The following is a 57,671-nucleotide window of genomic DNA, read 5'->3' as shown; positions in this document are numbered from 1 at the left end:
CGGGCTTGTTATCACGATAGTGTAAACGGGCAAAAATCCCCGCGGCCTTGATATGGCGCTGCAGCCCCATTAAATCAAACCAAGTTTGGTACTGGGTAAAGGATGTCTGCGCTGGGATTTGCCCTAACTCAAGCACTTGCTGATAATGCTGCTGCATTAATTCCAGCACCATGGTTTGCGGCCAACGGATATAGCAATCCCGCAGTAAAGACACAGCGTCATAGGTCACAGGGCCTAACACCGCATCTTGGAAATCAATCACGCACAGCTCGCCCTCTTTTAGCATCAAGTTACGGCTGTGGAAATCCCGGTGCATCCCCACCTTTGGCTGAGCGAGGGCATTTTCCACTAATAGGTCAAAGCTTTCTTCTATAAGCGAGCGTTCCACATGGCTAAGTTCGAGCTGTAAATGCCTCTCTAACAGCCACTCAGTAAAGATCCCCAGCTCGCGACGCACAAACGCCTCATCATATAAAGGCAAGGGCTGCGTGTTGCCTGTGACAGGATCAAAGCTCTCAACCACTGAGGCGACTTGAGGCAATAATGCCAATGCGCGGCGGTAATAATCGGCGACATTATCGTCCGTAAGTACAGACAATAACTGGGTATCCCCCAGATCGCTCAGAAGCATAAAACCTTGCTCGGCATCGGAAGTAATCACTTTTGGAACTGTCAGTCCCGCCGCCGCATAGCCACTGGCGAGGGCGATAAAAGGCGCGATAGGCACTAAGGCGGGCGGAGAATCGGCGACAATATAGCTAGCATCACGCGCAACGACGCGGAAATAGCGTCTAAAACTAGCATCACCCGAAATCAATATCGGGGTCACATCATAGGAAAAATAACGGTTCAGCCACTGATTAAGGGAAATAAATCTCGGATCGGATAAAGTCATTTCATGGCTCTTATAGAAAAATTGCTTTATTATAGCTGGCATATAATTTGGAAACAGCTAAGAAATTGAGAGATTTATTTGCTGCGTTGCACTTGTAGTTTGCAACTTTCCCCGTCGATACTTGTCCAGACTAAGAAATCATTATTATTGACCTAAGATGCAGATCCGTTACCTTCTGGCCTTGAGCCTGTTACCTAAATTAGTCCTGGCAGACGAATCTCCCGCAACCTCAGCATCACAATGCCTAATCGAACCGCCAGTACCTCGTATCGTATCTCAACCGGGGTTGAGTGCGGCTGAACAAGCAAAAATTCGAATAGCTTCAGACCGCTCAAAAGCTGAAATGGGTAAGCAAGCGATTTTTACCGGTGATGTGGTCTTCAGCCAAGGCGATAGACACATCGCTGCCGATGAAGCCATCCTCGATCAAGCCACAGAACAATTTGATGCTAATGGCAACTTAGTCTTCCAAGACAGCAATTTTACCGTTACCGCAGATTCGCTACAGGCGCAAATGCGCAGCAATCGTGCCACCCTCAAAGGCGCACAGTATTGGCTGCACGGGCAACAGGTGCATGGTGATGCAGAAAAACTGCAAATCACCATAAACAACAACCTGATTTTAACCAATACGAACTTTACCACCTGTCCGCCTGACAACGTCTCTTGGTTGCTTGAAGCCGAAAAAATTAAGATCAACAGCGAAGAAGAATGGGGCGAGATCTGGAATGCCAAGCTGCGAGTGGCCGATATTCCGGTGTTCTACATCCCTTATATGACGGTTCCGGTTTCGGACAAACGTAAAACAGGCTTCCTCTATCCAAGCTTTAGCACCAGCACCACCAACGGTTTTGAGGTGTCAGCGCCCTACTATTGGAATATTGCACCGGAATACGACCTGACATTTACGCCAAACTATATGACTAACCGCGGGTTATTCACTAAAACTGAGTTTCGTTATCTCGCGGGTGAAGCTCAAAATGGCCGTTTGAATTTTGAATATCTAGGCAGTGATCGAATGATCGGCAGCAGCCCAAATCGTTACCTGTATAACTGGCAACACCAGGGAGCTATCGATAAAAACTGGCGAGTATTGACTAACTTTACTGAAGTTTCGGATAACAACTATTTCAACGACTTAAAGTCAGATGTTAACCGTGCGACCGATAACCAATTATCACGGATTGGCGAAGTGAGTTACTTCGAACGTGATTGGGATATCAGCACTCGGGTGCAGGATATTAAAGTACTGGGCGAAGATGAAAAGCCATACCAAGTCATGCCACAGGTTAACTTTAACTACCGTGCCGCCGACTTTTGGAACAACTTGGACTTTGGTTTTAACTCAGAGCTGACCAATTTTGCCCACCAAGATGACGATGTAAACACGGCAACCCGTTTGCATATGGCACCCAGCCTAACACTGCCAATCCATGGTCCTTCAGGCTCACTGACTAGCCAATTAAAGTTAATGCAAACTAACTATTGGCAGGACAAAAATAACACTAAATTTGATACCTTAGATGACACTGTAAGCCGTACCATTCCTCAGGTGCGTATCAACGGACAAATCAACTTCGAACGTTTTACCGAGCTATTTGAGCAAAATTATCGCCAAACACTCGAACCTCAATTCCAGTATCTGTATGTAGGTTATGAGGATCAACGGGGCATTGGTATTTACGATACCGCCCAATTGCAGGACGACTACTTTGGTCTATTCCGAGATCGCCGCTTCTCTGGCCTTGACCGTATCGCCGATGCCAACCAAGTGACCCTTGGTATTACAACTCGTTTCTTCGATGACCATAACCAAGAAGCGACCAAATTCAGTCTCGGACAAATCTTCTATCTTCAAGACAGTAAGCTAGGCTATGAAGATAATATTTTTGAGCAAAATCAATCAACTTCAGTATTGGCGGCCGAGTTAGATACTCGTTTAAGCCAAGACTGGTATTTAGGCGCGGCCATTCAGTACGATACCAACACCAGTGACAATAAAAAGACCGAAGTCACCTTAGACTTCCGTCCTGAAGCCAACAAACTACTGCAATTAAGCTATCGTTATGTACCCGATCTACTGAACTCCAACACTAACGATTTGGTTAATATCTCCCAAGCAGGTGTTCGCGGAGCTTGGCCTATCAATGACAGCCTCTATTTTGTTGGCAACTGGTACTATGACCTCAACGAGAGTCGTAGCATAGAAACCTATACAGGTTTCCAATATGAATCATGCTGTTATGCAATTCGCCTCAGTTATCACTATCGCATTAAAACCAACTACGATGACAACATCGGCTCAGCCATTATCGATGAGCGCGAGCAATTTGAGCGTGGTGTGTACCTCAACTTAGTCATCAAAGGGCTCGGTGGTTCTGGTCCATTAGGTGTAACGGATATGCTCAATGATGGTCTGTTTAACTACAGAAAACCGCTTTATCTGAGGAATTAGCAAAGAATTGTGGTAGATTGCTGAACCTCAACAAGGACTGAGAGTCCAAACAAGTTAATGAAAGCTGTGCGTTCACCCAATAACTGAATTGAGTGACGCATCTTTTAAGAGTTACCAACAAAAGAACATTTAGGCAACTCACTGTAATTTCGATATAAATGGTAAAGTTAACTTAAATAAGCCGTCGAATCTGACCTTAGAACGTGCCAAGGATTTTGTGGATGAAACCCAGTAAACATCTGATTTTTGCTTTATTTGCACTCGCTATCAGCCAGCCAACCATGGCAGCTCCCCAGCCACTCGACCGTGTTGCCGTTCAAATCAACGACGGTATTGTGCTCGAAAGTGAAATCACCAATATGATTGACACGGTTAAAGCCAATGCTAAGGCCGCGAATCAATCGTTACCCTCCGACAGTGCACTGCGCACCCAGGTTATCGAGCGATTAATTTTGACTCGTCTGCAATTACAAATGGCGGATCGCATTGGTCTACATATTGGTGACCTACAGTTAGACCAAGCAATTGAAAACATTGCGCGCGAACAAAAAATGACCGTGGCGCAAATGCAACAAAAAATTGAGAGCGAAGGCTTAAGCTTCGGCCAATACCGTGAGCAACTGCGTGAAGAAATCACCTTAGGTGAAATCCAACGTATTCAAGTACAACGCCGTATCCAAGTTTCACCACAGGAAATCACTGGCCTAGTGAAACTGATCCAAGAGCAAGGCATGAAGGACGTCGAATACCAAATCGGCCATATCCTTATTGATGTACCCAATAATCCCACTAGTGAACAACTCGAAGCGTCAAGCAAACGCGCCAATGCCGTGCTTGAACGTTTAAAGAGTGGTGAGGATTTCCGCCGCACCGCTATCGCCTCTTCATCTGGCCCTAAAGCACTTGAAGGCGGTATTTGGGATTATATGAACATCAACGAGATGCCAACCCTGTTTGCTGAAGTCATTAATGGCGCCAAAAAAGGCGATATTATCGGCCCAATTAAAAGCGGTGCTGGCTTCCATATCATCAAGATTATGGATGCTCGTGGTTTGCAAACCAAAGAAATTGAAGAAGTGAGAGCGCGTCATATCCTGCTCAAGCCATCGCCAATTCTGTCGGAAGATCGCGCTAAGGCCATGTTAGAACAGTTCCTGAAGCAAATTCGTTCAGGCGAAGCTAAATTCGAAGATTTAGCCCGTCAATACTCTGAAGATCCGGGTTCAGCGACTAAGGGGGGCGAGTTAGGTTGGGCAGAGCCAGGTATTTATGTGCCAGAATTTGCGCAGACACTTAATAGTTTAAGCCCAGATCAGATCAGTGAGCCTTTCCGCACTACCCACGGCTGGCATATCACTCAGTTAGAAGAGCGTAGAAAAACCGATGCCACGGATCAATTTAACACTAACCGTGCGCACCAACTGATTTTCCGTCGCAAATTTAACGAAGAACTGCAAAACTGGCTAGACGAAATGCGTGCCGACGCATACATTGAAGTCTTTCAGCCTGAGTCTAATCGAGGTTAAGGTAAATTGACCACTAAACGTATTGCCGTTACCCCCGGAGAACCTGCGGGTATCGGCCCCGATTTAGTCGTGCAACTGGCTCAGCAGGCTTGGCCTGCTGAGTTAGTCGTTTGTGCGGATCCTGAATTATTAGCCAGCCGGGCTAAACGACTTGGCCTTCATGTTACCTTTCGCCCCTATTTGCCAGATCAGGCCCCAAAACCTCAAGCAGCAGGTACGCTGACAATCGCCCCCTTCAAGCTCGTCACTGAAGCCGTTTGTGGGCAACTTGATGAGCAAAATAGTACCTATGTGGTTGAGACTCTGCGTTACGCGGGTGAAAAGAACATGAGTGGCGAGTTTGATGCCGTTGTCACCGGCCCAGTGCATAAGGGGATCATCAATCAAGCAGGGATTTCCTTTAGTGGTCACACCGAGTTTTTTGCCCATCAGGCTAACTGCCCCGATGTAGTGATGATGTTAGCAACTCAAGGTTTACAAGTGGCACTGGTGACCACTCATATTCCACTGGCTTATGTTGCTAAAGCCATTACACGCCAACGCTTACATCATATTATCAAGATTTTACACGCTGACCTTATCAGCAAGTTTGCCATTGCTTCGCCTAAGATTTATGTCTGTGGCTTAAATCCCCATGCGGGTGAAGATGGACATTTAGGGCGTGAAGAGATCGATGTGATTATTCCCGCTCTCAATGAACTACGTAATGAGTTTCAAATGAACATTGTCGGCCCCCTCCCTGCCGATACCCTGTTCCAACCTAAATATTTACAGGACGCGGATGTCGTCTTGGCCATGTACCATGACCAAGGCTTACCCGTTCTAAAGTCACAAGGATTTGGCAAATCGGTAAACATTACCTTGGGTTTACCTTATATCCGTACCTCGGTTGACCATGGTACGGCGCTCGATCTTGCGGGAACTGGCAAAGCCGATATCGGCAGTTTTGTCTGCGCCTTGAATAAAGCCATTGAGTTATCCTCAAAAAACTAAACGATTAGATATTAATGAGTAGCAAAGTACATTTAGGCCACACGGCCAGAAAGCGTTTCGGACAAAACTTCTTAACTGACAACAATGTGATTAACCGCATTGTGGGTGCGATCGCCCCCGATAACGACCATGTAATGGTAGAGATCGGCCCAGGCCTTGGCGCTTTAACGGAGCCAGTCGCCTCCTCGATAGACAATCTCACCGTAGTGGAGTTAGACCGCGATTTGGTTGAGCGCTTGCAGCATCACCCAGTACTTAAGGATAAGCTCACCATTCATCAGGGCGATGCATTGCAGTTTGATTTTAGTCAGTTGGTTGTCCCAGGTAAAAAACTCAAAGTTTTTGGTAACTTACCTTACAATATTTCAACTCCGTTAATGTTCCATCTGTTCGAGTTTGCCGAACTGATTGAAACCATGCACTTTATGTTGCAGAAGGAAGTAGTACTGCGTTTATCTGCAAGTCCAGGCACGAAAGCCTATGGCAGATTAACGGTTATGGCACAATATTTTTGCCAAGTGGTCCCCGTACTCGAAGTACCACCCCATAGCTTTGCGCCGCCACCGAAAGTGGATTCTGCGGTAGTGCGCCTTTTGCCCTATGCTGAAAAACCCTTCCCCTGTAAAGATGTGAATGTGCTACGCCAGCTATGTACCACAGCATTCAATATGCGCCGCAAAACACTGCGTAATAACCTCAAACAAGTGTTAAGTGATGAAGAGTTCGAACAGTTAGGTATCGATCACAACCTGCGTCCAGAACAAATCTCCGTTGAACAATATGTTGCAATGGCGAATATGGTATGTGATAAGCAGGCTTAAGCAGTTAAGTTTGATGGGCACTTAGGTGCCCAATATCATTGTAGGAACTCACATGAGCGTATTGGATAACTCTATCCGAGTCGAAGTCAAAACCGAGTATATTGAACAACAATCCTCGCCAGAGGATCAGAAATACCTCTTTAGCTACACTATCACCATTATCAACCTCGGTGAGCAGACCGCAAAACTCGAAACCCGTCACTGGATCATTACCGACGCGAACGGCAAAATGACTGAAGTACAAGGTGCAGGAGTTGTCGGCGAAACACCAAGCATTCCACCCAATACCGCCTACCAATATACCAGTGGCACAGTACTCGATACGCCTCTTGGCATTATGTATGGTACTTATGGTATGGTCAGCGAATCTGGCGAACGTTTTAAGGCAACCATTAAGCCCTTCCGTTTAGCGACCCCTGGTTTATTACACTGATTTAATTTAAGAAAGGATACTGTGGCCCATTATTTTGTTGGTGATGTCCAAGGCTGTTTTGCCGAACTCCAAAAATTACTTGCTAAGGTCGACTTTAATCCATCCCGCGATGAACTGTGGGCGGTGGGTGATCTTGTCGCTAGAGGCCCAGATTCATTAGCGACACTGCGCTTTTTTCAATCTCTAGGTGATGCGGGTAAAACGGTTCTCGGGAACCACGATCTGCATTTACTGGCCCTGCATGGCAAACTTAAGCGGGATAAACCCAGTGATAACCTCACACCACTATTAAACGCACCGGATATTTCGAGCCTTATCGACTGGCTTAGGCAGCAACCCTTAATGCGGGAGTTGCCAGAACATAACGTCATCATGACCCATGCTGGCGTACCGCCGCAGTGGTCGTTAGAACAATTAAAGCAAGAATCCCAACTGGTTAGCCAAGCCCTACAGCAAAATGACTATCTCGATGCACTCATTCGCCAAATGTATACCGACACCGAAGAACGTTGGGACCCAAGTGCTATTGGTATAAATCGGCTGCGATTTTGTATTAATGCGTTGACCCGCATGCGTTATTTGTATATCGATGGTCATTTGGATTTTGATTGTAAACAGCCACCAGAAAATTGCAGTAATCCACAGCTTCGCCCGTGGTTTGAATTTACATCGGCATTACGCCAAAGTCACACATTAGTGTTTGGACATTGGGCTGCATTGATGGGAAAAGTGAAAGATCCTAAGTTAAAAGCACTCGATACAGGCTGTTGCTGGGGAGAACACCTCACCCTATGGCATCTTGAAAAAGACCAAAAAATTACCCAAAAAAAGTTAAAAAAGAGTTAAACTAACCTTAACTTTGGTCGATAAACGACAGTGCGTCTAAGCCCTGAATTTAATAATCTTTTCATTCGGAATAATATAATAATAACCGGAGTATCCTATGAAAGTTAATGTAGCCACCCGAGTCATTGGCGGGTTTAGCATAGTCACGCTTTTACTTGTGTTGTTAGGATTTACCTCTTACCTGACGAACATTAGCCTCAAAGATAGTTCGGCGATGATGCAAGAACTCAGCCTGCCAGCCCTAAAATCGACCAATCATTTAACCGAGTCCCTGAGTGAGCAACAGCGTCAAGTATTAATCGCTTACCATGCCCCAAAATCCCGGCTCATTCCCGATATCCGTAAAGTATTTAACGACCATAGCGCCCAGTTTAAAAATGAGATCAGCAATCTTAACCAGCTTGTTCAAAAGCAAAACAACTTGTCATCATTGATTTCTCAATTAAATACAAGCTTTTCTACCTTTGAGCGGGATAGTTTGGCCATGCTTACCGAGCGAGAAGCCGCGTTAAGCAAACAAGAACAGCTTATCAATTTAAAAAAGAAACTCGAAAATGCCGCCGATGATGCCTCATCGGTACTGCTCGATATTATCGATTTAGAAAATAGCCAAAACCCTGATGCCCAGAGTCTTGCAGCTTCAGCCAGTGCAATTGATAGCAGCATGGGGAATATCATCACCACCATTGCTGATTTGGTGACAAACGAAGAAATGAGTAAACACGAACTCATTTCCAAGGAACTTGATTACATTCTTAGCGAAAGCAAAAATAAGCTCGAATACGTTAACCGCCATGCGCGGGGTATTATTGAAGCTGATACCTTAGAATCGATTAACCAAGATATTAAAAAAGTACTGGCACTCCTCGAAGGCTCAGATTCTATGGTGCAACTCAAAGCGAGCCAGCTGAACCACGCACTGGCGGCATCGAATCAACTCAGCATTATTGAGAAAGACGCTAAAATCATCGATCGTAACATGGAAGAAGTGAGCAATAATATCGAAGCGGTTGCGGCACAAATGAGCCAAGAAACCATTGCTCAAATTGATGCAGCAAGTATCCGCACTATGATTGTGGTGCTTATCGCAATTGTTGTCGCCGTTATTATCAGCTTTGCCGTAGTCACGCCCCTAAAACGCTCGCTGAACCAAGTAAACAATGCGCTGAATGTGCTCGCTTCAGGTAATTTAACCCACAAATTAGATGATTCAGGTCACGATGAGTTTGCTGAACTTGCCAAAAACTGTAATCGCTTGGTCGATAGTTTACGCGGCTTAATTGCGGGTATTTTAGATCGTTCAAACCAGCTTGCCGCCGCAGCTGAACAGACCTCTGCAATCACCGCACAAACCACCACGGGTATCCAAGAACAAAAGAATCAAGTCGATCAAGTGGCTACCGCAACGACAGAATTAAGCTCCAGCGCGCAACAAGTGTCGATGAGTGCCGATGATGCCCTCGCACAAATTAAACAAGCTGATCAAGAAGCTAAGCATATGCGTGCTATTGCCGAGGAAAATAAACACACCATTCTGGCCTTAGCGGAAGAAGTGGCTAAAGCAGGCCAAGTGATTAACAAGGTCCAATCGGATAGCGCCTCAATTGGGTCGATTTTGGATGTGATCCGCGGTATTGCCGAACAGACGAATCTATTGGCATTGAACGCGGCCATTGAAGCCGCGCGGGCGGGTGAACAGGGCCGTGGCTTTGCGGTCGTCGCCGACGAAGTAAGAAGCCTAGCATCAAGAACCCAAGTCTCGACCCGTGAAATTCAACAAATGATTGAGGTACTACAACAAGGGGCACAGCAAGCAGTGGCTGCGATGGATATGGGCCGTGCCCAAGCCAATGCCTGCGTAGCAAAAACAGAACAAGCCAACCTTGCCCTAGAGACCATCAGCCAGTCGGTGCATAAAGCCTATGATGCAGGCACTCATATTGCCCACGCCGCGCAGGAACAAAATTTAGTAAGCCAACAAGTGTCTGAAAAACTAGAACATATTGCAGCAATTTCGGAAGAGACCGCGATTGGCGCAGATCAAACCGCCCAATCAAGCCATCAGGTGGCTAAGCTTGCCGAAGAGCTACAAGCTTCTGTCGGTGAATTTAGAGTGTAAGCAAACACTCAGGTATAAATAGGGTCGCTGTCGCGGCCCTTTTCTTTGGCTTGCACTTTCCCTTGAACTAGGTTATCAGGCTATCCCGCAGCCAAATGCTATAAATGCAATTTCGGAACTCAATTCAATATTCGGTAAAAACGGCCTAAACGACACCCATAAAAAATGCCGAACTGAGTTCGGCATTTTTTACGTATTATTCTTTGCCTATGTAAAAGCACGCGAGAAAATGATTAAACAGGCTATTACTCTTCTTCACCGCCAGCGCCTGCACCTAAACGTTCTTTAACCGCTGCAGTGATAGGACTGGCACTATGACCATTTGCCTCAGCCCAAGCTTGGATAGTCATGCCATCCGCTTCTGGTACGCTTAGCTCGTTGGCGGATAACCGCTTAGCAACAAACTCACCCGCATCATTCGCATTCACGGCATAGGCGGTACGTAGTAAGCTTTGGCCGTCACAACTAATTCCGCTGTAAACTTGGCGCAATTTAACACGACTTTCTTTTAATTTTTTACGTAAGCGGTTTTTATCGTTTGCTTTAACGTAATCACAAATACTCGCAACAAGCGGATCTGCTTCAGTCGCTTTAGCCGAGGTTGGCACAGAAACATAGCTAAATCCGATTAGTGCAGCCAAGGCTACAGGCATTAGACGCATCCGATACTCCTTAATACTTTCTTATAATTTTTTTATGGTTTGTATGGTCTGCGTCTATCTCTAACGATAATTAACCTGTCAGGTTCAGATAGCTCTCGATAACACAGTTATCTCAGCCTACTGGCGCCTAACCGGTATAATACCTTCGACATATTGACAATCCATACGCACAGGGTACACAACATAACGACATAATTTAACATTTTTTTGCCAAATTGATAAAGCGATATTCCAGCCCATCAGCATTTATAGCCGCTACGGATTCGGTTTCTTGCCACTCATCATTTTTCCAAGCAGGGAAAAAGGTATCACCTTCAACGTCTAAGTTAATTTGAGTTAGATAGAGCCTATCGGCTTGGGGTAATAGCTGTTGATACAATTGTCCACCGCCAATGACCACCAACTCTTCACAATCGCCAGCCGCCTCTTTGGCAGCTTCAAATGATGTGACACAGGTTACGCCCTCGATCAATAAATCCGCTTGGCGAGAAATCACAATATTATGACGCCCAGGTAAAGGTCGACCGATTGATTCAAAGGTTTTACGGCCCATCACAACTGGCTTACCTAAGGTCATGGCTTTAAAATGGCGTAAATCTTCGGGTAGATGCCATGGCATTTTATTGTCTTTTCCGATGACTCGATTGTTTGCCATCGCGGCTATCATAGCAATGCGCATGGTCACTCCTGTGGAATAGTTTTTATTTAATAACTGGACGGGTTCTAAAGTACAACAAACTCGGCAAGGCTAAACCAACCGATAGTGCCCCTAGAATAAAGACTGTTTTTAACCCATTACTAATCACTTGGCCTGTTAGCTCTTGGCTTACCTGCGATTGTGCCGTGAGTTGCACTAAGGCAATCACAGTATTGAATGCATAAGTACCTGGGATCATGGGGATAATAGCAGCAACTGCATACATCAACGGCGGCGCTAAATGACGCTTTGCAAACCCGATAGTAATAGTGCCCACTAACGCCGCCGCGGCAAAGGTCGCCCACTCAATGGGTAAGCCAAATTGCAGCATAAGTGTGCGAGAGCTATGACCAATTGCGCCAGCTAATGCACAGTAGACTAAAAAGCGTTTAGGTACATTAAATACCATGGCAAAGCCGATGGCAGGGATCGCTGAGAAAAAGGCATCGTGTAGCAAAATAGTCAGTAATTCCATCACAGAAAAATACCACCAAGTTGCATTGCGATTGTAATCCCAATGACCGAAGAAACCGTCAGTAATGTTGCATGTCCCCAACGGGAAATGCCCACGTTCATATGCCCCTTAACCATATCAGAAATCGCATTGATCATTGGGAATCCCGGCACCAGCATTAATACACTGGCCGCCATAGCCGCCTGCGGAGTCTCACTCAAGTTGAATACATAACCCGTCTGCGCCAACATGCTAGTGACAAATGCCGTCACCGCAAAATTCACCAGCAAATTAAAATGCCGCTTTGCAATCGCAAGGCGCACCGACATTCCCACCGCAGAGGCGAAAAAGGTAATAATAGAAGCCGCGACATCACCATTAAAGAGATGACAAAAACTCGCGCAGGATAAGCCTATCATCAATATAACAAGATAAGGAGGATAGGTCTTAGGCTCGATGCGGGCTAAACGTTTGCGCACTTCATTGGGGCCATAGAGGCCTTTTTCTGCAAGTAAACAAATACGTTGTAACTCACACACTATGGTCATGTTAATGCCATGCTCACGGATCCGACGCGTTGTCGTGATACAGCGACCATGAACTAAACTCGTTAACACGAGGGAATTGGAGGAAATAGAAAGCTCGATACTTGCTAAGCCTAAGGCCTGACCTAGGCGCTGGCTGATTTCTTCAACTAAATCAGATTCAGCACCGTAGGCCAGCAAGAGTTGTGCAACCCGCACAACTTGCCGAGTAATATCATTTTGAGTATCTGCGTACACGAAACTCTCAAAACTTAGATATGGATATTATCTTTGGTAGATGACTTCAACATCATAGTCATCATCATCAAAGTCATCGTCGAAGTCATCATCATAATCTTCATTGACGGACTCAATGTTAGCTTGATGATAATTATCCCACTTGAATTCGACTTCATCGTCTGGATTTGCATCTTTATCTTCAGGAGGAAGACTTTGGATGAAATCCCACAGCTTAGTCGATAATTCCTTAGTACCATCGCGGCCATAGGCGGAAATAGTGTAAACCTCACCTTCCCAACCAAGCTCTTTAACAACTCGGTCAACCTTCTCTTTTAGCTCGTCTTCGAGCAGTAGATCTGCCTTATTGAAGACTAACCAACGAGGTTTGCTTGCCAGTTTTGGCGAATACTTTTCAAGCTCACCGACGATTGCACGGGCAGAGTCGACAGGATCTGTGCCATCAATTGGCTCGATATCGATGATATGTAACAGAATACGGCAACGTTCTAAATGCTTTAAGAAGCGAATACCCAGACCCGCACCTTCTGCCGCGCCTTCGATCAAACCAGGAATATCTGCGATGACATAGCTTTGGCCTGGACGTGGGTTAACCACACCGAGGTTAGGCACTAATGTCGTAAAGGGATAATCCGCAACCTTAGGTGTCGCACGAGACACTGCACGAATAAAGGTCGATTTACCCGCATTAGGCATACCAAGCAAGCCAACATCGGCTAACAATAGCAGTTCTAATTTTAAGCTACGCACTTCACCCGGTGTACCTAAGGTTTTCTGGCGTGGCGCACGGTTTGTACTGCTCTTAAAGCGAGTATTGCCTAAACCATGGAAACCACCTTTTGCCACTAATAACTTCTGGCCATGGGTAGTTAAATCACCAAGCACTTCCTCGGTGTCATGATCAATCGCACGAGTACCCACAGGTACTTTTAAAATCAAATCTTTACCGCTATGGCCGGTACAATCACGGCCACGACCGTTTTCACCGCGTTCAGCCATGTGGAAACGTTCAAAACGATATTCAATCAAGGTGTTGAAGTTTTCGTCGGCCTCTAGATACACACTGCCGCCGTCACCACCATCACCACCATCAGGACCACCATCAGGGATATATTTTTCGCGTCTGAAACTCACGCAACCGCTACCGCCGTCGCCTGCTTCGACCCTAATTACTGCCTCATCGACAAACTTCATACTTACTCCTGGCATCACTGAATGAAGGAATTATACCGTTTAACTTCATCGGTCGCCAAAAAACTCGAGATACTTGCTCCCAATCTTACCAGTCAACGCCCTTAATTTGATAAAGATTTATCAAATCGCTCCAGAAACGTAGGTAAGTAGAAGCACAAAAAACAGAAAGCCCCACCAAAGGCGGGGCTTTACAGTATAAGCTAGACTCGAAAATTAAGCTTCGATGCTAATAAACTTACGGTTATTAGGACCTTTAACTTCGAATTTTACTTTACCGTCGGTCAGAGCAAACAGAGTGTGGTCGCGACCAATACCCACGTTTACACCAGCGTGGAATTTAGTACCACGTTGACGAACGATAATGTTACCAGCTAGAACTGATTCACCGCCAAAGCGCTTAACACCTAGACGTTTACTTTCTGAATCACGGCCGTTACGAGTAGAACCGCCAGCTTTTTTATGTGCCATGAGTTAGACTCCTATTATGCGTTGATAGCAGTAATTTTAACTTCGGTGAACCACTGACGGTGGCCCAACTTCTTGTCGTGGTGCTTACGACGACGGAACTTAACAATAGTTACTTTCTCGCCACGACCATGACTTACTACTTCAGCAACGACTTTACCGCCAGCCACTAAAGGAGCACCAACGTGCACTTTTTCACCGTCAGCGATCAGTAAAACTTGATCGAATTCAACAGTTGAACCAGTAGCAACTTCTAATTTTTCTAAACGAACTGTGTGGCCAGGGGCTACACGGTGTTGTTTACCACCACTTTGAAAAACAGCGTACATAGCTATTTTACTCCGATATTCCTAACATGCTGGCCCACATTCTTGGGGGCAGGATGCTACAAAAACTTTATTGACAATGGGCGCGGAGTTTACGCGAAGAATCCTTATCTGGCAAGCCCTAATTAGGAAAGAATAAAAAAAGGCCGGAATAACTCGCACATTAGTAGTGTGAGTACTGTCATATGTCAGAATTTTAGGTAAAATTCATTCTATATAACACGTGAGCCTAAAATACAGGCCGGGTACGTAATGGCCCCACAACCAGAGTCTATTATGGATTTAAACGCTATTCGTCAACTGGCTGACACTGATATGCAAGCAGTCAATCAGCTGATCTATAAACAGCTGGAGTCAGATGTCGCCCTGATCAACCAGCTAGGTTTCTACATTATCAATGGTGGTGGTAAACGTCTTCGTCCTTTACTATCCGTCCTCGCCGCTCGCGCCGTCGAATATCAAGGTGAAGCCCACCTTAAGCTTGCCGCGATTATTGAATTTATTCATACCGCTTCATTACTGCACGATGATGTGGTCGATGAATCGACCCTCAGACGCGGCCGCGAAACCGCCAACGCGCTCTTTGGTAATAGCGCCAGTGTATTAGTGGGTGACTTCCTTTATACCCGCTCATTCCAAATGATGACTGAACTCGACAATATGCGAGTATTACGGGTACTAGCCGATACCACCAACGTATTAGCTGAGGGCGAAGTATTACAGCTAATGAACTGTAATGACCCAGATACTACCGAAGAAAGCTATATGCGGGTGATTTACTGTAAGACTGCAAAGCTATTCGAAGCCGCAACCTTACTTGCCGCTGTATTAGCGGGCGCCACACCTGAACAAGAAACGGCGTTGGGCGATTATGGGAAGTATTTAGGTACAGCCTTCCAATTGACCGACGATTTGCTCGACTACACCGCCGACAGTGAAGAGTTAGGTAAAAACATCGGTGATGACCTCGCCGAAGGCAAGCCGACCTTACCGCTGATCTATGCCATTGCCCATGGCACAGAAGAAGAGCAGCAACTCATTCGTCATGCGATTGAGCAAGGTGATGGCACCCATGCGATTGAGAAGATAGTTGCCGCTCTGCATCATTGCGGCGCGCTCACTTATACTCAGCAAAAGGCCATTGAGGAATCAAATAAGGCTATTTCTGCACTTGCGGCATTACCTGACAGTGATTTTAAAACCGCATTAGTCTCACTGGCGAAAATATCTGTTGACCGCAACCACTAAGCTGTTGTGAACAATCAATAAAAAGGCCTTGCTTAGCAAGGCCTTTTTATTTTTAGCATTCTTTACAACATGGAACTTAAACTTGCCATTGGATCGGCGCTTCGCCCCGAGCCATCAGTAGTTGATTCACTTTTGAAAAATGCCCACAACCAAAAAAACCACGATACGCCGATAAAGGAGATGGATGCGGTCCCGATAGAATTTGGTGTTGTGGCGCGTTAATCACAGCACCTTTTTTGATGGCATGACTCCCCCACAGCACGAAGATAATTGGACGTTGCTGCGCATTAAGCAGCTTTAACGCTTCCGTCGTAAAAATTTCCCAGCCCGCATTGGCATGGGAGTGCGCTTGCCCCTGTTCTACCGTGAGGACAGTATTAAGCATCAAAATCCCCTGTTCAGCCCAGGCCGTTAAATCACCATGGTTGGGAATATGGAATCCAGGAATATCGTTAACCAATTCTTTATACATATTGGCAAGCGAAGGCGGCGGTTTAACCCCTCGTTTCACTGAGAAACATAAACCATGGGCTTGATTGGGGCCATGGTAGGGATCTTGACCAATTAACACTACACGCACTTGCTCGAGCGGCGTTGTTTTGAATGCATTAAACACATCCTCTTTCGGAGGATAAATCACTTTGCCCGCTTCTCGCTGTTGATTCACAAATGCGATCAGCTGTTGATAGTAAGGCTGCGTACGTTGATGGTCGATAAATGCTTGCCAAGTCGCCAAAATCAGTTTCTCTTACTTAAGTTACAATGCCGTTAGCTTAAAAGTGATAAGCAACCATGACAAGCTCACTGTGCGATTAATTCGCCTGAACTGCTGATAGTTCAAGTTAAAATGCCACCAATTAAGTGCTATAGTGTCGGCACTTATCCCCTATTCATTCAGATAAATGATCCGCGACCGCTTACAAGGCTCAAGTCCACAATCCGCAGGCTTTACCTTAATTGAACTCGTTGTAGTGATTATTGTGCTTGGAATTTTAGCCGTTGTGGCTTTGCCCAAGTTTATCAATGTGCAGCAAGATGCGCAGATCGCTACAGTCAAAGCCGCAGGCGCAGGATTTAAATCCGGTTTAAATTTAGCGCGTTCAGTTTGGGCAGTGAAAGTGGGTTCTGGCCCCAAGGAAGATTTGCCCGTATTCGGCACTGCACAATCTGAACAAGTGGACTTTAATGCTAACGGTTGGCCTGCCCAACACTATATTTATGGCAATGAGGCATCACCTTCATTAGATAATGTGGAAGACTGTGTCTCTGTATGGGAAGTGTTATTCCAAAATGCGCAGCCGAGCGTCTCACGACTCAATATTGATGCCACGGAAACAGACTATAAAGCCAGTTATCTCAACCCTAATCAATGCCGATATTTTTATCGGGCTAACGATAAATTATCCATTTATTACGATTCAAGAACGGGAACCGTCACAACAGACTTAGATCCCAATAGTTAAGAGTTAGCGATTCTTTCCCATAGAAATTAGGATAGAATCGCCCACCAATAAATTATTTTGAGTAAGCGCTATGACAGACACGAGCAACACCACTATTTTTGAACTTGCCGATCAATTTATTGCCTTAGCCAATCAGCTAAGCCAGCAAGAAGGTGATGTAGGCAAAGTAGGTACCGCCCTGCGTTTTGCGGCAGCCCGTTTTAATGCTTTTGAAGCGGCGATTAAATCCGCCGATTTAGGTGCAGAAAAAGACAATGCACTCGATTGGTTTAGCGCAGAATACCGTGAAATGCTGAGTGATAATTTAGACGACCATATCGCCAACCCACCCGTTATGCAGGAAGAACCCGCTGAGATAGATGATTCTGTCCAAATTTTTAAGAACTGATCATCTGCTAAGGGTGAAGTGGCACACTATTTTTTGTGCCACCAAAGCCGCAGTGGTCTTCTTATCTTACAGATCACTTTAGGTGAATACATCAGCGCTACACCACAAGACATTTAGGGCTAAATTCAAACAGGATACTGCCGAATTAGTCCCTAATAGAAAGCCTAAGCCAGTATCAATATTAGTTTCTATTTACTGTCTCGTTGAGTGAATGCAACAAAAGCCAGTATGGATTGATATTTAGCGAGCACTAGGGCGTGTGCAACTCAACCTAATGAATATCGATCCCAAACCGCTTTCCACCATACTCAGGCAGTGGGTAGTTTTATCATCTCAAAATGAAAAAGCGATAAGCCCTATGGGTTTATCGCTTTTTAATGTCTTGCCTTGACCGCTGCGACGCTAATCCGGCAATGGATTATTTAACGATTTCCATCTCAGCTAAGAGATTGTCGGCACCATCCAAATATTTCATGACCCACAACATATAACGGCTATCGACATGAATAGAGCGGTTAATTTCATTATCAAATGCCCAACCACCGATAATGCTTTCATATACACCATCGAACAGCAGACCCACTAATTCGGCACGGCCGTTTAAGGTAGGCGAACCTGAGTTACCACCGGTGGTATCTAAGGTCGACAGGAAGTTTACAGGCACAGAATCGATGGATTTCATATAGAAATCACCGTATTGCTTCTGTTTAATAAGCTCTAACTGCTTTTTCGGTGCATCGAATGGATCAATACCCGTGTCCTTTTGCACTATGCCTTCGAGGCGAGTGAATGGCACAGCCACTAAACCATCTTTTGGCGAATAACCTTTTACATGGCCAACCGTAACACGCAGGCTAGAGTTCGCATCGGCGTAAACGGGCTTACCCTGCTCAAGGTTATAGGCAATAATGGCATCCATATATTGCGGACGCACTTTCATCAGCTCGCCATCTAATTCTTTTTCTTTCTTCTCTTCGCTCATATTGGTGTCATACATGGCCACCGCAAATTGAATAAAAGGATCCTTAGAGGCTTTAAAATCGTCGACGGATTTTTCCATCCAAGCTAAACGCACATCTTTATTACCGAGTTCGGTTTTGGCGTACATTTTATCTAAGGTTTTAGCAAGCTTAGCTTCGTTAACCTTGTTATCGATACCAAAGGCTTTATCCATCGCAGGTAAACGCTGCGCTTCAGGTAACGCGGCATAACGCTTTAGCATATCTAAGAGTACGGCCTTATCGACACTCGCGGCATAACGACGATCAATACGTTCCATGCTTGCCTTAAAGCGAGTCATATCACGGTCTTGGAAGCCTGGTTCACGCTGCATATCAGGCAGTTGCTTTTCATGGGCTAAACGGTACAGATTCGTCGCCGTTGGTAACATAGTGGTGCTACTGATGTAGCTTAAAATCATATCCCGTTGTTGGTGCGCTTTGCTCTTAGCAATCAAGGCATCTAATTCGGCTAAGGTTTTACCGTATTTAGCCTCACGGCTGCGGTCTTTAGCGATCCACTCAGCCAGTTTAGCTTCAAGGGCTTTACGGTCGGCCAACATAGTCGATTTGCCGTAGAACTCGATCATCGAAGTGAAGTTTTTAGCATAGTTTGCTAAGCCCGCGATTTGGCTCTCATACTTAATCCGCTCGTCACTGCCCTCTGGCGCAGTTGCTTTAATGATTTCAATAAAGCGCTCACGCAGCATTTTGCCTTCGGGATAAGCCCACTCAAACTCATTTTGAACTTCAGTCGCGGTGCGATAACGATTTGTGCGGCCGGGGTAACCCGCTACCATCACAAAGTCACCTTCACTCACGCCTTTAGCAGAGACTTTTAAGAAGCTCTTTGGCTCGTAGGGCACGTTGTCAGCGCTAAATTCTGCGGGTTTACCATTTTTAGACACATAGGCGCGGTAGAAAGAATAGTCGCCCGTATGACGTGGCCACATCCAGTTATCGATATCGCCACCGTATTTACCAACGCTGCCCGCAGGATTGTAGACTAAACGCACGTCGCGGATTTCTAGCTGTTTAACCAGATAGTATTCCAAGCCACCGTGGAAGCTATACACCTGGCAACGATAGCCTTCGTCTTTTTCACACTCGGCAACGAGAGCTTTCTCTTGGTTTTCAATCCCTTGATAAAACTCACGGCCCGTTTTGTTTTCTAGCCCAGCTTTAACGCGCTCAGTAACATTAGTCACATCTTCAGTCACATATACCCGTGACCCTGGGGCTGCGGGTAATTCATCAGCAAAGGTTTTAGCTAAAAAACCGTCCTGTAACAGGTTTTTCTCAGCAGTAGAATTGTATTGAATCGAACCATAGGCGCAGTGATGGTTAGTCACCACTAAGCCTTTGGGTGATACAAAAGATGCCGTACAGCCACCAAGGCTTATCACGGCATTCATCGGGAATTCGGTAAGTTTAGAGATTGATTTAGCATCAATTTCTAAGCCTTTCGCTTTGAGCTCATCGGCCATTGCGGGCAATTGATGGGGCTGCCACATACCTTCGTCAGCATGGGAAGCAAAACTCGCCGCCACAGCAACTGAGAGTAACCATTTTTTCATTGTCTTAAGTCCGTTTTGATAAAGAAAGCCGAGCGCTTGCGAGGCTATTTCTACGTATGATGTGAATCACTTACCCGACAGCCAGAAAGTAAAAAGTCAGGCACAGAGCCTGACTTTAGCATATCGTACGCACTTTATAACAGACTCAGAAAAATTCGCTTACAAAGCAAATACATTAACTAAGCACTACAAGTTTAAATGTGCTCAATTGCCGCAGTTTAAAGTGCGACAAATAGCTGAGCACCAATAATGATGGCTCCCAACAGACCTGCAAGTCCAAGGGTAAATGTTCCGCCTGACACTTGGTATCCTTGGGGCACGGCTTGACGTTGACGTAGCGCCATCACAATCGGCAGAAAAATAATCATCACCACCAGCGGCACCGCAGCAAAGCCTAATACGGCAACAAAGCCTTCGGGCACATAGAGCGCGCATAACAATGGCGGCACAAAGGTTAATAACCAGGTTTGCGTCCGCCCCAAAAAGGTCTTCTTAGCGCGGGTGAGTTCTGCCACAAAATCATACAAACTTAAGGTCACCCCGAGGAAAGAGGTAATTAAAGCTAAATCCGCGAATAGCGAAATACATTTACTGATCCAAGGCGTATGGGCAATCTCTTGTAACGCACTGATAAGCGCTGGCAAAGAACCATTAAAGCCACTGATTTCATTGCCCCCCACAGTGCCTAAGGTCACTAACAACCAAAAGATATAACAGGCAAGCGGAATCGTTGAACCTATTAACAATACCTTACGCAGCGAGGCGGCATCACCATCTAAATAACGCACTAAGGTTGCAATACACACGTGAAAACCAAAGGAGGTAAATACCACAGGGATCGCCGCCATCCAACTGCTGGTCAAGGATTGCGCTATCGCATTGGTTGCCATACTGGAAATACTGACTTCAGGTAATAAAAACAGCACGACAACAATCAGCAATAAAATCATCAATGAGAACAAAAAGCGCGACACTTTATCGACCCAAGCCACGCCTAATGCCGCAAACCCGCCCAGTACTAAGGTGAATAACACCACCGCAAGTTGTTTATCTAACACGATATCAAACATATTTTGCGCTTTGAGCACTAATAGCGATGAGCCTCCTGTTAGATACGCCGCCGTTAAGGCAAAGAGTAAGCTAAGGAACGATGCGCCTTGCACCATTTGGCCTTTCTTACCGAGTAATTTGCCAGTAATCGCATGGACATTATCGCCCACACCAGAACGAAGGTTAATCTCAAGCATTAACAATGAGGTATAGGCTGACAGCCCCCAAATAACCACCATCAATAAAATAGCGGGGATCATACCTAACGCAGCCGTGGCTAAGGGTAAGGCTAACATTCCCGCGCCAATGGCGGTTCCCGCGACGATGGCTATCGAGCCTAACATTTTTGAATTCACACAATTATCCTGTTCAAGTATTAATTATTTTTTTAAGGTTTTTGAGTAGATTTGAAGGATAAAGCCTTGCGCACTCTGTGATTAAGCCAACAGCAATCTCAAACGAAAAGCGTCACTAAACTTAAAGCATCCAATCCGATCTCAATAGAGCAGATCAATTGGCCCCAATAGCTTTTGAATATTTCAACCCAGTAGCCATTGAGGCTAACTAAATCGTTTGCAGAAAAGTGACATTAATTTCAACCGTGATTGCCTTAGCAAAACAGCGACAACGCGCGTAATAGAAGATAGCTAGGGACATTAACAGAGCCAATCCCAGTGGGCAAGCCAGTTGTGAACAAAGATAGAAGGCGCGCCTAATGGTAACAACTCAATAGCGCAGTGATAAACGAAAACATACAAACCAACAAAATCGCTACCTTTGTGAAAATACGCCAAATGCGCGATTAAAATCATCGTAAGGTTAATTTGGCCTTTGCAACATCACAAACGCGCTGATAATGGACTTAAACACCTTCCATATGCTTAAGTCCATTCCGTTGAATTTAACAATCACTCAAAATGTTAAATTACAGCTCAGTCCAAGCCATGGTCCAAGAGCTACCTACGCCTGGTTCAAAACCCGTTGCAGTTGGTGACCATTGCACACAATAGCCACTGTAGGGCCAAGGTTTACATTGATAGACTTTACCAGTTTTAGGTTGTAGCACTTTAGTGCCCGCTGCATAGCTTTTTATTCCCTCAGGGAAGATAAAGTCAGCATCCGGTGCAGTGGTTTGATCTTTTAGGAAAAGATCAAAGTTTTGCTGGATAACTTCACCTTGTTTAGGCTCGGCTTTCACTTGTAAATGATAATGTCCTGCCTTAGGGGCAACGACATCCAACACAAAACTCGCGCTGGTATTGTTTACCGCCTGCGTCACATAACCTGCTGCGGTGCCATCGTGGCTAAATAAATAGGCCGAAACCTGCATATCCGCATTGGTGCTCACATCAAAACTGACCTGCGCGACACCATCAACAATGGTGTAATCATCGGCCAAGGAGGTGACATTAAGCTGATTTCCCGGTGCTGGCGCAATATCAAAGCTCACTTCCACTCGCTCTAAGCCCGACTTAGGCGCGGCAAAAATCTCATTTTTGCCATACACAGGTGAAATCACACCAGCCGCATTCTTCTGCCCTGCTTTAAGTTGTGGCTGCTGAGCATTAATCGCGCTAGCTAAAAGGAATGGCCAATTTTGCTTAGCACCTTGGGTGGCATCGGCAATGGTAATTTGGGTTTGCTTAGCGCTTTGTTCACCATTAGCATCAAACACCCGCGTCATTACCTTATCACCCGCTTTAAGATCGAGTGACGGATTAATATCACCAATATCGGTCCACTCGCCCGGCACCACAGCGCCTGAGCTCAAGTTTACATCGATGGCATTGTAGAAGCTGTTGGTGGTGTCACCCACTTCCCACACGGCCAAGATAACGTGATAACCCGTTCTATCTTCAGGCACATAACAATTATGAGTCACTAGCTTTGGCGGTTGCACCATGCCACCGTCGATCACACAAAAGGGGGCTAAGTCAAAGCTTGCGCGGCTCAGAGCTTGATTTTGATCCCAGCCTTGACGAGTTAAATAGTAGCGCCAATTGCGGGTAACGTGGTTAGCAGTAAACTGCCAAGAAAAGTCATTCCAACCCGCTTTGATATCGCGCTTAGACCAACGACTTGGGCTCTGTTCATCCAAAGGAGAAAATGCCCCATTTGCCGCACTAGCAATTTTACCGTCAGCAGGGCCAGACTCAGGGAATCCAGAAGGACCTTCAACACTTTGCGGCTCCCACTGAATGGCGCCACAGTTGACGTTGCTGCCCGTTTTACAGGCGTAGGAGCGAGACTCTGGTGATATAACATAACCATGAGCCGATGCCGTTTGGCTCAGCAACGAACTTCCGGCAGTCAAGGCTAATGCAACTAGGCTTAACTGAGTAAACTTAGGAATTGCAAATTTAGGGACAGTTGATTGAGAAAAAGCAGTCAGATGTTCCACTTTAATGTACTCCGTAGGGGCCATTCAATAAAAGATTGGCATTGGTATAAAAGTGGTATTTAGGCAAAACAGCATTAAGCAAAGCCGTTTATTTTTTAAAGAATTCAATATATTCGCTGAATTCTACAGCAACCCCGCTATCTTAGTTAACATCCTTTTACAACCTTAGACCGGAGGCTTTGCGTCCTAATTTTTCAATTAGTTTGCCCAATACGGTGGATCTCAATTGATTAAGTTAACAGGATGTAACTCAAAGACTGAGATGCGGCTAAACTAACAACAAAAGACAACGTTGTCAAAAATTAAATTATTACAATTCAATGAATTACAGAATGTGGATCGGTATTTTTTTGGCACCTGCCAGATTTTATGCTTTTAATCTTGATAAGTTTAACCTTGAAACGGATCGCGACTTGGGTATAATGCCCACCTCGCTTCGGGGGAGTAGCTAACTGGATTTTGAGCCATCAATATCTAGGGTGAGCATCAACATACTTGGCCACATGCCATGGTGTTCACAGCAAATCATCGATTTGTCTTGCAAGACCTGAGCACAATAACCGCACCTAGGGGTGGACGGTCTATTGTGCTTATGTCAAAAACCACCCCTAAAAGGATCACACTTGGAAGCGTTACTCGCCTCAACCTTTACGGTTGCTATCGCCGAGATTGGCGATAAAACTCAACTGCTTGCCCTCTTACTCGCTGCAAGATTTAAAAATAAAACCGCGATCATTATGGGGATTTTACTCTCAACCCTGTTTAACCATTTTGCCGCCGCATGGCTTGGACAATGGGCCATTAACTGGGTGAGTCCTGATGTAGCGCGTTACTTGGTTGCCGCCTCCTTCTTCGCGATTGCCCTTTGGGTGTTAATCCCCGATAAAGTGGACGCTGAAGAAAGCCGTTTCTATAAAATGGGCCCCTTTGTCGCAACCTTTATTCTGTTCTTTATTGCCGAAATGGGCGATAAAACCCAGATCGCGACTGTCGTGTTAGCCGCAAAATACGATGCCTTAGCCATGGTGGTTGCAGGTACCACTTTGGGTATGTTGCTCGCGAACGTGCCAGTGGTGATTGCGGGCCATTTTAGTGCCGAAAAATTACCGATGAAGTGGATCCACAGGGGCTGCGCGATTTTGTTTGCCCTACTTGGGGTCGCAACCTTAATCTATTAATTCAACTAATCAATTGAATTTTAAATAATTAAAAGGCCTGTGATATCACAGGCCTTTGCTATGGGTTAGTAGATTAACTTATAGCCCTAATGCAGTTTGGATCCGTTGACCGTAATCAGCATCAGCTTTTTGGAAATGTGCCAGCATACGTTGCTGTACATCTAAACTCGCTTGACGCAGTGAGCCTGAAATGGTTTCCACTAAGCGGGCTTTTTCATCTTCGCTGAAGATGCGGTACAAATTACCGGCTTGGGTGTAATCATCCTGATTGTATCGGCTGTAACGCGCCGCTTCGCCATCTAAACGCAGTGGTGGCTCAGCAAAGTTTGCCGGTTCAACCAAGGCGCCCGCAGTGCTATTAGGGCCATAGTTTGCTGAAGCATCGCCACCTGTTTGACTGCCATGGTAAGGACATTGAGTTCCCGCCATTGCGCCAGCACGTTGATGATGATTGGCTTTAGCCGCATGTGGGCAGTTTACCGGTAACTGGTTGTAGTTCGCCCCAATACGGTAACGCTGGGCATCAGCATAGGCGAACAAACGTGCCTGTAACATTTTATCTGGTGATGCGCCTACACCAGGCACTAAGTTACTCGGTGCTAAGGCCACTTGCTCGACTTCCGCAAAGTAGTTTTGCGGTAAACGGTTCAGCTCTAACACACCGATTTCAATTAATGGGTAATCACCATGTGGCCAAACCTTAGTTAAATCAAATGGGTTGATATGGTAAGTGTTGGCATCAGCTTCAGGCATAATCTGCACATTCACTGTCCAACGCGGGAAATTGCCATCGGTGATCGCCACCACCATATCGCGTTGTGATGAATCAGGGTCAATCCCTTTTAACTTATCAGCCTGTTCGTTAGTTAAGTTCACTACGCCTTGCTGCGATTTAAAGTGAAACTTCACCCAGAAACGCTCGCCTTTAGTATTCCAGAACGAGAAAGTATGCGAACCATAGCCGTGCATTTGGCGATAGTTTGCCGGAATACCACGGTCTGACATCAAAATCGTCACCTGATGCATGGCTTCAGGGTTTAATGACCAGAAGTCCCACATCGCTTGTGGATCTTTAAGGTTGGTCAATGGGTTGCGCTTTTGAGTATGGATAAAATCCGGGAACTTAATGCCATCACGCAGAAAGAAGGTCGGCGTATTGTTACCCACTATGTCGTGATTACCACGAGCAGTATAGAAGCGCAGACCAAAACCACGTGGGTCACGCTCTGCATCGGCAGAACCCATTTCACCGCCAACGGTTGAGAAACGCACGAAGGTTTCAGTTTGCTTACCCACACCATTGAAATGGTCAGCAATGGTGTAATCGCTTAAGTCTTTGGTCAGAGTGAAAGTCCCGTATACACCAGTACCTTTAGCATGTACTACACGCTCAGGAATACGCTCACGGTTAAAATGAGCAAGCTTTTCAATTAAATGCCAATCTTGTAGGAGTAAAGGGCCACGCTCACCCGCTGACAACGAGTTTTGATCGTCTGCAATAGGGGAACCGCTCTGGCTGGTTAAATACTGTTGACTCATATCTTGCTCCTTAGTCTTTTTTAGTGTGAATCCAAGATTCAATTAAATCGAAAATAGTAGCCATGGCTTATCTCCTTGGCAGGCGACGTGTTGTCGATGGAGCTAGAATAGAGAAAAGATGAAATCTAATAAAACGATTAATATAGATTTAAATAATCTATTTTAAAGATTAAGACTAAGAAATACTCACTGTCATCACTTAAGTGCAGACAGTATTATTGTTTAATATCTGGAGAGTAAAACCCATTAAAGGGTATCCCCGACTGATGGAATATATGAGTTTTTACACTGAGGACTAAAATTAAAGGTATGAAAAAATAAGCAGATTGGTTAGGACTTGCATCGAAACCAACCTCCAAACTTACTTTTGGCTTAGCTGCTCACGGTAGATAACAACAAGATAATAAGCATCGATGAGTACAATAAAAAAGTTAACCGCTGCAACAGGATAAGCCTGTATCGCCATCCCATAAGCAACAAACAGTGTAGCCCCCAGCAAATTCAACCAACGTAACTTCTTGATGTTTGACATCATCAAAGAGATAGCTACTACCACAGACGCCAAATAACCAACCCATTCCCAAATCATTGCACTATCCATATTAAAACCTTATTTATCGATTTATACATTGAAACAGGTTGGTTAATCTGCATTAGCGTTTAACTACCGCTGCTGTCATCCGTGAGATACAGGTCAACTCCCCTGCACTATTATGGATTAAGATTTCCCATACCGAGCTGCGTTTCCCCAGATGAATGGGTTTTGCCGTTGCGGTTAGCACGCCATTACGTGAAGCACGTAAATGGTTGGCGTTAATCTCTTGTCCAACACAATAATATTGCTCGAAATCCACCGCAAAGTTTGCCGCATAACTGGCAACCGTTTCGGCTAAGGCAACGTTCGCGCCCCCATGGACAATGCCTAAGGGATTATGTACGGCGGGCGTGGCAGGCATAGTCGCCTTCATATAGTCATCGCCAATCTCGCTGATCTCAATCCCTAGGGTCTGCATCAAGGTGCCTTTGCCCCCCATACCAGCATCTAAACGGGCACAATCCTCTAAGCTCACCGGTCTAAACCAAATACTCATTTCCACATCCTAGTAAAGAAAACCAGCTAGCAGTTTACTAAGAAGTGACTGAAGTTCAACACATAAGCCATCGCTTAACCTGTTCTGTACGGCAAGGAAACGCTACGACTAACTTAACCAATGTTTTGTGACAGCCAAACGACTAAACCAAACTAAGAAAATCCCCCAAAGGATCACTACACTTGGCATCACAAGAGCATCAGAGCCTAATACCGCTGCCGCCTGCTGAATCCCAAATACATAACCCATCTGCACCAATACCGCCACCAGTGACGCGAGCAACACTTTATAAGAGAAGGCTTTTTTAATCAGTAGAAACAGGCAACCGATAACGCCAGAAACCACCGCAAAACCAAACACAAAGTTGAGCCAAGCGGGTGTCGATTCATAGAGCTTAATCTGATCAGGACTCATCTGCGCCATGGCGTCTGGCGTCATAGTCATTTGGATAACAAAAGCCAATAAACCCATGATATTCCAAAGCAAACTAACGACTGCGATAACGTAAAACCACAATGGTGCCTTGGTAACACCAATGGAATGCAGGGGTGCACTCACAACCATCTTTTTCTCCGTTGGGCTCAAGACTCATTCCCATGAAATACGATGAAAACACGATAAAACCAGCTCAGTAAAGAATCCACCTTCTGAAGAAGGTGGCTTTGTTTTAACCCCCTAAAAGGGGGCCTTTATTCAAGAGCAAGTTGACCCTGCTCTTGCCACTCTACTTTCTCTTGATGCCTAACGTATCTACGGATTATTTCCTCGTTAATTCCAATCGAATCGACGAAGTATCCTCTCTGCCAAAAATGATTTCCCCAAAGTTTATTCTTACGTAGGTAAGGAAATTTACTGAATATTTTCAAAGCTATCTTACCTTTTAACGCCCCCATTAAATTCGATATAGATATCTTCGGAGGTACCTTCACCACTAAATGAACATGGTCAACTTGAACATTTAGCTCCATGACTATGCATCCCATTTGATGGCAATAAACCTGAATGCATCGATAAACCTCTTTTCCGACATTACCTTTCAATATCCGAAAGCGGTACTTTGGTGTCCAGACTATATGATATTGACATCGCCAGAACACATGCGATGCTTGCTCGTATCTACTCATGTTATTTGCCTCTTTTGACTTCGCTAAAAATCAAAGATGCATTTAACATGGGTAGGTATACAGGCAAAGCCTCAAATGATGATAACCACCTACTGAAGTAGGTGGTTTTGGGCTAAAAATAAAAAGGGATGGTAAAACCATCCCTTAGCTCTGAGTTTAGCTCACAAAATAAGATGTGAGCGTATTAACACGTATTTAACGGCGACGGCGTTGTAATCCAAATAGTGATAACAAGGCTAAGCCTAAGTAACCTAGTGCACCACCATCATCCTTAGGCTTTGGCTCAGGTTTTGGTGGCTCAACAGGCGCTGGATAGCTTAATGCAACTATCACAGGGTCATGGTCTGAAGCAGAAAACGCATTTTCAGATTTTACGAGATTACCTGAGAATTTTTTGCCGTATTCGAACAGGGTAGACTCCACAGAGTTGATATGCCAATCTTCAATATCCACTAAACGCTTGGCGAGACTAGTGTTTGCCAAGGCATGGTCAAGGTTGCCTAACTCACCATTGTAGCTGTATGAGTAAGTGCCAGTACCGTGAGCTTTAGTATTGAGATTGATAAGACCATAACCTTTCTCAATCTTGCTGCCTTGGCGTTCAAACACTTTGCCATTTAAGGTTGTCCAAGAGGCGGTCATGATTGCACGATCAGACTTACTCGCATCGTAGTCGGTCAATACACGGATAGGATCTTCCATACCGTAGGCATTCATATCACCGATAACCAGTAAATCGCCTTTTACGTCTTTCAACGCTTCACCGATCACTTTAGCTGCTGACACGCGGAAAGCATTGCACTTACCCTGTTGATCCGCAGGATCAACAGACTCTTCGAAGTTAACCCAATCCTCCAAACAGCCTGAGCCTTTTGATTTCAGATGGTTAACAACAACGGTTAGATTTTCATTATGGATCTTAAAGGTTTGCGCTAAGCTGTGGCGTTGGTAAGCATCGTTACCTGGGTTAGTCTCAGTCTTACCCTCTTTAATGCGAGTCACACTGCCTGCACTCGCATGTTGCTCTGGGGTATCAATAGTGCGAGCAGCACCTGCAAGGCTTACTTTACCCGCACGGTACAGCATACCAACGGTAATCGCATCGCTACCGAAGTACTTACCGTCGTATTTATCTTCATCGACGATTTCAATATAGCTGTAAGCATTTTCAGCAGTTTGCTTCTCGTTTAAGGCATCGACTAAGTTCTTAATCGCGCTCTTTTCGCCAAAACCGTTGTTAGCAATTTCCATCAAGCCAACGATATCGGCATTCATGGCAGTAATGGCACTAACGATTTTCGCACGTTGTAACAGCATTTCTTCTTCGGTCAATGCGCCGCGGTTGCCACCCGATGGGTTAGTATCACCACCCACAACATCATTGAAGAAGTTCAGTACGTTAAAGCTGGCCACACGGATATCACCTTTAGTCGCCACACTTGGTGCATCTGTTCTATCATCGCCGCGGATAAAATCGCCAGCAGTAATAGTGTTCGTAGCCACTAAACGGTAAGCCCCGTAGCTATAACCAATCACCCCTTGCAGATTGGTCAATTGATCACCGACGCGGATATAACCTGTTTCAGCATTAAAGTCAGGGAAGTAAGGAATTACACCGTCAGCAGGTTTGTAATCGGATTCGATAAACAGCTGATTTTCTAGGTTAGATTTAACTAATGCCGTTGCCTCTGGAGAAAGCGCTGGGTATAACTGGGTTGGCTTCATCAAGGGTTCTTTGTAAGACACCAACATGTTATTACGCTTGCCCGCATAGTCGAAGCTAAAGGTGCGGCTGATCTTCAGATCACTGCCCGCATCTAATAGCACGTTCATGCCTTCATAACGCTCTAAAGCCTGCGCTAATGTTTCTCCCTCGGCAACATAGAAAGGCGCTGCGACAGGAACTTCCCCCTTCGCGCCCACTTCAAATTTTTTATCGGTTTTAATATCAATTTGGGTTAGACCGAAGTATTCCTTGACCTTACCCTGAACACAGATTTCAACCCCAGGTTGGATCGCTGCTGGCGGTGTTTCACCTAAAAAGACAAATACACCATCGGAAGTATATGGCGAGTTATCACCCTTCACTTCTTGCAAATAAAAACCTTTGAACAAACTCTCGCCACGGGCAGTCACCACCCCGCGAACCGTCACTTCACTTTCAGACTCAAATGCACCTTGAGGAACATAAGGGCTAGATTCGCCAGCACCTTGTACTTGATAAATAGGAACAATTTTCGCGCCACTGCAACTAAATACAGGTGTTTCTGGTGCGGTTGGCGTATTCAGAGAACCAAGACCAGTGAAAGTATCTTTAGGTAATTGTTCCCACTGGGCAGCATTAAAGACGGTATTTGCGACTAATGAGTCTAGTTTACGCTTAAGGGTAACATCGAGTCCCCAACCGACTGGCGTTGGCACATCACCAATAATATCAACCACGGCGCCATCTTTAACCAAAGCGACAGCATCACCGCCGTTAAAGCTTAAGCTACCAGAAAAACTATCGACGCCTTGTGGCAGGGTAATAACACCGCTTGAATTGAGAATCACTTTAGTGGCTTTAGGCGCAATGCTCTGGCCATCTAATACTTGCATATCTGACGCATCTGTTGCGCCATCTTTATAACGAACGAGCTTATAACCTGTGAGATCAATTGCCGCATCACCGCTGTTATACAATTCGATAGCTTTGTTATTAGAGCTACCTTCAACATACTCAGTGATTATGACATCAGCACTTGCCATCATAGGCAACGCCGCGGCTACAGCTAAAGAAATAGCCGTCAACTTATTAACATTTTCCATATCAACAACCCCATTATTATAATATTGCCGCTAATTTTTATTAACGTGCGGGCGGATTATTCCAGAGTTGTAGGGCTAAAAAAAGGGGGCAAGATCTCACTATGCATGCATAACATATTGATGGAAATGTAATTTTACAGAGTAAATTGTCTTACATTCAGAACAGTGCCATAATACAAAATTATTAAATAGCGATAAAACAATAAGTAAGAAAAAGACATCTAGTCCCCCTAGTTAACCTAAGTGAACAAATAATAATCGCAAAAAAAATATGATATTTTTATGATATTTTTAAACATGCCATTCTGAATAAGCGTATTAAATTTGTTGCTTTAAATATGCGTTATTCATTTAAAACTTAATCAGTGTTCCATCGTTCTAAAATAATGGCTTATTGATACAGCAATATCTTGTTATTCAAATAGCAAAATAAAACACTAACAAAGCTAAATAGCCTGTTATAACTCGGTTTGCTAATGAATTAAAACAAAGTAGGATTTAACAGCATAAAAAAATACCGCCAAAAGGCGGTATTTTTATAAAAGCATACTGTAACTAAAAATTACTTCTTAGCGGGTTCAGCAGCAGGTGCAGCTTGTGCTTTCTCAATTGATTTCAACTCAACTTCAAAAATCAGCGTTGAGTTTGGTGGAATCGTTCCAGTATCACGTTCACCGTAAGCTAAGTTTGCAGGGATAACAAACTTGTACTTAGCACCAACAGGCATTAACTGTACGCCTTCGGTCCAACCAGGAATAACACGGTTCAATGGAAATTTAGCCGTTTCACCACGTTTGTAAGAGCTATCAAACTCTTTGCCATCAATCAGAGTACCTACGTAATCTACTTCAACCGTGTCTTCAGCCGCTGGCTTTTCACCTGAACCAGGAGTGAGTACTTCGTATTGCAAGCCTGATGCAGTTGTGACTACGCCTGGCTTAGCTTTGTTTTCTTCAAGGAACTTTTTGCTATCCTCGAGATTTTTCGCCGCAATGGCTTTAGCTTGTTCTGTACGCTTGTCGTTTAATTTTTTGTCTAAACTTTGAAGAATGGTTTGCATTTCTTCTTCAGTTAACTTCAGCTGATCATTCAAACCATTAGTAAAACCTGTCACGATCAGCGTGCGGTCAACTGGTAGGCCTAATTCTTCTTGCTCTTTAATATGACCAGACATATAACGACCGATTGAAGCACCCACACTGTAGGCTTCTTTTTGTGCTTCTGTCGTTAATTCAACATTTGTGCTTGCATTTGTTGCTTTTTCTTCTTGATTACAAGCAGATAGGCCAATAACAGCCAATGCAACTAACGATAATTTATAAATCGATTTCATTAAAGCTTCCTCAGCATCCTCAAGCGGTTACAATAACCTAAGCGCGACAACTTTATACTAGTTATCTGGGTTATACCAACTAGATTCTTTATGGGTTAACTGTGATTAATTTCACTCTACCGAGTTAGAGACACCAACTTTAGGAGCAAGTTCATGAAGAAAAGCCTACTGCTGGTAATTTGCACGTTTTTTTTGACGGCTTGCTATCCTAAAGCCGAAGATATTCGCGTGCTCTCAAAAGACCCTTCTTACAGTGCAAGTCTCTCGAGCGATGCCACTCTCGCAATTGTCGCAACTCAGAATCAAGGAGTCCAATGTTGGGACTTAACCCAGCACACCCTTAAATACCAATGGGTGCATGGCGACCTTAATACAGGCGTAGCCAGCACAGCCATTTCACCTAATGGAGAGTTCGCTGCATCGTTAAGCCGCGATTCAGTAGCACTATGGACAATAGCCGACGGAAAATCCGTAGGTTGGTGGTCACTGCCCGCATCAGGAGAAAGTGTTGCGGTAGCCAACAATGGGGTTTTGCTTATTGGTTTAAACGATGGCAGCGTAATGTCTTTGAATGCGGCAAAAACGGCACTGATCAAATTTTTAGGCCATAAAGAACGCGTCAATACGGTTGCACTGTCGGCGGATGGTCGCATCGCACTCACAGGGTCAAATGATATGCAGGCCATTTTATGGCAGGCACAAACCGGACAACCAATCCACACTTGGGATCTTGGTAGCCGGGTGACTAAGGTGGCACTGAACGACAGTGGCAGTTTAAGCTTTACCAATGGCAGTACGAATGAAGCAAAAATTTGGGACAATTCAAGCGGTAAACTTTTAAATCAATTAGCAATTAATCGTCGCCAAATGACCTTTTCAGCAGTACGTTTTACTGAGCAAGACAAGCAGTTATTAACGGGAACTCCCGCCCGCGAAGTCATACTCTGGCAACGCAGTTCGGGTAAACCTATTGCACAATGGCAAATTGCGTTGACGAAAAACAGCCAAAACCGAGGAGCCGTTGTATACTCTGTGGCAATTCGAGATACCAATAAAGTCGTTAGTATCAGTAGCCAAGGCTTAGTTGAGACTTGGCAACAATAGAGGTTAGCCATGCAAGGTGTACAACAACAAATTGAAGAGCTGCAAACTAAATTAGCTTTTCAAGAACTCACTGTCGAAGAATTAAACCAAGAGGTGATTAAGCTGAATCGACTCGTGGCCCATCAACAGCACCAGATCCAGTTATTAGTTGGCAAGTTGCAGGCAATGGAGCCCAGCAATATTGCTACCCAAGCTGAAGAAACGCCGCCACCCCATTATTAATAACGAACTAAAATCGTCAGCCAAACGATGAAGACTAAATATCCAGGGAATGCGATGTTTAAAAATGAGATACAACACTCCTGTCAGCCGCTACCGATTGCCCTGGTAGGGGAAGCCATTTTAAAACAACAGGCAATTGAAGTACGCGACTTTGATGAAACGCTCAGTCAGTTAGCATCGCAAATGGTAGCAAGCATGGTAGAGGCAAAAGGCGTCGGTATCGCTGCCCCACAAGTGCACAGCCCGCTAGCGCTATTTATCATGGCATCACGGCCAAACGAGCGTTACCCCGATGCACCGCTAATGGAGCCCGTTGTAGTGGTTAATCCACACATCGAGTTGGCATCTTTACAACTCGAAAAAGGTGAGGAAGGCTGTTTATCTGTCCCAGGACAACGGTTTACCATTTGGCGTCACCACAGTATAGTTGTGCGCTATCAAAACCTAGCGGGACAGTGGCAACACGCCGAATTAACGGGTTTTATTGCACGTATTTTCCAACATGAATTTGATCATCTTCAAGGGATCACTTTGCTTGAGCGTTCACAAATGCCACAGCAAACACTAATGGCACAAGAAGGTAACCCACAGGCATGAACACCACCTTCATTCACTCTTTTATCAGACCCACCATCAGCACATTGATGCTCACCGCCATCTTAGGTTCGAGCGGCTGTGCCTATAACAGTATTTTTATCAATTATCCGGCACAAATCGCGCCAATCAAACAAGATCTCAATACCGCGACGCCCATGGCGGATATCGACAAATTAGCCAGTAATATCCAAGGCAATGACGGTTTGCTTTACGCTCAAGAAGCGGGGCGCATCGCTCAAGTTGCGGGGGATTTTGCCAGCAGTAAAAAATACTACGAGCAAGCGGTGGCGGCCTACACCGCCTTTGATGATAAAGCCAAGATTAGCGCCAGCGATATCGGCGCGACGGCGACAAGCTTAGTGTTAAATGACAATGCGATTCCCTACCGCGGCCCGGGCTTTGAGCGCATTATGCTGCACCAATATCAGGCGCTCAATTACCTATTCAGCGGCGACTATCAAGGCGCGCTAGTGGAAGTTCGTCGTAGTAACGAATTGCAAAGTTCAGAGCAAGAACGCTATCAAAAATCGCAAAAATCGGTACAAGCTATGGCTAATGGTACGATCGATGCCGAAGTGAATAAACTTGGGCAAGCGGCAGGCACTGTCACCAGCTCCTTCCTAAATGCTTATAGCTATTACACGACGGGCGTACTACACGAAGTGCTTGGTGAACCAAACGATGCCTTTATCGATTACCGTAAAGCAGCACAAATCACTCCTGATAACACGTATCTGCAACAGGATTTGGTCCGCCTTGCCAAACAACTCGGCATGCCGCAATACGATGAGTTTAAAAAGCGCTGGGGCGATGCCAAACTGCCTAAAGCGGGTGAAGGCCAAGTGGTGTTGATGGTCGAAAAGGGCTTTGTCCCCGAAAAACAAGCGCTCACAGTGCCCTTCACTATCCATGGCAACTGGCAAACCGTGTCTCTAGCGACCTATGGGCCAAACAATAGCTATGTGCCAGAGACTCAAGTGCAGGGCTTAGGCACAGTGCTTAAAACTGAACCTATCGCCAATATTGATGCCTTAGCGATTACCGCCTTGAAAGAAGATTTACCCGGAACCTTAGTCCGCCAAGTTGCAAGGGTTTATGCCAAATCGGAAATGGCTTATCAAGTCGAAAAAAGTGGTAAACCCGGCAATAATGCCGCCGATATTGGCAGTATTGCTATGCAGATTTTTAACGTTGTTACCGAACAGGCGGATCGCCGTAGTTGGTTAACACTGCCGAAACAGGCACAAATTGGCAGGCGTTATCTCAATCCTGGCGAATACACACTGCAATTGGATAAAGCACCACCGGCAAAAATTGACGTTGCCGCAGGCAAGACCACCTTGGTCTGGGCAATTGATACTGGTAATTACACCCGAATTTATTCAATAATCATTTAACCGAGCGGTGAATGTTTGAATAAAACGAGTGTCATTAAGTTTTTACAATCACAAAATGGAACTGACTATGAAACAATTTAAACTGATTTTTGTGCTGGCTGCCGTGATGGGTCTGGCTGCATGTCAATCTAAAGTAGAGTATGGTGATGCCACAGAGGTTGAAACCGTTAACGAAAACTTTGGCTCAACGGATCTGCAAGCCATTGCCGCTAAAATGGTTGATAGCATGATGACTTTCCCACCGATTGTGGCCATGACAGCGAACAACCGCCCAATTTTGTTTGTCGATAGCATCAAAAACAAAACCTCTGAGCATATTGATACTGAGTCAGTAACCGACTCTATCAGCAACAAATTATTGCGCTCAGGCAAGTTCCGTTTCATCGACATGACTAAAGTCGATTCAGTTCGTAAGCAACTGGATTACCAAAACAATACCGGTATGGTTGACCCATCAACCGCCATCAAGTTTGGTCGTCAAATCGGTGCCCAGTACATGCTGTATGGCAACCTATCTAGCATCGTTAAGCAAGATGGCAGCACCAAAGACGTTTACTACAAGATGACTATGCGTCTAATGGACTTAGAAACAGGTCTTATCGAATGGTCTGACGAAAAAGAAATCCGTAAGACCAAATCTAAGTCTTTCTTGGGCATGTAATCCCGCTCAAAGTGATAGGCTAATGCCGAAACATCCAAAAAAAGCCAGCATTTTTGCTGGCTTTTTTTACATTTTTAACATTGGTTATCCATGCTAAATAAGGTAGTGTACTCGCCCAAAACACTAAGCAATGATGCCGCTTTTGTATGGAGAAGAGTTCGCGACACAATCAGGCCGACTCATGCCCCACGACGCCGCATCTACGCCACAAATAAAGTAAATCGTTGAAGGATTTAAGTAGTGAATTTGTTTAAAGCTAGCCTAGTCGCCCTCACCTGCTCTGCATTAATGTCGTGCGCCGTTAAAAGTCCTTTAAATACAGGGCCAAGGGACGCCAGTCCCTATATCAGCCAGTATCAGGCAAGCCTACGTTCACAGGTAATATCGGATGTGCATTATGAGTTGGATTTTCAACTGACGGGTGACACGCAATTCAGCGCAACAACGAAGATCCACTTCAATCTTAGCGAGGTTCCTAAGCAACTGAGCTTGGATCTAAGCAAAGCACAAATTAAGCGTTTTTTGATTAACGGAACCGCCATTTACCCCAATTACAATGGTGCCTATATCAGCTTAAACACCCGCTTACTGACCTCGGGTGATAACACGGTTGAAGTGCAATTTACCCGAGCGCACAGCACTAATGGCGAAGGCTTGCATCGCTTCCAAGATCCCGTCGATGGCAAGGTCTACCTCTACTCTCACTTTGAGCCTGCCGCTGCGCAACAGATGTTTGCAGTATTTGATCAACCCGATTTAAAAGCCAATTACAAAATCAGTGTGACCGCGCCGAAGGATTGGCAAGTGATCAGTACCATGCGCGAGTCCTCTGTCACACCTGCGGGGACCATTAATCGTTGGGAGTTTCCTGAAACGCCTAAATTAAGCCCTTACAATTTCTCTATGCATGCTGGCCCGTACCATATGTGGCAGGATAATTCCGGCCGCTATCCTATGCGATTATTTGCACGACAATCCGTTGCTCACCAAGTGACCCCACAGGACTGGTTTACCTATACAAAACAGGGTTTAACCTTCTTTGACGCCTATTTTGGTATTCCTTATCCCTTTAAAAAATACGACCAAATCCTAGTGCCAGACTTTCTCTATGGCGCAATGGAAAACGCAGCAGCAGTGACCTTTGCCGAAGATCATTTCCTCCACAAAGCAGAAATGACCGCCGAGCAAAAACAAAGCTTGGCGGGTGTTATTATGCACGAAATGGCCCACCAGTGGTTTGGCGATTTGGTCACGATGAAGTGGTGGAATGGCCTGTGGTTAAACGAAAGTTTTGCTTCTTTTATGGGTACACTCGCGACCCAAGAAGCCACCGAATTTACTAATGCTTGGCGCAGTTTTTATGCTCAAGGCAAACAGCGTGCCTATGAGCAAGACAGCTTAGTCACTACCCATCCGATTGAAGTGCCTGTAGCTACCACCCAAAATGCCTTCGACAATATCGATGCTATTACCTATCAAAAAGGCGCCTCGACGCTCAAGCAGCTACGCCATTTACTTGGTGATCTGGTGTTCCGCCGCGGCGTGAGCAACTACCTCAAACAATACAGCTACCAAAATGCCGAGCTGGATGACTTTATCAATAGCCTCGCTAAAGCTGCCGGCAGAGACTTAAGCGCATGGACACAGGAATGGCTATACAGCGCAGGGGTAAACACCATTAAAGCCGAATACCGCTGCGACGGTAACCGCATTAGCGAATTTAGCCTGTTGCAATATCCCGCTAGCAGCGAACTACCGACACTGAGGGAGCAAAAAGTCCAAATTGCACTGTTTACTAAAGGACGTTTCGATTTAAGGCATGAGACCACAGTACCAGTAACCTACAAGGGCGAGCGTACCGAGGTAAAACAATTAGTCGGTGAGCGTTGCCCCGATCTGGTTTACCCCAACTATGATGATTGGGGCTTTGTGAAGGTGCAACTCGATGAAAAATCCTTCGATACCGCCAAGCAACAGTTAAGCCGAGTTACAGATCCGCTATTGCGCTCAATGTTATGGCAAAGCTTGTGGGACAGTGTACGTGAGGGCAACCTGAGTTTAGATCAATACCTCAGCACAGTATTCGTCAACGCCCCAGCGGAGAATGACTACACTGTGGTCGGTCAAATTATTTCTAGCTTGCTACGCAGTAAAGAATACCTCGCGCAGATCGCGCCTATTCAGCAAAACTATGCTGAAAATGCAGTTAAAGGCTTAGCGCAAATGAGCCTTCGTAAGACCATGGAGAGTCGAGGGGATAATGACTTCCAGCGCCGCTGGTTCGATGCCTATATCCAATTAGCCAGCGATCGTGACAGTTTACGTCATTTAGCGCAATTGCTAGACGGCACCACTAAAATCAAAGGATTAACTTTAGATCAAGATCTGCGCTGGGCTATCATAATCCAGCTTAATCGCTACGACTTCCCGAATGCGCAGCAACGTATAACACGGGAAATAGCACGTGATAACTCAGATTCAGGGGAAAAAGCGGCATTAGCCGCTCAAGTGATCCATCCTGAAGCTGCCGCAAAACGTCGCTGGTTGAGTAAAGTCCACGCCGATGTCCTACCGTTTGCCAAACAGCGCATCATCATGGAAAACCTCTATCCTGCGGAGCAAAAACTCTTAAGCGCAGCCACAGCTGAAGAGCGCCTCGCAAACTTAGCCGATATGGACAAAAAGGGCCCAGTGTTTATGCGTAGCTACAGCCGTAACTTGATCCCAACCGACTGTAATTACAATAGTATTACCGCCTTGGATAAAGTATTAGACAGCCAAACAGGCTTATCTAATCTTAGCCGTCGTACTTTATTAGAAACGCGTCAAGCAGAGCAGCGTTGCGTGCTAATCAAAAATAAAATGACCCACTGATAATGAGTTGAAAAAGAAGAGGCTCTGATGAGCCTCTTCTTTTTGCCTTGATCTTTACCTTACATGGGAAACCTGTAGATAAAAATGTAATAACTCTTTCAATGGTAGTGGCTTAGAATAAAAATAGCCCTGATGTTGATACACCCCTTTAGCCGCTAAATAATCTACCTGTTCTTGGGTTTCCACGCCTTCGGCAATCATCTCCATATTCGACTCGTGTCCAAAGGCAATAATGGCATCGAGCACCGCACCTTTAAGATCTTTCGTACCAATGGTATCGATAAACATCTTATCAATTTTGATACTATTAATTCCAAGTCGCTGTAAATAGCTAAAACCGCCAAAACCCGTACCAAAGTCATCCAGTTTAAAGTCATAGCACAATGGTAAAACGGCTTTTATTTCAGCTAAGGCTAGCTCAAATTGAGTGATAGGTTTGCGCTCCGTCAGCTCAAATGCAATCCGCTTAACCATGGGATCTCGGTTTAAAGAGAACCATTGACTCAGCAAGCCAGACTCTAAGTGCTGCGCAACAATATTGATGCTTACCCAGCCTTTTAGTTGAGCTAAATCGCGATACACCTGATCTAGCAATAAATCGGTGATCGGTAATATGAGCCCCGAATCCTCAGCATAGGGAATAAATTGATTGGGCTGAACTAATACACCATCAAATCGACGCCAACGTACCAGCATCTCCTGCCCAACAACATCGCCTGAACGGCAATCGATAATGGGCTGATAATAGGGAATAAATTCTTTTCGACTCATTCCTTTTTGCAGCAACATACCAAGCGACACCCGGGCAGACTGCCAGTTCCAATAAAAAATCACAGCTAAAAATGCTGCAATTAACGCTGCAATAAAGAGTACGACACCAATGCGATAGGCTTCTTGCCAGTAGAGATCATCACCCGCCTTTAAGGTTAAAGTGACATCTAACGTTTTAATATAACGAGATTTCTTGATAATGCTGTGGTTTTCATCAAGATTTTCTGTCCCCCTTACCATGGGGGAAAGCCCTTGATAACTGATGAGTAATTGATAACAACCGTGGCAAAGGTTAGATAGGGTTTCGTTATAAACAGAGCTATTAGTCAGCACGACTAACTTCTGCTCACCTAAATGAAAAGCATAGGCAAGACTACGAGCACGATCGGTGGCCGCGACCGTTGTCGCAATATCGACCTGTTGTGAGCCAAAAAATAAACTTCGAGATCGGTCAAGATGGTAATTGACTGGCGGACCGATATTGGAGCATTTTTTACCATCGGCAAGTTCTAGCTGAATAAAACGAACAATTGCTGGACTCAAGGATTGACTATTGAGTAACGCAATATCATCTTCATTGCAGGTAAAAGATAATTTAGCAAATGCCCGTTCAATATTTTTTTGCTTAAAATCATCAACACCATTTGCAAAAGTAAGTGTTATTTCATCAAAATCACGATTAAACCTTTTTTCTATGCTATAGGCCGTCAACCAAGGATAAATTGTACTCGCTAAAAGTATTGGTAAAAGAAAGATTAAGCATGAATGTAACCAAGGATTAAAGCACCAACGAGGAAAACTCCATTTCATCTATACTACTCTCTTACTTATGTGTGGGTGTACTTGCTTATGACACTTTAGGAATACTATGCTAAAAAGCCTTTCAAAACTGTGCAATAAAACAAGTTCACCATGATATAAGCAACTTTTGAAAATACTTATACAAAACAAAATACGGTTCGCTGCCACAACTTTATCAAATCTGAATGATCAACCATTAATGCTTTAGCTATTTCAGCCGCTATACTTTATTAACGTTAGGTTGCTAGCGGAATTTAAAGGAATAGAATATGCGTTCAACACTTAAAACTCGCCTACTTTTTAGTAGTCTCTTTGCCGTATTCATCACTGTTGCAGTACTGGTTAGTATTTCAAGCTACGTCATTAGAAATCATGCTATAGGCAATACCCAAGGTGAGATTGATCAACTAGCGAATACTTTTGCCGAAGGTATTGGACTGTGGATGAAAGATAGAAAAACAGCCATTACAAGCCTTAAAAAGACCATAGAGGCTGACCCGAGTGTACAAATTACCCCTTATTTATTACAAGCACATAATGCAATGGGGTTTGCACTCACCTATTTTGGTGATGAGCAAGGCAACATGTACCGCCAAGATCCAGCGCTCAATACCGCAAACTATGACCCACGTGCCCGACCTTGGTATATGGATGCCAAAGCCGCTAATAGCATGGTTATGACTGCTCCCTATGTCAGTGCCACCCTTAAAAAACAAGTTGTGACTATCGCTGAGCCAGTGATGGTTGCGGGCCAACTCTTCGGTGTCGCCGCGGCAAACCTTACCATTGACCAACTCACCGATGCGGTACAGCGGCTTGAAGTCCCCGGGAATGGCTACACCCTGATGGTAGACAACACTGGACTAATTATTAGCCACCCCAATAGTAAGTTAAATAATCAACAACTTACTAATATTGACTCTGATTTTACCCCCACCTGGCTATCACAACGCGCCAATGCCAATACTATGGAAGAGCGAGAATTAGATGGTGAGACTCAACTAGTCTATGTAGCGAACGTTCCGTCGACCGACTGGGCGTTAATATTTGTGATGAACAAACAAGAAATCATGTCGCAAGCGACTACGCTCGCTTGGTGGATGTCCGCCGTAGGCGCTGGGTTACTGGTAATGTTTGGTTTAGTATTAGTCGCAATCTTCAAAATGCAATTCAAAGACTTAGAACGAGTTGCTTTGGCACTAAATGATATCGCAGAGGGCGATGGCGATCTGACGGTGAGAATTCACACCGCAAACAGCCATGATGAAATTGGGATCTTAGCCTCAGGTTTTAACCGCTTTGTCGAACGTCTTCACGGCATGATTTCAAGAATGCACAATATTGCGGGCCAACTTGAATACCAAGCTAAGGGCAGCAGTGCATCTGCGGCAGATAACAGCCAACGCATTGCTGTTCAGCAGGACGAAGTGACGATGGTCGCCACCGCAGTCACCGAAATGGCCAGCGCCACAGAAGAGATTGCCAGCAACGCCGAACATACAGCGCAAACAGCGCAAAATGCCGTGAGCCTCTCGAATCATGGTCAAAAGCAAGTGATGCAAAGTCAGCAATCTATTCGTAACTTAGCAAATGAGGTTGATACCGCAGGACGTATTATCAGCGAGCTGAATGAGCACTCACAAAAAATTAATAGCATTCTATTAACGATCAGTGGGATTGCAGAACAAACCAACTTGCTGGCATTAAACGCAGCCATTGAAGCCGCTCGCGCAGGTGAGCAAGGTCGTGGTTTCGCCGTGGTTGCCGATGAAGTTCGCGTATTATCGCAACGCACTCACTCATCAACCCAAGAAATTCAGGCAATGATTGAAACCTTGCAACAAACAGCTGGCAAAGCCGTAAAATCCATGACTCAAAGCCATGATATGGCAGAAACGAGTGTGGCTGATGCCAACTCAGCCAGCGAGAGCCTGCTTCAGATAAGCAAAGCAATTAATGAGATATCTGATATGGCAAGCCAAATTGCAACGGCCGCAGAGGAACAAACCTCTGTTACTAGCGAAATTAATCGCAATACCGAATCAATTCGTGAAGTCTCAGAAAACCTCTCTATTGAGGCCCAAAGTGCGATGGTGCAGTCACAGGAGTTGGCTCACTTAGCCGCCTCACTGCAACAGGAAGTGTCACGTTTTAAACTATAAATACACTTGTTGCATTGATATAAACACCCGCTGTAGCGATTTTCGTTACAGCGGGTTTTAGTTAGAGTCTTAACACTGGCCTATAAGTGCTTTCCCTTCAAACCTTGATACCCCAACTCAATACGATTACCACCATTCTTTTTAGCCTTATACATGGCAGCATCGGCGCAGGAAATAAGTTGCTGTTCATCTTTGCCATGCTCAGGATACAAAGCGACACCAATACTTGGAAAAATATGAATTTGCTGCTCTACAAGCTCAAAAGGCTGATTCAATATATCCAGCACTTTTTGAGCAACGAGCAAGGTATTGTGTGCAGAATCAACTCGCTCCAGTAAGATAACAAATTCATCGCCACCAAAACGCGCGACCGTATCCGAAACTCTCACGCAGCTAAGAAGCCGCTGCGCGGTAATTTGTAACAACAAATCTCCCACACTATGTCCGTAGGTATCGTTAACCCATTTAAATTTATCTAAGTCTAAATAAAGTAAAGAGAAATAACTCGACTCTCGATGCGCTCGAGATAAAGCCTTTTGAAACCTATCGTAAAATAACTCTCTGTTGGGTAGATGAGTCAACTGGTCGTAGAGTGCTATCTGCTCTAAGCGAGCCAACATTTGACGACGTTCGATGGCGAACGCAATTTGAGTCGAGACAAACTCCACCAATTCACAATCCTGTGTAGTATAGCTTCTCGAACCTGGGTTGCTATGCATTATCAACGCGCCTATCACCCCTTTGTGCAATCTCAACGGCACGCCGAGCCAGCAATCTTTAAAAGTTACTGCTAATGGCGATGAAAGCGTATTCGACATGGGACAAAAGAGTAAGGATTGTCCCGTTTGAATGATCTGCTCAGCAAAATAATTAGCATTACTGATATATGCGATATTTTGCTCGGACACCGATAACTGGTAAGGAAAATCTAATTGATTTGAATCTTGGTCATAAAGCGCGATAGCAAAATTTTCTGCGGGTAAAAGTTTTGCAATGATCTGGTGGATATGACTATAGAGGGATAGCAAATCCTCGGCCACATGAACCGCCTCGGAAATCTCGTATAACGCGGCTTGCCGACGCTCAGCATTTTTATTTTTGGTAATATCGCGAGCCACCGCAACGCGTTGTTGATATTCATCAGACCAGCGGGCTGACCACAGAATATCCACTATGCTGCCATCTTTGCGTATATAACGATTTTCAAAATCGATTTTATAGTGATCTGTCATAATTTCATTGGCCGCAGCAAGCGTACGTTCACGGTCTTCTGGTAAAACCAAATCCAACATCTGCATACCAATCATTTCATCTGGCGTGTAACCAAAAATACGTTCAGCACCCGCACTCACAAATTCAAATCGCCCCGATTTATCCACCACACAGATGGCATCTAATAGCAAATCAATAAAGCGACCAAGTGAAGTATAACCTTCGTTTTTCACACGACTCTCCCACCACGCCTGCAGACAAAACGAGAATAGCTAACTGACTATTGCAGCTAAGCTTTGCATCCCTGTATAGAACCAACGCGCGAATACTCGATGATTAAGGTTAATAGTACATAATATCATACTATTAGAGTAGGTTAATTAGCATGGCAGTTCCACTATTACAACATTCCATACATAAAGCCGAATTGGACATTAGCTTAACCCAATAACAGCATCCGCAAGATGCTTAGGGCGTGTTGACGTTTCAGGGTTATTTTTGCAGCAATTTGGCTGGCTTTTATGCAAGGCAAAGTCCGTGCTGTGTAGTTATTCTACATAAACGGACGATAACGCGGCAGAAAAGCCAACCAAATGCTGCCCGAAGGGTTCGTCTGGCAAGCCCTTGCTCTTACTTTCAGTCATAAGAGCCGCTCGTCATTTGAGTAAACTACACATCATTCCTCGTTTCGCGAGCACGTGCTTGCCAGAACGAACAAAATCTAATCTCGAAACGTCAACACGCCCTAGTATTTGACTGAGATAAAACTCTTTGAGCACAATAGCCAATTCAAATTTAGTTGATTATATCTGGAGTTATTTTGACGGCGCTTAAGTCACCTTTACACCAAGCGAATCATTTTCGCCTAGGGCTTGCAATGTGGTCTCATCAGCATTGGCAAAGCAGTGTTTATGGTGCAACAACTAAGCAAGCCGATCGCCTTGCCCGCTACGCAACCATTTTTAACACTGTAGAAGGTAATACCAGTTTTTACGCCACGCCAAATACACAAACAGTGATGAACTGGCACAGCGCAACACCAGATGACTTTCGCTTTACCTTTAAACTACCGCAGCTCATCACCCATCAAAGACAGCTGCAACATTGTCAGCAGGAACTAATGGAATTCTTTCGGGTGATGTCGCCCTTGGCTGAAAAAACTGGGCTATGGAAGATCCAACTTCCCGCCTACTTTGGCCCGGAGCAACTAACAACCTTGGCGCATTTTTTAGAAATGCTTCCCCAAGGCTTGACCTATGGCGTTGAAGTACGGCATTTAGCCTTTTTTGCGAAGGGCGAGGCTGAGCGAGCACTAAACCGCTTGCTGATGGATAAACAGGTAAATCGCATCATTATGGACAGTCGGCCCTTGTTTGCCCTACCGCCCGCTAGCGAAGCAATTATTGATGCCCATAAGAAAAAACCACAATTGCCCGTACATGCTATCGCAACTGCAAATGCGCCAGTGGTTCGCTTTATCGGACAAACCGATGGTACTATCGAAGCCTTAGCCGCCAATAACGATAAGTTACAGTTCAAAAACAACGATAGCTTTTTCAAAAATTGGTTACAGCAACTTCCCCTCTGGATTAAAGAAGGTCGAGAACCCTATCTTTTTATCCATACACCCGACAATCAAACGGCTCCAGAGCTCGCAGTTCGTTTATATCAGCAGTTACAGCAGCAAATCGCCGCTGAGATTTGCTTACCAACAATCAAGTTACACACACCACCATTGGCAGATCCTACCGCGCAAATGCAACTCTCTTGGTAGAGGCTGCATATCAACTTCAGCTTAGCCCCAAATTGAGTTAGCGAGAATAAAGACCAATGCCGACAAGAACATCGTAATAGGCAGCGTGAGTACCCATGCCAATAGAATTTGCTTAATGGTTTGGCTTTGCAGCCCAGAGCGATTGGCAACCATAGTACCCGCAACCGCCGAAGACAGAATATGCGTCGTTGAAACCGGCATCCCCGTGACGCTGGCAATCCCGATCGAAGCCGCAGCCGTCACCTGCGCAGCAATACCTTGGCTATAGGTCATTCCAGACGAGCCTATTTTTTCTCCCACGGTATAAACAATTCGCCGCCAGCCCACAAGCGTGCCACAACCCAAGGCCGTCGCAATCGCCACTATCACCCAAAGCGGCGCGTATTCGGTCGATTTAGTCAAATCCTTACGCCATTTAGCTAAAGAGCTTAACTCCTTGGCTGGTAAGTCTAATTTAGACACTTTACGAGCGGTATCATCGATACACAGCAACAACCTACGCACTTCACGGCGCTCTTCTACCGTCATATCTTGAAAACTATTCGCCTTATCCAAACGGCGATCAAGCAACGACATCGCGGGTAACACGGTCTGTGCCGAACAATGACTCAACAGCTCATCACTCGCCTCAAGCTGCGCTTTTACATCAACTAAATCGCTAATTATCGCTTGATTGCGGCTATAAATAGCCATAATCCGCCTGTTTGCATCCTGCGTCCTTGCCAAATCATAGGACTGGCTGCTCATATCGAGGGCAAAATACGCTGGGGCCATACAGATAAGCACCAGCATCACTAAACCTATGCCTTTCTGCCCATCATTCGAGCCGTGGGCAAAACTCACCCCCATGGCCGAAGCTATCAGACTGACGCGCGCCCAAAATGGTGGATGGCGTTTACCATTAATCTGAAATTGTTCATCGGGCGTACGGTGGATCTTGTGCTTTTGCCACATGAACTTCATCAGCAATAGCAGTACTCCAGCCAGCACAAAACCAAGGGTGGGCGAAATAATCAGGGATAACATGATTTGCGTGGCTTTAGTGAGATTAATACCATGCAATATAGGCTGGTGATGTATCCAAGCAAATGCGCCACCAACCCCCATAATCGAACCAATTAAGGTGTGGGAGCTAGAAGCTGGAATACCAAAGTACCAAGTACCTAAGTTCCAGATAATGGCGGAAAATAACAGTGAAAACACCATTAACAGCCCTTGAGTGGAGTCCATCCCCAACAAGGAGTCAACGGGAAGAAGATGTACTATGGCATAGGCTACGCCAAGTCCGCCAAGTAACACTCCCGCAAAGTTAAAAAGGGCTGATGAAACCACCGCTAAATTTGCAGGCATAGCTTTGGTATAGATCACCGTCGCAACAGCATTGGCGGTATCGTGGAAGCCATTGATAAATTCGTAGGCCAACACAAATAACACTGCCAGCACTAAAGCCACCGACCAACCAAAGCCGATAGAGGTAAATATCTCAAACATAAATCGCGAACCTATGACGAGGACGCCACAGATTACGCCCAAGGTTGGGTATTTGACAGTGAAAAATTATTTAGATTTTCAAAAAGTGAATTAGTGCTCAATAACTTTGAATCCAACTTGCAATTAACAAATCGCTTGATGCAAAAACGCCAGCACTGAGGCTGGCGTTTTGATTCACCCATATAGCTTACTGTAGATGACCTGCGTTATGCAGTTCACGTTCGTTCATCGGCGGTGGTGTCCATTGGTACATCCACGTTTCAGACAAAGGTTGACCATCTACTTCTAAGTAAACTCTTAGGTTAATCGGCTCAACGCTATCCTCTGGCGGCACGAGGTCAAACATAGCGCGGTAACCATTGATCGCATGTTGTGGGCGAGCAGAGTCGATTTCCACACGGCCTTGTGAAGTTGAAATTACCGCTTTCACTTGAGTATCTTTACCCAGCATAGGTAAGGAACCACCAGCAAAATCAATCACGAAGCGCTTGCTATAGTACTTACGCTTTTGACCAACTACGCCACCAATACCAGTAAAGGTATCCACTACGCGAGCACGGGGTGACTGCACAGGTGGAGTACCGCCCCAGTACATGTTGTAGCTATAGAGCAACTCTTGGCCTGGTTGAATGGGCTCTGCAGGATTCCAGAAAGCAACGATATTGTCGAAGGTTTCGTCCAGTGTTGGAATTTCAACTAACTGCACCGAACCTTTACCCCAATTACCTGTTGGTTCAATCCACAGACTTGGGCGCTTCTCATAGAATACGCCGTCATCTTGATAGTGGTCGAAATTACGGTCGCGCTGCATTAACCCAAAGCCCTTGGGATTCTCATCGCTATAGGCGTTGAATCTCAAGTTACTTGGATTGCCCAGAGGGCGCCAAATCCATTCACCGTTCCCCGTATGCATGGCAAGTCCATCTGAATCGTGGATCTCTTGACGCCAGTCGTAACCTGTACGGCGATCGTTCTCACCGACCATGAACATACTTGTCAGTGGTGCAACGCCTAAACGTTCGATAGCCTTACGCGGATAAATTGCCGCATCAACCTTCATCTTCAAACGCTCACCCGGCTCGATATCAAAACGGTAAGCCCCTGTTACACTTGGTGAATCTAACAGAGCGTACACAGTCGCAATATTAGAACCTGGTTGCGGCTTCTCTAACCAAAAACGGGTAAACATCGGAAATTCTTCAGGCTTAGGCAACGCAGTATCAACCGCCAAACCACGGGCTGAAAGACCATACTGCATTTCCTGACCGACCGCGCGGAAATAGCTTGCGCCCAAGAAGGCGACAACGTCACGTTGCCAGTCAGTGTTGAACTGCATTCTAAAGCCTGCAAAACCTAAATCTTTAGGAAGCTGGCTACCCTTTACCTTCGACTTACCGTAATCGAACATAGAAGGAGAATATTCAATCAGTTTAGCCTTGCCATTTTCCAATTGGTAAATGTGCACTGGTGTATCGAAATACAGGCCTAAGTGGAACAACTCGGCGCGAAACTCCGAATCATCCTCATGCCACAGTGCGGCTTTTTTCTTGAAATGGAATTGCTGGTAATCATCCCAGCTCATGCCCTGTAAGCTTTTTGGTAACTCACCCTTGTGGCTTACATAGGACTCTGTCGCCAGCGTATGGGCATAGCCTTTTAACCAAGCGTAGCTAAACTCTTCTTCCTGCGGCGCACTGGCTTTACCCGCTGCACAAGCAGATAAGCTTAACAACACACTACAGGTGAGCAGTACGCTGCCAACCATCCGTTGTAAGCGGCTACGAGTAGACTGAGCTTCTACCGATGGCATCACCATCGGCTCAGGATTTAAATGTCTTTGTTCGGGAAATAAATTGGGTTGCATAAGCAGACTCTGAATTGGTGTAACTTCCTGACACTTCTCTGCAAAAGTAAGCATTATTGCAGTGACTGCCCTGTGGAGAACTGTTGATGACAGTGATAACAATAACTCTATCTTCATCAGTTCGCCAGAATCTAACATAATTTCGACGCAATGGAATATGTCACAGTGACAATATTCAATACTGACGCCAGTTTATGAAAATAGTATTAAAAAGGGCTGCAAAATGCAGCCCTTTATGGTCATAAAGCCAATTAAGTTATAACTTTGTATCTATTACTGTTTTGCGTTTGTTATTAGCAATAATCAAGGCGATTAAACACACCACACCCACGGCGATGCCCACTGGTTGACTCAGGGATTGAGGTAAACCTAAACCAATACCTGCGGTAACAATGTAAGACACTGTCACACAAGTGCCCGCAATCGCAGGCAAGCTTACTATCCAGTGAAAACTGCCTCTATCGAACAGATATTTTGTCGCCAACCATAGCACACTGGTCGATAGCAGCATGTTTGAGAAAGCAAAATAACGCCAGATCAAGGAGAAGTCGATCTTGGTCATAAAGTAAGCGATGGTCAATATAGGCGCCGCTACCAGCAAACGGTTACGCATACTCTGAGGGATATTAAAAGCGTCGATAATGGTTAGACGCAGCGATCTGAACGCAGTATCCCCCGAGGTAATCGGGAATATAGCGACCGCAATAATTGCCATCACGCCGCCTAATACCCCAAGATAGCTCGTAGCCACTTGGTTAACCACTAAGCCAGGGCCGCCTTGGTCTAGTAAGCTCTTAAGCTCAACATATCCGCCCGGGAAGGCCGCAATCCCCGCAGTCGCCCATACACAAGCCACCACACCTTCAGCCACCATAGCGCCGTAGTAAACTGGGCGAACGTATTTCTCGTTTGTCAGGCAGCGTGCCATGATAGGTGCTTGAGTTGAATGAAAACCACTAATAGCACCACAGGTAATAGTCACAAACAGTAATGGCCAAATCGGTAAACCATCGGGGTTAGGTTCCAATAACTCATTGTTGTAATGGCTGTGGTTGAAGTACGCGAACACATCGCCCATTTCGGGTAACTGCGGTGCATTGATGAGGAGAGCCACTGCAATCGAAGTGGTCATCACGATCATTAATAGGCCAAACGCGGGGTACAGCTTAGTGATGATCTTATCGATTGGCAGCATAGTGGCTAAGAAGTAATAGGCCAAAATCACTAATACCCAGAAGGTGTTATTGCCAAAAATAGTATCTTTAAAATAATCGAGATTACTGAGTAGTCCTGCAGGGCTCATGATAAACACCACGCCCACGAAAAAGAGTAACATCGCAGTAAACAGCAGCATCACGCCTTTAAAATAGATGTTAAAATAGTGGCCCGCGATTTCAGGCAGACTCTTTCCATCTTCTTTTATGCTTAACACCCCAGAGAAATAATCGTGCACCGCGCCGCCGATAATGTTGCCTAACACAATCCAGAGTAAGGCTACTGGGCCATATAAAGCCCCTAGAATAGGGCCAAAAATAGGCCCGACACCGGCAACGTTTAAAAATTGGATTAAAAACGCTTTAGCTGGGTGGACGGGTACATAGTCCACGCCATCTTCGAATCTTGCTTGGGGTGTTTGCGCTTTAGGATCAATCCCAGCTTGGCGTTCAACAAACGGACTATAAAACTTGTATGCCAGCACTAAGAGCGCAAGACATAAGAAGAAAATTAACATTATTTAACTATCCATACTTTAGTAGAAGGTGATTAACTAGAGAGTTTCATTGAGTTAGCCAATGAGATCAAGCCATCACATACTAGACTAAAGTCGGGTTGATAAATCTGAATTTACGATAAGACTCGCTTATCTAAATAGATTTTTCAAATAATTTGTCTGTAAAAAATAAATCCAATCTTCTCTATAAATGTTTCAGCTATTGGCTGTATAGCTTGTTTAAGCCTTAACTCAGCACAAATTCAAATAATGGCGCCGTATCATCTTCCTCTTGAATGAGTCTGTCCGTCTTTACAAATCCATGGCGCAGCAACACCCGCTGGGATGCAACATTATGCAGTGCCACATGGGCAAAGAGCGGCCTTGAGATCACTAACGGTAAAAATGTGCTCAAGGTTAAGGTTGCGACCCCGCGCCCCCAAAATGCACGGTCAATCCAGTAGCCAATCATCGCCTGACCATCCCTATGCCAATGACCGATATTGCCAACCAGCAAGCCATCGACTTCTATCCCCCGTGCCAGTACCGACGCCTGTCCGAGGATATTTTGCTGCCAGTGAAGGTAAAACGCCTCACGGTCCCGCGAGGGGAACTGCGCCAATTGGGATGCAATCGGATCCTGCTGATGGGTAAAGATCAACTCCAGATCATCTTGTTCTATGGGTCTCAATGTCACATTCGATACGCGTGTTTGCTTATCCATCCTATATCTCTATTCAATTTCATCATCATGACATCTCGACATTCGCCGTCAGCTAAAAAAATGGGCGCATAACCCAAGCAGAGGTTAGCGCCCTAAGAGGCAAAACAACATCATTTAAACAAACAAAATCACAATTAAGGTGGGGAGGGTTAACGTAACCCAGCAAATCACTAACTCACACTAACTGAAGATCACGGCAAATACGGGCGCGCCCAGCACCATCGCAATCCCGATAAAAATCATGGTCAAACTGGCAATGACGCCCTCTTGCTGGCCTAACTCACTGGCTTTGGCGGCGCCCGCACCGTGGGCTGAAGCGCCCAAGGCCACGCCTTTACCTAAAGAGGTGCGAATATGCATCAACTTGAACAGCGGCTCGCAGACTAACATGCCGATAATACCGGTGATGAGCACCATCATGGCGGTCAGTTCTGGCACACCGCCAAAGGCGCTTGTGGCCTCCATCGCAAAGGGCGTAGAGACCGAACGCACCAACAAACTCTTTGCAAGCTCCACAGGTAGAGGCACAAATTTGACTAATAGCCAGCTCGACACCATGCCCAGCAACAGTCCAGCCATCACGCCAAGGGCAATGGTCAGCGGATATTGGCGAATGAGTTTACGCTCCCGATAAATTGGCAAGGCAAATGCAATTGTCGCAGGTGCTAACATAGCCATTAACCAATGGGTATATTCAAAATAAGTTGGCAGCGGAATATCGAGATTAAACACCAAGAGCGTGATCACTACTGGCGCAAGTACAATCGGCGCTAACCACCATACCCGGTGGCGCTTATACAAACGCTTCGCCGCAAAATAACAAAATAGTGTTAATAACAAGCTGATAAGTGCCAATCCCGTCTGCGAAAACACTAACTCAGAGACAACTGCAGGACTTAAGCTAACGCTCGACATTACACGGCCTTAGCATGGCGACGCGCATGCTTTTTGATATTGAGCTGACGCTCGAAGCGAAACACTCTATCAACCACAAATCCCGTACCCACCATCACGCACACACTGCCCATCACTAAGGTGAAGAGGATATTCAACCCATATTGCTCAAACAGGCCTTCGTACTTGATAACTGAGATCACTGGCGGAATAAAAAACAGCAGCAGCTCACCGATAAGCCAAGCCGCGCCGAGCTGCACAGCATTTTCAGGAATTAACTTAGTCGCTAACAAAATCAGCAACAGACCTAAACCTAATACACTACCAGGCACTGGTGAATGCGCCCAAGAGGCAAACCAATGGCAGGCAAAAGACAATAAACAAAAGAGGCCAATTTGAGTTAACAATAAAGCCCCATGACGGCATCGACGTATTGCGGCTTGTAGGAAAGACATGCGGTTTCTCGATTTACACCAAAAGTTACTATGGGATTATTTTAGGCTTGCCTATTAAATAAAAAAAATGAATATTAAGCATGTAATCCATGAATTTTAAGAATGCATTATAGGGGCGAGAATGGATCTCAAAGTGCTGCGCTATTTTATCGAGATCATCGATGCTGGCGGTTTTGGTAAAGCCAGTGAAAAGGTTCATCTCACCCAACCCGCCCTCTCCAAGGCGCTGCGCCAATTAGAGGAAGAACTCGATCTTGTGCTACTCGAGCGCGGCAAACGTGGCACTCAGGTCAAACTCACCCAAGCAGGAGAAGTGGTTTATCGTCATGGTAAGGAGTTATTAGCCGGACGCCAACGTATGCTGGCCGAACTCAGTGCCCAGCGCAGTTTGACTGCGGGTGAATTAAAACTCGGTCTCGCGCCGCTCGGCAGTGCTGAAATTTTTGCCCCTATTATTGCCAAGTATCGCCAGCAGTATCCACAAATCGAAATGCACTTGTTAGTCCGTGGTGGCGTTGAGCAAACGCTGGCAATTCAAAAGGGCGAAATAGAACTGGCCACTGGCATAATCGACCTTGATGATGGCTATGACGGCATTCGAGTGTTTAACGATCCTATGGTGGTAGTGCTGCCCAAGGAAAATCCCCTCACTACCAGGGAAATACTCTCAGTCCATGACTTAATCAATGAGCCACAAGTGATGTTTGAGACTGAATACACCCTGCATCAATTGGTGCTCAACGCCTGTCAGCAAGCCGGATTCTCCCCTCAAAATATCACCCGTGTTAGCCAAGCGGACTTTGGTATCGCACTGGTGGCTGCGGGAACTGGCGTGATGATACTGCCGCGCTCGATCGCGCGGCGTTATAGTGTGGCGGGGGTGGTCAATATTCCACTGGCGAGTGACGAATTGCGCTGGGAGTTATCGCTATTTTGGCGCAAAGAACAAGTATTGTCCTTTGCGGCACAGGCGATGATCGCGTTAGTTAAAAAGCACTTAACGCAAAAATAACCTCCTACCAAGGCACGACTAAGCTAAAACGCACTAAGGTATCGTTATCCCAAGGCAGGATGGGCAAGTAGTTAGGTGAATGCACACTCTCCTTAGCATAGTGGTCTAGATTGTATTCAGTGTGTTCCACATACAGTAACCACTGGCTGCCCTTCTCCCAGTAATCAGTATCGTAACTCATGCTGAAGCGATATTGATTTTCAAGCCATTGATCGCCATCGTTCCAAGTTTGCGCGGCTAAGTTCACTTTTAATTTGGGCGTTAAATCAACACCAACGCTACCCATTACAGTGTAAGCAAACTCACTATTACCAAAATCGCCTCTATCGTAACCTCGGGTGCGGGGCACATCATCATCGATTTCTAAAAAGTAATAGCCCGCACCCGCCTTAAGCTGGGCTTGGGTTTGTTGGCCTTGATAATTGGCTGTTATCCCGGGAATAAACTTTGCCTGTTTCTCCACTGAACTCACAGTATTACGCTTGCCCTGTAAATCCACTTGCCACCCTAAGGATAACTGCGGGGAAAAACGGTAAAGCTCCCCAAGAGCAGCATATTCCGATTTAAACCACATCGGGATATGGTCAGGATCCAGCTTATCCGTATCAATATCGATAAACATATCCAGCACCGCAGACAGATAAATATCCGATGCAGTGGTATGTTCAATAATGATATTGCCATTGGCCCCAAAGGTATGCGAATTTTCTTGTTCGACAATAAAATCATGAATGCCCATAGTGTAATGCCATTGGGTTGATTCCTCTGCATAAACAGAGGTTGCTAAACTTAAAAGCAACGCTACAGGCGCCAAAATTTGGTATTTCACATAGTGCTCCATCAATTGCGATTTAAAACCGCCGATTAGATTATTTAAGTTTAATTTAATCAATTTTGCATCATTTGTATCTGAGATAGTTCATAAAAATCCAGCCTATTCACTAAAGTGAATAAAAATTAGCTCACCTCATCACTTTGAAGCGCTAAATTGCTATTCACGGTCACCCTAAACAATTTCACAACCTTTTAAAAAACTATTGATATCAAACACCACAATCATAATAAACATGATGTTCGTTATTTAGACCGCCAGTCCAACAATGAATTTTTAATCATAAATAAAGCATAATTATTGACACGAATACGCAATCCTCCTATAGTCGCCACATTGCCAGTTATCCAAAAGAGAGTATTAAATGAAAAAATCCATGTTATTAGGCGGCCTAGCCCTCAGTGCCACCTTGTTGTTAGCTGGATGTGGGAAAAGCAACGATGTTTTAGTGGTGGGAACCAATGCGGCCTTCCCGCCCTTTGAATACGTTGGCGGACAAAGTGGCGACGAAATAAAAGGCTTCGACATTGAGCTTGCCAAACAAATCGCTAAAGATGCCGGCAAAACGCTTAAAGTCGAAAACATGAAATTCGATTCACTGATCGTGGCGCTAAACTCAGGCAAGATTGATTTTATCGCCTCGGGCATGACCATCACGCCAGAGCGCCAGGCCAGCGTTAACTTTTCGGAGCCCTACTATGAGGCAACTCAAGTGCTGCTCGTCAATAAAGATAACGACACAATTCATACCCTTGATGACATTAAAGACAAACACTTTGCGGTGCAGCTCGGCTCAACCGCCGATATGATGTCTAAAAAATACACCCAAAATGTCACTGCTTTTAACACAGGCTTCGAAGCCATCATGGAGCTGAAGAATGGTAAAGTCGACTTAGTGCTATTCGATAGCGAGCCTGCGGCGAACTATCTGGCGAAAAACCCCGATCTCAAACTGATCAAGCTAGATTTCCCCGCTGAGTTTTATGGTTTTGCGGTGTCAAAACAGCAGCCTGAACTCCTCACTAGCATTAATAACACGCTGAAAAACTTGAAAGAAAGCGGCCAATATCAGACGCTCGTTTCAGCCCATATCAAGTGATCCCTATGTTAGAAGCAATCAATACTTCGCTGTTTAGTCCCATTGGTGACGACGGCATGATAGGCATACTGCTGATCTTAAACGGCTTAAAAGTCACCTTGATTGTGACCTTCTTCGCCATGTTATTAGGCGCAGTATTAGGCGTGGGCACCACACTGATGAAGATGTCATCAAAGTGGTATATCCGCTTCCCCGCCGAACTTTATGTTGGCGTTATTCGTGGCACGCCTGTGGTGGTGCAGTTAGTGATCCTTTACTTCATCGTGCTGGCCGCATTCGATGTCGATAAAATTACCGCCGCCATTATCGCCTTTGGTTTAAACAGTGGCGCTTATATCTCTGAGATTATTCGCGCAGGGATCCAAGCCGTCGATAAAGGTCAAACCGAAGCAGCACGCTCGCTTGGACTATCGCAAGCCATGACCATGAAGCTGATTATTCTGCCGCAGGCGATTAAGAATATTCTGCCCGCATTAGGCAATGAGTTTATCGTGCTACTCAAAGAAACCGCCGTGATTGGCTTTATTGGCGGTGTGGATTTAATGCGGGCGGGTGAGATCATCCGTAGCCGCACATTTGAAGACAGTATCCCACTCTTTACCTGTGCACTGATTTATCTGTTCCTGACCTACAGCTTCACATTTATGCTGTCGAAATTCGAAAAGAGGTTGAAGCAAAGTGATTAACATAACCAACCTACACAAAAGTTACGGCGATAATGCGGTCCTTAAGGGCATCAACGAACATATTCGCCAAGGCGAAGTGGTGAGTGTGATCGGCCCCAGCGGCAGCGGTAAAAGCACCTTTTTACGTTGCATCAACCTGTTAGAAAAACCCACCCAAGGCGATATTGAAATCGAAGGGCAATCCATTACCGCCAAGGATGCCTGTGTCGATAAATTGCGGCAAAAAGTGGGCATGGTGTTCCAAAACTTCAACCTATTCCCCCATAAAACCGTATTGCAAAACATTACCTTAGCGCCAGTGAGCCTAAAGTTAATGACCCAAGCCGAAGCCGATAACAAGGCGCTGGCGCTGCTTACTCAAGTGGGCTTGCAGGATAAAGCCAATGCCTATCCTTCGAGTCTCTCTGGTGGACAAAAACAAAGGGTTGCCATTGCCCGCGCACTGGCGATGGAGCCGGATCT

General features: G+C 45.3%; 51 protein-coding genes and 1 riboswitch (2 of these 52 running past the window's edge). Of the genes, 23 read left to right on the top strand and 28 right to left on the bottom strand.

Annotated elements, in window-relative coordinates; all coding sequences use genetic code 11:
- Window positions 1-937 carry the 5' portion of an aminoglycoside phosphotransferase family protein gene (locus KXJ80_RS07470; RefSeq protein ID WP_099457592.1) on the bottom strand. It extends 155 nt beyond the left edge of the window, so the window shows 937 of its 1,092 coding nt (coding positions 1-937); the start codon lies at window positions 935-937; its stop codon lies beyond the left edge, outside the window.
- Between the two features lie 115 nt (window positions 938-1,052).
- Between KXJ80_RS07470 and lptD the strand changes: the two genes are divergently transcribed.
- From lptD to KXJ80_RS07435, 7 genes are all read left to right on the top strand, one after another.
- On the top strand, window positions 1,053-3,350 hold the full coding sequence (lptD, locus tag KXJ80_RS07465) for an LPS assembly protein LptD (RefSeq protein WP_218738070.1): 2,298 nt from the start codon (window positions 1,053-1,055) through the stop codon (window positions 3,348-3,350).
- Window positions 3,351-3,571: 221 nt separating this feature from the next.
- Window positions 3,572-4,876 (top strand): peptidylprolyl isomerase SurA, encoded by a 1,305-nt coding sequence (gene surA / locus KXJ80_RS07460; protein WP_037421411.1) that lies wholly within the window; start codon window positions 3,572-3,574, stop codon window positions 4,874-4,876.
- Between the two features lie 6 nt (window positions 4,877-4,882).
- Window positions 4,883-5,869 (top strand): 4-hydroxythreonine-4-phosphate dehydrogenase PdxA, encoded by a 987-nt coding sequence (gene pdxA / locus KXJ80_RS07455; RefSeq protein WP_099457590.1) that lies wholly within the window; start codon window positions 4,883-4,885, stop codon window positions 5,867-5,869.
- Between the two features lie 14 nt (window positions 5,870-5,883).
- On the top strand, window positions 5,884-6,690 hold the full coding sequence (rsmA, locus tag KXJ80_RS07450; protein ID WP_037421417.1) for a 16S rRNA (adenine(1518)-N(6)/adenine(1519)-N(6))-dimethyltransferase RsmA: 807 nt from the start codon (window positions 5,884-5,886) through the stop codon (window positions 6,688-6,690).
- Window positions 6,691-6,742: 52 nt separating this feature from the next.
- Entirely contained in the window at window positions 6,743-7,123 is a 381-nt protein-coding gene (gene apaG / locus KXJ80_RS07445; RefSeq protein ID WP_037421420.1) for a Co2+/Mg2+ efflux facilitator ApaG/CorD, read from the top strand.
- 21 nt (window positions 7,124-7,144) lie between these two features.
- Window positions 7,145-7,969 carry a symmetrical bis(5'-nucleosyl)-tetraphosphatase gene (locus KXJ80_RS07440; RefSeq protein ID WP_055648547.1) on the top strand — a complete coding sequence of 275 codons (825 nt, stop codon included), beginning with the start codon at window positions 7,145-7,147 and terminating at the stop codon, window positions 7,967-7,969.
- Between the two features lie 97 nt (window positions 7,970-8,066).
- The gene (locus tag KXJ80_RS07435; RefSeq protein WP_218738069.1) at window positions 8,067-10,088 is read left to right on the top strand and encodes a methyl-accepting chemotaxis protein; all 2,022 of its coding nucleotides are present in this window, start codon (window positions 8,067-8,069) and stop codon (window positions 10,086-10,088) included.
- Window positions 10,089-10,333: 245 nt separating this feature from the next.
- On the opposite strand, the gene KXJ80_RS07430 is transcribed toward KXJ80_RS07435, so the two are convergent.
- From KXJ80_RS07430 to rplU, 7 genes are all read right to left on the bottom strand, one after another.
- Entirely contained in the window at window positions 10,334-10,750 is a 417-nt protein-coding gene (locus KXJ80_RS07430; RefSeq protein ID WP_037421428.1) for a DUF3718 domain-containing protein, read from the bottom strand.
- A gap of 196 nt (window positions 10,751-10,946) precedes the next feature.
- Window positions 10,947-11,429 (bottom strand): type 3 dihydrofolate reductase, encoded by a 483-nt coding sequence (folA, locus tag KXJ80_RS07425; RefSeq protein ID WP_037421431.1) that lies wholly within the window; start codon window positions 11,427-11,429, stop codon window positions 10,947-10,949.
- A gap of 22 nt (window positions 11,430-11,451) precedes the next feature.
- On the bottom strand, window positions 11,452-11,925 hold the full coding sequence (locus KXJ80_RS07420) for a threonine/serine exporter family protein (RefSeq protein WP_037421434.1): 474 nt from the start codon (window positions 11,923-11,925) through the stop codon (window positions 11,452-11,454).
- Window positions 11,922-12,683, bottom strand: coding sequence for a threonine/serine exporter family protein (locus KXJ80_RS07415; RefSeq protein WP_037421437.1), 762 nt, complete (start codon window positions 12,681-12,683; stop codon window positions 11,922-11,924). Before KXJ80_RS07415 ends, KXJ80_RS07420 begins: the two co-directional genes overlap by 4 nt.
- A gap of 27 nt (window positions 12,684-12,710) precedes the next feature.
- On the bottom strand, window positions 12,711-13,877 hold the full coding sequence (gene cgtA, locus KXJ80_RS07410) for an Obg family GTPase CgtA (RefSeq protein ID WP_047535494.1): 1,167 nt from the start codon (window positions 13,875-13,877) through the stop codon (window positions 12,711-12,713).
- A gap of 213 nt (window positions 13,878-14,090) precedes the next feature.
- The gene (gene rpmA / locus KXJ80_RS07405; RefSeq protein WP_007650346.1) at window positions 14,091-14,345 is read right to left on the bottom strand and encodes a 50S ribosomal protein L27; all 255 of its coding nucleotides are present in this window, start codon (window positions 14,343-14,345) and stop codon (window positions 14,091-14,093) included.
- A gap of 14 nt (window positions 14,346-14,359) precedes the next feature.
- Complete coding sequence (rplU, locus tag KXJ80_RS07400) at window positions 14,360-14,671, bottom strand: 50S ribosomal protein L21 (RefSeq protein ID WP_011073451.1); 312 nt, start codon at window positions 14,669-14,671, stop codon at window positions 14,360-14,362.
- Between the two features lie 273 nt (window positions 14,672-14,944).
- Between rplU and ispB the strand changes: the two genes are divergently transcribed.
- Window positions 14,945-15,916 carry an octaprenyl diphosphate synthase gene (gene ispB / locus KXJ80_RS07395; RefSeq protein ID WP_218738606.1) on the top strand — a complete coding sequence of 324 codons (972 nt, stop codon included), beginning with the start codon at window positions 14,945-14,947 and terminating at the stop codon, window positions 15,914-15,916.
- A gap of 76 nt (window positions 15,917-15,992) precedes the next feature.
- Here ispB and ung read toward each other — a convergent pair whose 3' ends face one another.
- Window positions 15,993-16,658: a uracil-DNA glycosylase gene (gene ung / locus KXJ80_RS07390; RefSeq protein ID WP_086023977.1), complete on the bottom strand. Its 666-nt coding sequence runs from the start codon at window positions 16,656-16,658 to the stop codon at window positions 15,993-15,995.
- A 160-nt stretch (window positions 16,659-16,818) separates the two neighbouring features.
- Here ung and KXJ80_RS07385 point away from each other — a divergent pair, with 160 nt between their 5' ends.
- Both KXJ80_RS07385 and KXJ80_RS07380 read left to right on the top strand, forming a co-directional pair.
- On the top strand, window positions 16,819-17,379 hold the full coding sequence (locus KXJ80_RS07385) for a pilus assembly FimT family protein (RefSeq protein WP_037421445.1): 561 nt from the start codon (window positions 16,819-16,821) through the stop codon (window positions 17,377-17,379).
- 70 nt (window positions 17,380-17,449) lie between these two features.
- Complete coding sequence (locus KXJ80_RS07380) at window positions 17,450-17,767, top strand: DUF3144 domain-containing protein (protein WP_037421448.1); 318 nt, start codon at window positions 17,450-17,452, stop codon at window positions 17,765-17,767.
- Between the two features lie 418 nt (window positions 17,768-18,185).
- Here the strand turns inward: KXJ80_RS07380 and KXJ80_RS07375 are convergent, their stop codons facing one another.
- The 3 genes from KXJ80_RS07375 to gbpA all read right to left on the bottom strand — a co-directional run bounded on the left by KXJ80_RS07375 (window position 18,186) and on the right by gbpA (window position 23,793).
- On the bottom strand, window positions 18,186-20,342 hold the full coding sequence (locus KXJ80_RS07375; RefSeq protein WP_218738068.1) for a S46 family peptidase: 2,157 nt from the start codon (window positions 20,340-20,342) through the stop codon (window positions 18,186-18,188).
- A gap of 218 nt (window positions 20,343-20,560) precedes the next feature.
- Complete coding sequence (locus KXJ80_RS07370) at window positions 20,561-21,736, bottom strand: aromatic amino acid transport family protein (RefSeq protein WP_218738605.1); 1,176 nt, start codon at window positions 21,734-21,736, stop codon at window positions 20,561-20,563.
- 581 nt (window positions 21,737-22,317) lie between these two features.
- Entirely contained in the window at window positions 22,318-23,793 is a 1,476-nt protein-coding gene (gene gbpA, locus KXJ80_RS07365; protein WP_259474646.1) for an N-acetylglucosamine-binding protein GbpA, read from the bottom strand.
- Window positions 23,794-23,917: 124 nt separating this feature from the next.
- Window positions 23,918-24,011, bottom strand: a riboswitch (cyclic di-GMP riboswitch).
- Window positions 24,012-24,416: 405 nt separating this feature from the next.
- Here gbpA and KXJ80_RS07360 point away from each other — a divergent pair.
- Complete coding sequence (locus KXJ80_RS07360; protein ID WP_037414866.1) at window positions 24,417-24,971, top strand: TMEM165/GDT1 family protein; 555 nt, start codon at window positions 24,417-24,419, stop codon at window positions 24,969-24,971.
- A 78-nt stretch (window positions 24,972-25,049) separates the two neighbouring features.
- Here KXJ80_RS07360 and katB read toward each other — a convergent pair whose 3' ends face one another.
- The 7 genes from katB to fkpA form a co-directional block, all read right to left on the bottom strand.
- The gene (gene katB / locus KXJ80_RS07355) at window positions 25,050-26,510 is read right to left on the bottom strand and encodes a catalase KatB (protein WP_037426167.1); all 1,461 of its coding nucleotides are present in this window, start codon (window positions 26,508-26,510) and stop codon (window positions 25,050-25,052) included.
- Between the two features lie 361 nt (window positions 26,511-26,871).
- Entirely contained in the window at window positions 26,872-27,111 is a 240-nt protein-coding gene (locus KXJ80_RS07350) for a YgjV family protein (RefSeq protein ID WP_037426164.1), read from the bottom strand.
- 52 nt (window positions 27,112-27,163) lie between these two features.
- Complete coding sequence (locus KXJ80_RS07345; RefSeq protein WP_037414875.1) at window positions 27,164-27,601, bottom strand: PaaI family thioesterase; 438 nt, start codon at window positions 27,599-27,601, stop codon at window positions 27,164-27,166.
- Between the two features lie 108 nt (window positions 27,602-27,709).
- Window positions 27,710-28,165: a hypothetical protein gene (locus tag KXJ80_RS07340; protein ID WP_140906496.1), complete on the bottom strand. Its 456-nt coding sequence runs from the start codon at window positions 28,163-28,165 to the stop codon at window positions 27,710-27,712.
- A 125-nt stretch (window positions 28,166-28,290) separates the two neighbouring features.
- Window positions 28,291-28,725, bottom strand: a complete 435-nt coding sequence (gene tnpA, locus KXJ80_RS07335) for an IS200/IS605 family transposase (RefSeq protein ID WP_259474645.1) — start codon at window positions 28,723-28,725, stop codon at window positions 28,291-28,293.
- A gap of 195 nt (window positions 28,726-28,920) precedes the next feature.
- Window positions 28,921-31,533: an extracellular exonuclease ExeM gene (exeM, locus tag KXJ80_RS07330; RefSeq protein WP_055646809.1), complete on the bottom strand. Its 2,613-nt coding sequence runs from the start codon at window positions 31,531-31,533 to the stop codon at window positions 28,921-28,923.
- A 562-nt stretch (window positions 31,534-32,095) separates the two neighbouring features.
- On the bottom strand, window positions 32,096-32,866 hold the full coding sequence (gene fkpA / locus KXJ80_RS07325) for an FKBP-type peptidyl-prolyl cis-trans isomerase (protein WP_218738064.1): 771 nt from the start codon (window positions 32,864-32,866) through the stop codon (window positions 32,096-32,098).
- A gap of 153 nt (window positions 32,867-33,019) precedes the next feature.
- On the opposite strand from fkpA, the gene KXJ80_RS07320 reads away from it, so the two are divergent.
- From KXJ80_RS07320 to pepN, 6 genes are all read left to right on the top strand, one after another.
- Window positions 33,020-33,970 (top strand): WD40 repeat domain-containing protein, encoded by a 951-nt coding sequence (locus tag KXJ80_RS07320; protein WP_218738063.1) that lies wholly within the window; start codon window positions 33,020-33,022, stop codon window positions 33,968-33,970.
- Between the two features lie 9 nt (window positions 33,971-33,979).
- Window positions 33,980-34,192, top strand: a complete 213-nt coding sequence (locus tag KXJ80_RS07315; protein WP_037414894.1) for a SlyX family protein — start codon at window positions 33,980-33,982, stop codon at window positions 34,190-34,192.
- 54 nt (window positions 34,193-34,246) lie between these two features.
- Window positions 34,247-34,789 (top strand): peptide deformylase, encoded by a 543-nt coding sequence (gene def / locus KXJ80_RS07310; RefSeq protein WP_218738062.1) that lies wholly within the window; start codon window positions 34,247-34,249, stop codon window positions 34,787-34,789.
- Window positions 34,786-36,186, top strand: a complete 1,401-nt coding sequence (locus tag KXJ80_RS07305) for a COG3014 family protein (protein WP_047535444.1) — start codon at window positions 34,786-34,788, stop codon at window positions 36,184-36,186. The genes def and KXJ80_RS07305 overlap by 4 nt, the downstream gene beginning before the upstream one ends.
- 67 nt (window positions 36,187-36,253) lie before the next feature.
- Complete coding sequence (lpoB, locus tag KXJ80_RS07300) at window positions 36,254-36,847, top strand: penicillin-binding protein activator LpoB (protein WP_007645693.1); 594 nt, start codon at window positions 36,254-36,256, stop codon at window positions 36,845-36,847.
- Between the two features lie 240 nt (window positions 36,848-37,087).
- Entirely contained in the window at window positions 37,088-39,721 is a 2,634-nt protein-coding gene (gene pepN / locus KXJ80_RS07295; protein WP_218738061.1) for an aminopeptidase N, read from the top strand.
- A 54-nt stretch (window positions 39,722-39,775) separates the two neighbouring features.
- Here the strand turns inward: pepN and KXJ80_RS07290 are convergent, their stop codons facing one another.
- Window positions 39,776-41,302: an EAL domain-containing protein gene (locus KXJ80_RS07290; protein ID WP_218738060.1), complete on the bottom strand. Its 1,527-nt coding sequence runs from the start codon at window positions 41,300-41,302 to the stop codon at window positions 39,776-39,778.
- A gap of 260 nt (window positions 41,303-41,562) precedes the next feature.
- Here KXJ80_RS07290 and KXJ80_RS07285 point away from each other — a divergent pair, with 260 nt between their 5' ends.
- Entirely contained in the window at window positions 41,563-43,455 is a 1,893-nt protein-coding gene (locus KXJ80_RS07285) for a methyl-accepting chemotaxis protein (protein WP_218738059.1), read from the top strand.
- Between the two features lie 80 nt (window positions 43,456-43,535).
- Here KXJ80_RS07285 and KXJ80_RS07280 read toward each other — a convergent pair whose 3' ends face one another.
- Window positions 43,536-44,900, bottom strand: coding sequence for a diguanylate cyclase domain-containing protein (locus tag KXJ80_RS07280; protein ID WP_037414912.1), 1,365 nt, complete (start codon window positions 44,898-44,900; stop codon window positions 43,536-43,538).
- Window positions 44,901-45,487: 587 nt separating this feature from the next.
- On the opposite strand from KXJ80_RS07280, the gene KXJ80_RS07275 reads away from it, so the two are divergent.
- A complete protein-coding gene (locus tag KXJ80_RS07275) occupies window positions 45,488-46,441 on the top strand; it encodes a DUF72 domain-containing protein (RefSeq protein ID WP_218738058.1) in 954 nt (317 codons plus the stop codon).
- Between the two features lie 21 nt (window positions 46,442-46,462).
- On the opposite strand, the gene KXJ80_RS07270 is transcribed toward KXJ80_RS07275, so the two are convergent.
- The 6 genes from KXJ80_RS07270 to KXJ80_RS07245 form a co-directional block, all read right to left on the bottom strand.
- Window positions 46,463-47,932, bottom strand: coding sequence for an inorganic phosphate transporter (locus KXJ80_RS07270; protein ID WP_037414918.1), 1,470 nt, complete (start codon window positions 47,930-47,932; stop codon window positions 46,463-46,465).
- A 187-nt stretch (window positions 47,933-48,119) separates the two neighbouring features.
- Entirely contained in the window at window positions 48,120-49,796 is a 1,677-nt protein-coding gene (locus KXJ80_RS07265; protein ID WP_037414921.1) for an OpgD/OpgG family glucan biosynthesis protein, read from the bottom strand.
- Window positions 49,797-50,052: 256 nt separating this feature from the next.
- Window positions 50,053-51,528, bottom strand: a complete 1,476-nt coding sequence (locus KXJ80_RS07260; protein WP_218738057.1) for a carbon starvation CstA family protein — start codon at window positions 51,526-51,528, stop codon at window positions 50,053-50,055.
- A gap of 226 nt (window positions 51,529-51,754) precedes the next feature.
- Window positions 51,755-52,231: a GNAT family N-acetyltransferase gene (locus KXJ80_RS07255; RefSeq protein WP_055646800.1), complete on the bottom strand. Its 477-nt coding sequence runs from the start codon at window positions 52,229-52,231 to the stop codon at window positions 51,755-51,757.
- Between the two features lie 180 nt (window positions 52,232-52,411).
- Window positions 52,412-53,146, bottom strand: coding sequence for an LrgB family protein (locus tag KXJ80_RS07250; RefSeq protein WP_055646799.1), 735 nt, complete (start codon window positions 53,144-53,146; stop codon window positions 52,412-52,414).
- The gene (locus KXJ80_RS07245) at window positions 53,146-53,580 is read right to left on the bottom strand and encodes a CidA/LrgA family protein (RefSeq protein ID WP_037414933.1); all 435 of its coding nucleotides are present in this window, start codon (window positions 53,578-53,580) and stop codon (window positions 53,146-53,148) included. Before KXJ80_RS07245 ends, KXJ80_RS07250 begins: the two co-directional genes overlap by 1 nt.
- Window positions 53,581-53,701: 121 nt before the next feature.
- Here KXJ80_RS07245 and KXJ80_RS07240 point away from each other — a divergent pair, with 121 nt between their 5' ends.
- Window positions 53,702-54,592: a LysR family transcriptional regulator gene (locus tag KXJ80_RS07240; protein ID WP_047535402.1), complete on the top strand. Its 891-nt coding sequence runs from the start codon at window positions 53,702-53,704 to the stop codon at window positions 54,590-54,592.
- A gap of 4 nt (window positions 54,593-54,596) precedes the next feature.
- Here the strand turns inward: KXJ80_RS07240 and KXJ80_RS07235 are convergent, their stop codons facing one another.
- A complete protein-coding gene (locus tag KXJ80_RS07235) occupies window positions 54,597-55,421 on the bottom strand; it encodes a hypothetical protein (protein ID WP_218738056.1) in 825 nt (274 codons plus the stop codon).
- A gap of 367 nt (window positions 55,422-55,788) precedes the next feature.
- On the opposite strand from KXJ80_RS07235, the gene KXJ80_RS07230 reads away from it, so the two are divergent.
- The 3 genes in view from KXJ80_RS07230 to KXJ80_RS07220 are tightly spaced (at most 5 nt apart) and all read left to right on the top strand, a layout consistent with a single transcriptional unit that may run on beyond the window.
- Complete coding sequence (locus KXJ80_RS07230; RefSeq protein ID WP_037414939.1) at window positions 55,789-56,523, top strand: basic amino acid ABC transporter substrate-binding protein; 735 nt, start codon at window positions 55,789-55,791, stop codon at window positions 56,521-56,523.
- Window positions 56,524-56,528: 5 nt separating this feature from the next.
- Window positions 56,529-57,209 (top strand): amino acid ABC transporter permease, encoded by a 681-nt coding sequence (locus KXJ80_RS07225; RefSeq protein WP_037414942.1) that lies wholly within the window; start codon window positions 56,529-56,531, stop codon window positions 57,207-57,209.
- Window positions 57,202-57,671, top strand: partial view of an amino acid ABC transporter ATP-binding protein gene (locus KXJ80_RS07220; RefSeq protein WP_011625361.1) — the 5' portion only. It continues 256 nt past the right edge of the window; only the first 470 of its 726 coding nucleotides appear in the window; the start codon lies at window positions 57,202-57,204; its stop codon lies off the right edge, out of view. Before KXJ80_RS07225 ends, KXJ80_RS07220 begins: the two co-directional genes overlap by 8 nt.

It is taken from the genome of Shewanella xiamenensis, from assembly GCF_024971755.1.
GTDB lineage: Bacteria > Pseudomonadota > Gammaproteobacteria > Enterobacterales > Shewanellaceae > Shewanella > Shewanella xiamenensis.
This window is presented reverse-complemented; position numbering and strand designations above follow the sequence as displayed.

Excerpts from the sequence above, each read along its gene's own strand:
- lptD (WP_218738070.1), top strand. The coding sequence starts at position 1,053 with ATGCAGATCCGTTACCTTCTGGCCTTGAGCCTGTTACCTAAATTAGTC.
- surA (WP_037421411.1), top strand. The coding sequence starts at position 3,572 with ATGAAACCCAGTAAACATCTGATTTTTGCTTTATTTGCACTCGCTATC.
- rsmA (WP_037421417.1), top strand. The coding sequence starts at position 5,884 with ATGAGTAGCAAAGTACATTTAGGCCACACGGCCAGAAAGCGTTTCGGA.
- apaG (WP_037421420.1), top strand. The coding sequence starts at position 6,743 with ATGAGCGTATTGGATAACTCTATCCGAGTCGAAGTCAAAACCGAGTAT.
- KXJ80_RS07435 (WP_218738069.1), top strand. The coding sequence starts at position 8,067 with ATGAAAGTTAATGTAGCCACCCGAGTCATTGGCGGGTTTAGCATAGTC.
- KXJ80_RS07430 (WP_037421428.1), bottom strand. The coding sequence starts at position 10,750 with ATGCGTCTAATGCCTGTAGCCTTGGCTGCACTAATCGGATTTAGCTAT.
- folA (WP_037421431.1), bottom strand. The coding sequence starts at position 11,429 with ATGCGCATTGCTATGATAGCCGCGATGGCAAACAATCGAGTCATCGGA.
- cgtA (WP_047535494.1), bottom strand. The coding sequence starts at position 13,877 with ATGAAGTTTGTCGATGAGGCAGTAATTAGGGTCGAAGCAGGCGACGGC.
- rpmA (WP_007650346.1), bottom strand. The coding sequence starts at position 14,345 with ATGGCACATAAAAAAGCTGGCGGTTCTACTCGTAACGGCCGTGATTCA.
- rplU (WP_011073451.1), bottom strand. The coding sequence starts at position 14,671 with ATGTACGCTGTTTTTCAAAGTGGTGGTAAACAACACCGTGTAGCCCCT.
- ispB (WP_218738606.1), top strand. The coding sequence starts at position 14,945 with ATGGATTTAAACGCTATTCGTCAACTGGCTGACACTGATATGCAAGCA.
- KXJ80_RS07385 (WP_037421445.1), top strand. The coding sequence starts at position 16,819 with ATGATCCGCGACCGCTTACAAGGCTCAAGTCCACAATCCGCAGGCTTT.
- KXJ80_RS07380 (WP_037421448.1), top strand. The coding sequence starts at position 17,450 with ATGACAGACACGAGCAACACCACTATTTTTGAACTTGCCGATCAATTT.
- KXJ80_RS07375 (WP_218738068.1), bottom strand. The coding sequence starts at position 20,342 with ATGAAAAAATGGTTACTCTCAGTTGCTGTGGCGGCGAGTTTTGCTTCC.
- KXJ80_RS07370 (WP_218738605.1), bottom strand. The coding sequence starts at position 21,736 with ATGTTAGGCTCGATAGCCATCGTCGCGGGAACCGCCATTGGCGCGGGA.
- katB (WP_037426167.1), bottom strand. The coding sequence starts at position 26,510 with ATGAGTCAACAGTATTTAACCAGCCAGAGCGGTTCCCCTATTGCAGAC.
- KXJ80_RS07350 (WP_037426164.1), bottom strand. The coding sequence starts at position 27,111 with ATGGATAGTGCAATGATTTGGGAATGGGTTGGTTATTTGGCGTCTGTG.
- KXJ80_RS07345 (WP_037414875.1), bottom strand. The coding sequence starts at position 27,601 with ATGAGTATTTGGTTTAGACCGGTGAGCTTAGAGGATTGTGCCCGTTTA.
- KXJ80_RS07340 (WP_140906496.1), bottom strand. The coding sequence starts at position 28,165 with ATGGTTGTGAGTGCACCCCTGCATTCCATTGGTGTTACCAAGGCACCA.
- tnpA (WP_259474645.1), bottom strand. The coding sequence starts at position 28,725 with ATGAGTAGATACGAGCAAGCATCGCATGTGTTCTGGCGATGTCAATAT.
- exeM (WP_055646809.1), bottom strand. The coding sequence starts at position 31,533 with ATGGAAAATGTTAATAAGTTGACGGCTATTTCTTTAGCTGTAGCCGCG.
- fkpA (WP_218738064.1), bottom strand. The coding sequence starts at position 32,866 with ATGAAATCGATTTATAAATTATCGTTAGTTGCATTGGCTGTTATTGGC.
- KXJ80_RS07320 (WP_218738063.1), top strand. The coding sequence starts at position 33,020 with ATGAAGAAAAGCCTACTGCTGGTAATTTGCACGTTTTTTTTGACGGCT.
- KXJ80_RS07315 (WP_037414894.1), top strand. The coding sequence starts at position 33,980 with ATGCAAGGTGTACAACAACAAATTGAAGAGCTGCAAACTAAATTAGCT.
- def (WP_218738062.1), top strand. The coding sequence starts at position 34,247 with ATGTTTAAAAATGAGATACAACACTCCTGTCAGCCGCTACCGATTGCC.
- KXJ80_RS07305 (WP_047535444.1), top strand. The coding sequence starts at position 34,786 with ATGAACACCACCTTCATTCACTCTTTTATCAGACCCACCATCAGCACA.
- lpoB (WP_007645693.1), top strand. The coding sequence starts at position 36,254 with ATGAAACAATTTAAACTGATTTTTGTGCTGGCTGCCGTGATGGGTCTG.
- KXJ80_RS07290 (WP_218738060.1), bottom strand. The coding sequence starts at position 41,302 with ATGAAATGGAGTTTTCCTCGTTGGTGCTTTAATCCTTGGTTACATTCA.
- KXJ80_RS07285 (WP_218738059.1), top strand. The coding sequence starts at position 41,563 with ATGCGTTCAACACTTAAAACTCGCCTACTTTTTAGTAGTCTCTTTGCC.
- KXJ80_RS07270 (WP_037414918.1), bottom strand. The coding sequence starts at position 47,932 with ATGTTTGAGATATTTACCTCTATCGGCTTTGGTTGGTCGGTGGCTTTA.
- KXJ80_RS07265 (WP_037414921.1), bottom strand. The coding sequence starts at position 49,796 with ATGCAACCCAATTTATTTCCCGAACAAAGACATTTAAATCCTGAGCCG.
- KXJ80_RS07260 (WP_218738057.1), bottom strand. The coding sequence starts at position 51,528 with ATGTTAATTTTCTTCTTATGTCTTGCGCTCTTAGTGCTGGCATACAAG.
- KXJ80_RS07255 (WP_055646800.1), bottom strand. The coding sequence starts at position 52,231 with ATGGATAAGCAAACACGCGTATCGAATGTGACATTGAGACCCATAGAA.
- KXJ80_RS07250 (WP_055646799.1), bottom strand. The coding sequence starts at position 53,146 with ATGTCGAGCGTTAGCTTAAGTCCTGCAGTTGTCTCTGAGTTAGTGTTT.
- KXJ80_RS07245 (WP_037414933.1), bottom strand. The coding sequence starts at position 53,580 with ATGTCTTTCCTACAAGCCGCAATACGTCGATGCCGTCATGGGGCTTTA.
- KXJ80_RS07240 (WP_047535402.1), top strand. The coding sequence starts at position 53,702 with ATGGATCTCAAAGTGCTGCGCTATTTTATCGAGATCATCGATGCTGGC.
- KXJ80_RS07230 (WP_037414939.1), top strand. The coding sequence starts at position 55,789 with ATGAAAAAATCCATGTTATTAGGCGGCCTAGCCCTCAGTGCCACCTTG.
- KXJ80_RS07225 (WP_037414942.1), top strand. The coding sequence starts at position 56,529 with ATGTTAGAAGCAATCAATACTTCGCTGTTTAGTCCCATTGGTGACGAC.